Source organism: Pleomorphomonas oryzae DSM 16300 (assembly GCF_000422965.1).
Lineage (GTDB): Bacteria > Pseudomonadota > Alphaproteobacteria > Rhizobiales > Pleomorphomonadaceae > Pleomorphomonas > Pleomorphomonas oryzae.
This window is the reverse complement of the sequence record NZ_AUHB01000002.1, coordinates 173,015-229,946: the sequence shown is the minus strand read 5'-3', so window position 1 is coordinate 229,946 and position 56,932 is coordinate 173,015. Positions and strand designations below refer to the sequence as shown.

Annotated in this window: 53 protein-coding genes (2 of these 53 cut by a window edge); 40 read left to right on the top strand and 13 right to left on the bottom strand. The window is 63.6% G+C overall.

Annotated elements, in window-relative coordinates; all coding sequences use genetic code 11:
* The 3 genes from G522_RS0104015 to G522_RS0104005 all read right to left on the bottom strand — a co-directional run.
* Positions 1-422 carry the 5' portion of a 2,3-bisphosphoglycerate-dependent phosphoglycerate mutase gene (locus G522_RS0104015; protein ID WP_026789932.1) on the bottom strand. 199 nt of this gene lie to the left of the window's left edge, so only the first 422 of its 621 coding nucleotides appear in the window; its start codon is at positions 420-422; its stop codon lies beyond the left edge, outside the window.
* Between the two features lie 108 nt (positions 423-530).
* The gene (dapB, locus tag G522_RS0104010) at positions 531-1,343 is read right to left on the bottom strand and encodes a 4-hydroxy-tetrahydrodipicolinate reductase (protein ID WP_036838025.1); all 813 of its coding nucleotides are present in this window, start codon (positions 1,341-1,343) and stop codon (positions 531-533) included.
* 139 nt (positions 1,344-1,482) lie between these two features.
* The gene (locus G522_RS0104005; protein ID WP_036838023.1) at positions 1,483-2,238 is read right to left on the bottom strand and encodes an alpha/beta hydrolase; all 756 of its coding nucleotides are present in this window, start codon (positions 2,236-2,238) and stop codon (positions 1,483-1,485) included.
* A 321-nt stretch (positions 2,239-2,559) separates the two neighbouring features.
* Between G522_RS0104005 and infC the strand changes: the two genes are divergently transcribed.
* From infC to pheT, 5 genes are all read left to right on the top strand, one after another.
* Positions 2,560-3,096 (top strand): translation initiation factor IF-3, encoded by a 537-nt coding sequence (infC, locus tag G522_RS0104000; RefSeq protein ID WP_084632814.1) that lies wholly within the window; start codon positions 2,560-2,562, stop codon positions 3,094-3,096.
* 306 nt (positions 3,097-3,402) lie between these two features.
* Positions 3,403-3,603 carry a 50S ribosomal protein L35 gene (gene rpmI, locus G522_RS0103995; RefSeq protein ID WP_026789928.1) on the top strand — a complete coding sequence of 67 codons (201 nt, stop codon included), beginning with the start codon at positions 3,403-3,405 and terminating at the stop codon, positions 3,601-3,603.
* Positions 3,604-3,646: 43 nt separating this feature from the next.
* Complete coding sequence (gene rplT, locus G522_RS0103990) at positions 3,647-4,009, top strand: 50S ribosomal protein L20 (RefSeq protein ID WP_026789927.1); 363 nt, start codon at positions 3,647-3,649, stop codon at positions 4,007-4,009.
* Between the two features lie 151 nt (positions 4,010-4,160).
* Positions 4,161-5,243: a phenylalanine--tRNA ligase subunit alpha gene (gene pheS, locus G522_RS0103985; protein WP_026789926.1), complete on the top strand. Its 1,083-nt coding sequence runs from the start codon at positions 4,161-4,163 to the stop codon at positions 5,241-5,243.
* Positions 5,244-5,324: 81 nt separating this feature from the next.
* A complete protein-coding gene (gene pheT / locus G522_RS0103980) occupies positions 5,325-7,739 on the top strand; it encodes a phenylalanine--tRNA ligase subunit beta (protein ID WP_026789925.1) in 2,415 nt (804 codons plus the stop codon).
* Between the two features lie 52 nt (positions 7,740-7,791).
* Here pheT and mepA read toward each other — a convergent pair whose 3' ends face one another.
* Together mepA and G522_RS0103970 are read right to left on the bottom strand one after the other, a co-directional pair.
* A complete protein-coding gene (gene mepA / locus G522_RS0103975; RefSeq protein WP_026789924.1) occupies positions 7,792-8,643 on the bottom strand; it encodes a penicillin-insensitive murein endopeptidase in 852 nt (283 codons plus the stop codon).
* A 118-nt stretch (positions 8,644-8,761) separates the two neighbouring features.
* Positions 8,762-10,636: a hypothetical protein gene (locus tag G522_RS0103970; RefSeq protein WP_026789923.1), complete on the bottom strand. Its 1,875-nt coding sequence runs from the start codon at positions 10,634-10,636 to the stop codon at positions 8,762-8,764.
* Between the two features lie 132 nt (positions 10,637-10,768).
* On the opposite strand from G522_RS0103970, the gene G522_RS25510 reads away from it, so the two are divergent.
* Both G522_RS25510 and G522_RS0103960 read left to right on the top strand, forming a co-directional pair.
* A complete protein-coding gene (locus G522_RS25510; RefSeq protein ID WP_084632721.1) occupies positions 10,769-11,833 on the top strand; it encodes a glycosyltransferase in 1,065 nt (354 codons plus the stop codon).
* A gap of 1 nt (position 11,834) precedes the next feature.
* The gene (locus G522_RS0103960) at positions 11,835-12,230 is read left to right on the top strand and encodes a GtrA family protein (protein WP_026789922.1); all 396 of its coding nucleotides are present in this window, start codon (positions 11,835-11,837) and stop codon (positions 12,228-12,230) included.
* On the opposite strand, the gene olsB is transcribed toward G522_RS0103960, so the two are convergent.
* The gene (gene olsB / locus G522_RS25505; protein ID WP_051228276.1) at positions 12,218-13,093 is read right to left on the bottom strand and encodes a l-ornithine N(alpha)-acyltransferase; all 876 of its coding nucleotides are present in this window, start codon (positions 13,091-13,093) and stop codon (positions 12,218-12,220) included. The two genes, G522_RS0103960 and olsB, sit on opposite strands and share 13 nt — an antisense overlap.
* 228 nt (positions 13,094-13,321) lie before the next feature.
* On the opposite strand from olsB, the gene G522_RS0103950 reads away from it, so the two are divergent.
* Positions 13,322-14,395, top strand: coding sequence for a glycosyltransferase family 2 protein (locus tag G522_RS0103950; protein WP_026789921.1), 1,074 nt, complete (start codon positions 13,322-13,324; stop codon positions 14,393-14,395).
* A gap of 55 nt (positions 14,396-14,450) precedes the next feature.
* On the opposite strand, the gene G522_RS30445 is transcribed toward G522_RS0103950, so the two are convergent.
* Positions 14,451-14,957: a hypothetical protein gene (locus tag G522_RS30445; protein WP_245586588.1), complete on the bottom strand. Its 507-nt coding sequence runs from the start codon at positions 14,955-14,957 to the stop codon at positions 14,451-14,453.
* Positions 14,958-15,002: 45 nt separating this feature from the next.
* Between G522_RS30445 and G522_RS30440 the strand changes: the two genes are divergently transcribed.
* The 4 genes from G522_RS30440 to G522_RS0103930 all read left to right on the top strand — a co-directional run bounded on the left by G522_RS30440 (position 15,003) and on the right by G522_RS0103930 (position 20,123).
* The gene (locus tag G522_RS30440; RefSeq protein WP_245586587.1) at positions 15,003-16,076 is read left to right on the top strand and encodes a hypothetical protein; all 1,074 of its coding nucleotides are present in this window, start codon (positions 15,003-15,005) and stop codon (positions 16,074-16,076) included.
* Between the two features lie 216 nt (positions 16,077-16,292).
* Positions 16,293-18,191, top strand: coding sequence for a molecular chaperone DnaK (gene dnaK, locus G522_RS0103940; RefSeq protein WP_026789920.1), 1,899 nt, complete (start codon positions 16,293-16,295; stop codon positions 18,189-18,191).
* Between the two features lie 108 nt (positions 18,192-18,299).
* Entirely contained in the window at positions 18,300-19,430 is a 1,131-nt protein-coding gene (gene dnaJ, locus G522_RS0103935) for a molecular chaperone DnaJ (RefSeq protein WP_026789919.1), read from the top strand.
* Positions 19,431-19,505: 75 nt separating this feature from the next.
* The gene (locus tag G522_RS0103930) at positions 19,506-20,123 is read left to right on the top strand and encodes a class I SAM-dependent methyltransferase (protein ID WP_036838021.1); all 618 of its coding nucleotides are present in this window, start codon (positions 19,506-19,508) and stop codon (positions 20,121-20,123) included.
* An 8-nt stretch (positions 20,124-20,131) separates the two neighbouring features.
* On the opposite strand, the gene G522_RS28805 is transcribed toward G522_RS0103930, so the two are convergent.
* Entirely contained in the window at positions 20,132-20,677 is a 546-nt protein-coding gene (locus tag G522_RS28805) for a MarR family winged helix-turn-helix transcriptional regulator (RefSeq protein ID WP_051228274.1), read from the bottom strand.
* A gap of 244 nt (positions 20,678-20,921) precedes the next feature.
* On the opposite strand from G522_RS28805, the gene lepA reads away from it, so the two are divergent.
* Positions 20,922-22,727 carry a translation elongation factor 4 gene (lepA, locus tag G522_RS0103920; RefSeq protein ID WP_026789917.1) on the top strand — a complete coding sequence of 602 codons (1,806 nt, stop codon included), beginning with the start codon at positions 20,922-20,924 and terminating at the stop codon, positions 22,725-22,727.
* 248 nt (positions 22,728-22,975) lie between these two features.
* Here lepA and grpE read toward each other — a convergent pair whose 3' ends face one another.
* Positions 22,976-23,596 carry a nucleotide exchange factor GrpE gene (grpE, locus tag G522_RS25490; protein WP_084632713.1) on the bottom strand — a complete coding sequence of 207 codons (621 nt, stop codon included), beginning with the start codon at positions 23,594-23,596 and terminating at the stop codon, positions 22,976-22,978.
* Positions 23,597-23,811: 215 nt separating this feature from the next.
* Between grpE and G522_RS0103910 the strand changes: the two genes are divergently transcribed.
* Positions 23,812-24,222 carry a GFA family protein gene (locus G522_RS0103910; protein ID WP_036838019.1) on the top strand — a complete coding sequence of 137 codons (411 nt, stop codon included), beginning with the start codon at positions 23,812-23,814 and terminating at the stop codon, positions 24,220-24,222.
* A 3-nt stretch (positions 24,223-24,225) separates the two neighbouring features.
* Here the strand turns inward: G522_RS0103910 and hrcA are convergent, their stop codons facing one another.
* Entirely contained in the window at positions 24,226-25,296 is a 1,071-nt protein-coding gene (gene hrcA, locus G522_RS0103905; protein ID WP_026789915.1) for a heat-inducible transcriptional repressor HrcA, read from the bottom strand.
* A 143-nt stretch (positions 25,297-25,439) separates the two neighbouring features.
* Here hrcA and tsaB point away from each other — a divergent pair, with 143 nt between their 5' ends.
* The 4 genes from tsaB to olsA are packed head-to-tail and all read left to right on the top strand — an operon-like array spanning position 25,440 to position 27,905.
* On the top strand, positions 25,440-26,126 hold the full coding sequence (gene tsaB / locus G522_RS0103900; RefSeq protein ID WP_026789914.1) for a tRNA (adenosine(37)-N6)-threonylcarbamoyltransferase complex dimerization subunit type 1 TsaB: 687 nt from the start codon (positions 25,440-25,442) through the stop codon (positions 26,124-26,126).
* Entirely contained in the window at positions 26,123-26,617 is a 495-nt protein-coding gene (gene rimI / locus G522_RS0103895) for a ribosomal protein S18-alanine N-acetyltransferase (protein ID WP_084632710.1), read from the top strand. Before tsaB ends, rimI begins: the two co-directional genes overlap by 4 nt.
* Before the next feature lie 47 nt (positions 26,618-26,664).
* The gene (locus G522_RS0103890) at positions 26,665-27,111 is read left to right on the top strand and encodes a Fur family transcriptional regulator (protein ID WP_026789912.1); all 447 of its coding nucleotides are present in this window, start codon (positions 26,665-26,667) and stop codon (positions 27,109-27,111) included.
* Positions 27,108-27,905, top strand: a complete 798-nt coding sequence (gene olsA / locus G522_RS0103885) for a lyso-ornithine lipid O-acyltransferase (RefSeq protein WP_036838016.1) — start codon at positions 27,108-27,110, stop codon at positions 27,903-27,905. Before G522_RS0103890 ends, olsA begins: the two co-directional genes overlap by 4 nt.
* Before the next feature lie 95 nt (positions 27,906-28,000).
* On the opposite strand, the gene G522_RS0103880 is transcribed toward olsA, so the two are convergent.
* Positions 28,001-29,047, bottom strand: a complete 1,047-nt coding sequence (locus G522_RS0103880) for a MaoC family dehydratase (RefSeq protein ID WP_036838014.1) — start codon at positions 29,045-29,047, stop codon at positions 28,001-28,003.
* A 258-nt stretch (positions 29,048-29,305) separates the two neighbouring features.
* Here G522_RS0103880 and polA point away from each other — a divergent pair, with 258 nt between their 5' ends.
* The 3 genes from polA to G522_RS0103865 are packed head-to-tail and all read left to right on the top strand — an operon-like array spanning position 29,306 to position 34,388.
* Positions 29,306-32,314 carry a DNA polymerase I gene (gene polA, locus G522_RS0103875; protein WP_051228273.1) on the top strand — a complete coding sequence of 1,003 codons (3,009 nt, stop codon included), beginning with the start codon at positions 29,306-29,308 and terminating at the stop codon, positions 32,312-32,314.
* On the top strand, positions 32,314-32,919 hold the full coding sequence (gene cobO, locus G522_RS0103870; protein ID WP_026789908.1) for a cob(I)yrinic acid a,c-diamide adenosyltransferase: 606 nt from the start codon (positions 32,314-32,316) through the stop codon (positions 32,917-32,919). The genes polA and cobO overlap by 1 nt, the downstream gene beginning before the upstream one ends.
* Complete coding sequence (locus G522_RS0103865) at positions 32,919-34,388, top strand: cobyric acid synthase (protein WP_026789907.1); 1,470 nt, start codon at positions 32,919-32,921, stop codon at positions 34,386-34,388. Before cobO ends, G522_RS0103865 begins: the two co-directional genes overlap by 1 nt.
* Here the strand turns inward: G522_RS0103865 and cbiB are convergent.
* The gene (cbiB, locus tag G522_RS0103860; protein WP_026789906.1) at positions 34,369-35,361 is read right to left on the bottom strand and encodes an adenosylcobinamide-phosphate synthase CbiB; all 993 of its coding nucleotides are present in this window, start codon (positions 35,359-35,361) and stop codon (positions 34,369-34,371) included. The two genes, G522_RS0103865 and cbiB, sit on opposite strands and share 20 nt — an antisense overlap.
* Positions 35,362-35,938: 577 nt before the next feature.
* On the opposite strand from cbiB, the gene G522_RS0103855 reads away from it, so the two are divergent.
* The 8 genes from G522_RS0103855 to G522_RS0103820 are packed head-to-tail and all read left to right on the top strand — an operon-like array spanning position 35,939 to position 44,877.
* A complete protein-coding gene (locus tag G522_RS0103855) occupies positions 35,939-36,262 on the top strand; it encodes an STAS domain-containing protein (protein ID WP_026789905.1) in 324 nt (107 codons plus the stop codon).
* Positions 36,237-36,605 (top strand): response regulator, encoded by a 369-nt coding sequence (locus G522_RS0103850; RefSeq protein WP_026789904.1) that lies wholly within the window; start codon positions 36,237-36,239, stop codon positions 36,603-36,605. The genes G522_RS0103855 and G522_RS0103850 overlap by 26 nt, the downstream gene beginning before the upstream one ends.
* A gap of 18 nt (positions 36,606-36,623) precedes the next feature.
* Positions 36,624-38,717, top strand: coding sequence for a chemotaxis protein CheA (locus G522_RS0103845; protein ID WP_026789903.1), 2,094 nt, complete (start codon positions 36,624-36,626; stop codon positions 38,715-38,717).
* Positions 38,718-38,734: 17 nt separating this feature from the next.
* The gene (locus G522_RS0103840) at positions 38,735-39,247 is read left to right on the top strand and encodes a chemotaxis protein CheW (protein WP_051228271.1); all 513 of its coding nucleotides are present in this window, start codon (positions 38,735-38,737) and stop codon (positions 39,245-39,247) included.
* 24 nt (positions 39,248-39,271) lie between these two features.
* Complete coding sequence (locus G522_RS30615; protein ID WP_051228269.1) at positions 39,272-42,235, top strand: methyl-accepting chemotaxis protein; 2,964 nt, start codon at positions 39,272-39,274, stop codon at positions 42,233-42,235.
* A gap of 59 nt (positions 42,236-42,294) precedes the next feature.
* A complete protein-coding gene (locus G522_RS0103830) occupies positions 42,295-43,146 on the top strand; it encodes a CheR family methyltransferase (RefSeq protein WP_026789901.1) in 852 nt (283 codons plus the stop codon).
* Between the two features lie 3 nt (positions 43,147-43,149).
* Positions 43,150-43,794 carry a hypothetical protein gene (locus G522_RS25480; RefSeq protein WP_084632707.1) on the top strand — a complete coding sequence of 215 codons (645 nt, stop codon included), beginning with the start codon at positions 43,150-43,152 and terminating at the stop codon, positions 43,792-43,794.
* A 9-nt stretch (positions 43,795-43,803) separates the two neighbouring features.
* Positions 43,804-44,877 carry a protein-glutamate methylesterase/protein-glutamine glutaminase gene (locus G522_RS0103820; protein ID WP_036838010.1) on the top strand — a complete coding sequence of 358 codons (1,074 nt, stop codon included), beginning with the start codon at positions 43,804-43,806 and terminating at the stop codon, positions 44,875-44,877.
* An 11-nt stretch (positions 44,878-44,888) separates the two neighbouring features.
* On the opposite strand, the gene G522_RS0103815 is transcribed toward G522_RS0103820, so the two are convergent.
* On the bottom strand, positions 44,889-45,422 hold the full coding sequence (locus tag G522_RS0103815) for a gamma carbonic anhydrase family protein (RefSeq protein ID WP_026789899.1): 534 nt from the start codon (positions 45,420-45,422) through the stop codon (positions 44,889-44,891).
* 247 nt (positions 45,423-45,669) lie between these two features.
* Between G522_RS0103815 and miaB the strand changes: the two genes are divergently transcribed.
* From miaB to G522_RS25460, 11 genes are all read left to right on the top strand, one after another.
* Positions 45,670-47,085 (top strand): tRNA (N6-isopentenyl adenosine(37)-C2)-methylthiotransferase MiaB, encoded by a 1,416-nt coding sequence (gene miaB / locus G522_RS25475; protein ID WP_051228267.1) that lies wholly within the window; start codon positions 45,670-45,672, stop codon positions 47,083-47,085.
* Between the two features lie 56 nt (positions 47,086-47,141).
* Positions 47,142-48,155 (top strand): PhoH family protein, encoded by a 1,014-nt coding sequence (locus tag G522_RS0103805; RefSeq protein ID WP_026789898.1) that lies wholly within the window; start codon positions 47,142-47,144, stop codon positions 48,153-48,155.
* A complete protein-coding gene (ybeY, locus tag G522_RS0103800; protein ID WP_026789897.1) occupies positions 48,152-48,652 on the top strand; it encodes an rRNA maturation RNase YbeY in 501 nt (166 codons plus the stop codon). Before G522_RS0103805 ends, ybeY begins: the two co-directional genes overlap by 4 nt.
* 63 nt (positions 48,653-48,715) lie before the next feature.
* Entirely contained in the window at positions 48,716-49,747 is a 1,032-nt protein-coding gene (locus G522_RS0103795; RefSeq protein WP_084632703.1) for a hemolysin family protein, read from the top strand.
* An 83-nt stretch (positions 49,748-49,830) separates the two neighbouring features.
* A complete protein-coding gene (lnt, locus tag G522_RS0103790; protein WP_026789895.1) occupies positions 49,831-51,459 on the top strand; it encodes an apolipoprotein N-acyltransferase in 1,629 nt (542 codons plus the stop codon).
* A gap of 147 nt (positions 51,460-51,606) precedes the next feature.
* Positions 51,607-52,020: a helix-turn-helix domain-containing protein gene (locus G522_RS0103785; RefSeq protein ID WP_026789894.1), complete on the top strand. Its 414-nt coding sequence runs from the start codon at positions 51,607-51,609 to the stop codon at positions 52,018-52,020.
* A gap of 314 nt (positions 52,021-52,334) precedes the next feature.
* Complete coding sequence (metK, locus tag G522_RS0103780) at positions 52,335-53,510, top strand: methionine adenosyltransferase (protein ID WP_026789893.1); 1,176 nt, start codon at positions 52,335-52,337, stop codon at positions 53,508-53,510.
* 101 nt (positions 53,511-53,611) lie between these two features.
* Positions 53,612-54,340 (top strand): tRNA (guanosine(46)-N7)-methyltransferase TrmB, encoded by a 729-nt coding sequence (trmB, locus tag G522_RS25470; RefSeq protein WP_051228343.1) that lies wholly within the window; start codon positions 53,612-53,614, stop codon positions 54,338-54,340.
* A gap of 210 nt (positions 54,341-54,550) precedes the next feature.
* The gene (gene rimP, locus G522_RS25465) at positions 54,551-55,150 is read left to right on the top strand and encodes a ribosome maturation factor RimP (protein WP_036838007.1); all 600 of its coding nucleotides are present in this window, start codon (positions 54,551-54,553) and stop codon (positions 55,148-55,150) included.
* An 84-nt stretch (positions 55,151-55,234) separates the two neighbouring features.
* Positions 55,235-56,848, top strand: a complete 1,614-nt coding sequence (gene nusA, locus G522_RS0103765; RefSeq protein ID WP_026789892.1) for a transcription termination factor NusA — start codon at positions 55,235-55,237, stop codon at positions 56,846-56,848.
* Positions 56,848-56,932: the 5' portion of an RNA-binding protein gene (locus G522_RS25460; RefSeq protein ID WP_342663866.1), read on the top strand. It continues 656 nt past the right edge of the window; 85 of the gene's 741 nt are visible here — the first part of the coding sequence; its start codon is at positions 56,848-56,850; its stop codon lies beyond the right edge, outside the window. The genes nusA and G522_RS25460 overlap by 1 nt, the downstream gene beginning before the upstream one ends.

Sequence of the window (56,932 nt, the reverse complement as noted above, 5' to 3'; positions counted from 1 at the left end):
ACGTTGAAATAGGGCAGCGTGCGCTCGGCGGTGTTCTTCAGGCTCTCGCCGCCCGGAGGCGGAACGTCGAACGAGCGGCGCCAAATGTGCACCTGCTCCTCGCCCCACTTCTTGCGAGCGTCGTCCTTGTTGAGGCCGGTCAGCTCGCCATAATCGCGCTCGTTGAGGGCCTGATCCTTGATGGTCTTGAGGCCGGGCTGGCCGACTTCGCCAAGGATGAGGTTCAGCGTGTGCTGAGCGCGCGTCAGAACCGAAGTGTAGGCGATGTCATACTTGTAGCCGAGCGCCTTGAGGCGGGTACCGGCGGCGGTGGCTTCCTTGACGCCCTGGGCGGTGAGGTCAGGATCCTTCCAGCCGGTGAACAGGTTGAGCAGGTTCCACTCGGACTGGCCGTGGCGGACGAGGACCAGAATGCGGCTCATAGGCTTTTCTCCAGTTGATCGTTTCATTGCGGGCCGGAACCAACCATCGACTCCGGAGCGTTCAGCAACCGGCCATCGCCCCGTATCGGAGGCGCAGCCGGAATTTCATCAATCCTTGAAACCGAGCACGTCGGCCATGTCATAGCGGCCTGGCTTGCGGCCGCGCGCCCAGAGCGCGGCACGCACCGCCCCCTTGGCAAACTGTCCCCGATCCTCAGCGACATGCCTCAGTTCCAGCCGCTCGCCGGCGCCGGCCAGATAGACCGTGTGTTCACCGACCACCGAACCGCCGCGCAGCGTGGCAAAGCCTATGGCGCCCTGCGGACGCGGGCCGGTGTAGCCGTCGCGGGAACGGACAGCATAGTCGTCGAGCTTGATATTGCGGCCACGCGCCGCAGCCTCACCAAGCAGCAACGCCGTGCCGGAAGGCGCATCCACCTTGTGGCGATGGTGCATTTCCAGGACTTCGACATCGAATTCCGGCCCGAGCACTCGGGCGGCCTGTTCGACCAGCAAGGCGAGGAGATTGACGCCGACGCTCATGTTGCCGGACTTGACGACCGTCGCGTGACGCGCCGCGGCATCGATCTTCGCCTCGTCGTCGGCCGAGCAGCCGGTGGTGCCGATGACGTGGACGATGCGCGCCTGAGCGGCCAGCTCAGCAAAATCCACGGTGGAGGCCGGCGTAGTGAAATCGAGAATGCCTTCGGCGCCAACCACGGCCGCGAGCGCATCGCTCGTCAGCGGCACGCCAATCTCGCCGATGCCGGCCAGGACTCCAGCATCCTCGCCGATCAGCGGGCTGCCCTCGCGCTCAATGGCCGCGTGCACCGTCACGCCTGTGGTTTCGGAGATGGTGCGCACCAGCGTGCGCCCCATGCGTCCGCCGGCGCCAACGACTACAAGCTTCATGTCCGACATGTCCGACCTCGCCGGTTCAGGGGAGAACACCGTTGCCATGGCGGCCTTCTATCATGCGAGGACCGCAAGGTAATCCTTTAGTCGCAAAAAACCCTCGGGATCACGCTGGAATAAACGCGTATTGGCGCGGCTTTGAGCCTCACTCGTCGGTCACGCGGCTGACCGCATCGAGAAGGAGCGCAATGTCCGTCGGCCGCGACAGCCGATGATCGCCGTCTTTCACCAAGGTCAGCACCACGTCGTCATCAACGAGGCGGTCGACGATGCGCTGCGCATGCAGATAGGGCACCGATGTATCGGCCATGCCCTGAATGATGATCACCGGCACGCCAAGGCGAAGCGGTGCATCGAGAAGATTGTGCTTGGCACCATCGCGGAAGAAATCGGCCGTGAGCCGATAGGCCGAGCTGCCATATTCGCCTGGTACTTCGATGGTTTCCCCGACGTCGACACGGGCGCGTACGTCAGGTGGTAACGCCGGATAGAAAAGCTTCTCGGTAAAGTCGGGCGCCGGCGCGACGAGAACTGCCCCCTTGAGACCGGCGCGATGTTCGCGCGCCAGAAGCAGCGCCATCCAACCGCCCATCGACGAGCCGACCACGACGAACTCGGGGCCAGCTTCGGCAGCGATCACCGCTTTCGCCTCGGCGAACCAGCGGCCGATGCGGCCGTCCTCAAAAGCGCCGTCCGAGCCGCCATGTCCGGAATAATCGAAACGCACCACCTTGCGGCCGTGCTGGCGGCCCCAGGCAGCCACAGCTTCCGCCTTGGCGCCGGTCATGTCGGACCGAAAGCCACCGAGCCAGACTATGGTCGGGCCAGCGCCATCCTGGACAAGGCCGCGAATGATCCGCCCATCGTCCGGCATGGTGATGTTGATCGGCCGATCCACCATCTCGCTCCGCTCCCAGTCCCCTCCCACGCGGCTCCGTGCCGGCGTCAGAGGCAATCTGCCGCTTCTTTAGCCCATTTCTGGCTAATTGCCGTGTGCGACCTTGACTTTTTCGCACTCTCCAACGATTTTCAGGCCGTTGTCCAGCTTGCGAGTCCGCACTTCACGGAAGGAAGTGGTTCGCCGTGAGGACAGCCGGCCACCCGTGGATGGCGCCCCTGTTGCAAAGGTGCGATCGGTTTGACGATCAAGGTCCTTGACATGGTCGGGCGCTGACATATCCGTGCGGTGATCGTTTCCGAAATAACAGAGGAGTTGACAGCCATTCGTCGCCCGTTCCGAGCCACCGCCCCCGTCAAGGAAGGTCCGCGCATCAATCGCGAAATCCGGGTCCCTCAGGTCCAGTTGATCGGCGAGGAAGGTGACAACCTCGGCGTTGTCGCGATCGCCGACGCCTTAGCCGCCGCCGCCGAGGCCGGCCTCGACCTCGTTGAGATTTCTCCGAATTCGACGCCTCCCGTCTGCAAGATCCTGGACTTCGGCAAATACAAGTTCGAAGCCCAGAAAAAGGCATCGGAAGCTCGCAAGAACCAGAAGATTGTCGAAATCAAAGAAGTCAAACTTCGGCCCAACATCGACACGAACGACTACACCGTGAAGATGAAGAGCATGATGCGCTTCTTCGAGGAAGGCGATAAGGTCAAGGTGACGCTCCGCTTCCGCGGTCGTGAGATGGCGCACCAGGATCTCGGCTTCAAGCTTCTGCAGCAGGTGAAAGAAGAGACCGTTGCGGTCGCCAAGGTCGAGAGCGAGCCGCGTCTCGAAGGCCGACAGATGGTGATGCTGCTCGCCCCGCGCTGAGCATCCCGTTTTCCAAAGGCTCCGGGCGGCATGGCCGCACCGGAGCCTTTTTTGTTATGGCAAGGCGGCAGGTGAATCCGCCTTGCGTCTGTGGCTCTTTTCGGCTAGAAGCCAGCCACTTCAGGTCGCCCGGCGTGGAAACGGTTTTCCGTGTCCATGGGCATGCCGTGGCGACTGTCGAAGCTCAAACCCCCGGACAGCGCGGTCCAGGGTCGCGGGTCTCCCGCGGCGGGCCGTGGGTTTTTCCGGAAAAAACAGGCCAGTGAGAGCCCGAAAGGGATCTCCTAACACTCGGAAACGAGCAAAATGCCCAAGATGAAGACGAAGTCGGGCGCCAAGAAGCGCTTCAAGGTGACGGCCAGTGGCCACATCAAGTCTGCTCAGGCCGGCAAGCGCCATGGCATGATCAAGCGGACCACCAAGTTCATCCGTAAGGCTCGCGGCACCACCGTGCTGTCCAAGCCGGACGAGATCATCATCAAGAAGAACTTCCTGCCTTACGCCTGATCCCGCGCGATCAAACGGCACTCACACTCGAGGAGACTGAATTATGGCGCGCGTCAAGCGGGGCGTTACGTCCCATGCCAAGCACAAGAAGGTTCTAGAGGCCGCTAAGGGCTTCCGGGGCCGCCGCAAGAATACCATCAAGACCGCCAAGGCGGCCGTCGATCGCGCGATGCAATATGCGACGCGTGACCGCCGGGCCAAGAAGCGCAACTTCCGCGCGCTCTGGATCCAGCGCATCAACGCCGCTGTCCGTGACGTGACCGGTGGCGAGCTGACCTACGCTCGCTTCATCGATCTCATGGCCAAGGCCGGGATCGCCATCGACCGCAAGGTGCTGTCCGATCTCGCCATCAGCGAGCCGGCATCGTTTAAGGCCATCGTCGAGAAGGCCCAGGCTGCCGCCTAATTGGCGACAGCGCGGGGCCGATCGCTGATCGGCCGCCCCCGACATTACGAGAGCGGCGCGCCGATCGGTGCGCCGCTCTTTTCGTTTCCAGGGGTGCAATCGCCGGTAAGACCGGCTAGAAGCCTGCCATCAGATCCGCCAGGACATCGTCATGACCGACATCGAACAGCTCGAAGCTTCCATTCTCGACGACATTCACGCCGCTGGCGACGAAACCGCCCTTGAGGGCGTGCGAGTCTCCACCCTCGGCAAGCAGGGATCGGTGTCGGCGCTGCTCAAAACGCTGGGCGCCATGAGCCCCGATGAGCGGCGGACGCGCGGCGCAGCCATCAACGCTCTGAAGGACCGGGTGGGTCTTGCCATTGCCGACCGCAAGGCGGTTCTGAAGGCGTCCGCCCTTGATGCCCGCCTCACCCGTGAAACCGTCGACATCTCGCTGCCGGTCCGTCCGGGACCACTGGCCGAGGGGCGCATCCACCCGGTGAGCCAGGTGATCGACGAAATCACCGCCATCTTCACCGACATGGGCTTCGCGGTGGCCGAAGGGCCGGATATCGAAACCGACCATTACAATTTCACCGCCCTCAACTTCCCGCCGGACCATCCGGCGCGCGAGATGCACGACACCTTCTTCCTGAAGCCGAAGGAGGATGGCTCGCGCCTTCTGCTGCGCACCCACACCTCGCCAGTGCAGATCCGCACCATGGAGAGCCAGAAGCCGCCGATCCGCATCATCGCGCCCGGCCGGACCTACCGCTGCGACAGCGACGCGACCCACACCCCGATGTTCCATCAGGTGGAAGGCCTCGTCATCGACGAGACGACCCACTTCGGCCATCTCAAATGGGTGCTGGAGGAGTTCCTGAAGGCCTTCTTCGAGGTCGATGAGGTCAAGACGCGTTTTCGCCCGTCCTTCTTCCCGTTCACCGAACCGTCGATGGAAGTCGACGTCGGCTGCCGGCGCTCGGGCTCGGAGATCCGCATCGGCGAAGGTGACGACTGGCTGGAAATTTTGGGCTGCGGCATGGTGCATCCCAACGTCATCCGTTCCGCCGGTCTTGATCCCGACGTCTACCAAGGCTTTGCCTTCGGCATGGGCATCGACCGCATCGCCATGCTGAAATACGGCATGCCGGACCTGCGCGCCTTCTTCGACGCCGACGCCCGCTGGCTGAAGCACTATGGCTTCCGTCCGCTCGACCTGCCGAGCCTCTACGGCGGGCTGACGGGATAATGATGGCGGCACTGTCCGCCTCTCTTTCCGTCCGCTCCCAGGACCAAGCCATTCAGAGTTTCCGATAACGGATTTGCCAAAATGAAGTTCACCCTCAGCTGGTTGAAAGACCATCTCGATACCGACGCCTCGCTTGACGAGGTCGTCGAGGCGCTCACCATGGTGGGTCTCGAGGTGGAAGAGGTTTCCGATCCTTCAGCGCCGCTCAAGCCGTTCGTCGTGGCCAAGATCGTCACCGCCGACAAGCATCCCAACGCCGACAAGCTGAAGCTGCTGTCGGTCGATGCCGGCAAGGGACCGGTGCAGGTGGTCTGCGGTGCGCCCAATGCGCGGGCGGGCCTCAAGGGCGTGTTCGCCCTGCCCGGCGTCGTCATCCCGGCCACCGGCGACGTGCTTGAGATCGGCACCATTCGCGGCGTCGAGAGCCGTGGCATGATGTGCTCGGAGCGCGAACTCGGCCTGTCGGACGAACACAACGGCATCATCGAGCTGCCCGAGGACGCGCCGATCGGCGTGTCGATCGCCGATTATCGCGGCGGCGCCGATCCGGTGATCGATATTTCCATCACCCCAAACCGGCCCGACTGCCTCGGCGTGCGCGGCATCGCCCGCGATCTCGCAGCACGCGGCCTCGGCAAGCTGAAGCCCGATCCGCTGAAGCCGGTTGCCGGCACTTTCGCCTCGCCGGTGCCGATCGCGCTGAAGTTCGACGGCGACGATACACCCTGCCCGGTGTTCGCCGGCCGCGTCGTGCGCGGCCTCAAGAACGGCCCGTCGCCAAAGTGGCTGCAGGACCGACTCAAGGCGATCGGCCTGCGCCCGATCTCGGCGCTGGTCGACATCACCAACTACCTGACGTTCGACCGGGGGCGGCCACTGCACGTCTACGACGCCGACAAGCTGACCGGCACCATCAGCGCCCGCCTCGGCAAGGCCGGTGAAAGCCTGCTGGCGCTCGACGGCAAGACCTATGCGGTCGATGACAGCATGTGCGTCATCGCCGACGATGCCGCCGTGCTCGGCCTTGGTGGCGTCATGGGCGGCGAGACCACCGGCTCCACCGAAGCCACCACGTCGGTCTTCATCGAAAGCGCCTATTTCGATCCCGGCCGCACGGCCCGCACCGGCCGTCGGCTGGGCCTCAACTCCGACGCCCGCTTCCGCTTCGAGCGGGGCATCGATCCGGGCTTCGTCGTCGATGGCCTTGAGCTGGCGACGCGCATGGTACTCGACCTTTGCGGCGGCGAAGCCTCAGAGATCGTCGTGGCTGGCAAGGAGCCCCTGCCAAACAAGGTCATCGACTTCCCGCTGTCCGAAGTGAAACGGCTGTCCGGCCTGGATCTTTCGGCCGACACCATTTGCAACACGCTCGAAAAGCTCGGCTTCGCAACAACGGGTGGCGGCGAGACCCGTTCGGTCGCCGTGCCGTCATGGCGGCCTGACGTTCATGGCAAGGCCGACCTCGTCGAGGAAGTGGTGCGCATCGTCGGCCTCGATCAGGTGAAGGCGACGGCGCTGCCGCGCCTTGCCTCGGTGTCGCAGAAGGTGCTGACACCGCTGCAAACCCGTACCCGCCGCGCCAAGCGGGCGCTGGCCTCGCGCGGTCTCGTCGAGGCAGTGACCTGGTCGTTCCTGGCCAAGCCCATCGCCGTGCTGTTCGGCGGCGGCGCGTCCGAGCTCGAACTGGCCAATCCGATCTCGACTGATATGAGCGACATGCGGCCGAGCCTGATCCCCGGTCTCGTCGCGGCCGTCAAGCGCAATGCCGACCGTGGCCTCGCCGACTTGTCGCTGTTCGAAGTCGGCCAGATTTTCGCAGGCGACCGGCCGCAGGATCAGAGCATCGCCGCTACCGCCGTGCGCGAAGGTAACGCCGGTCCGGCCGGTTCCGGCCGTCACTGGGCCGGTTCGGCAGCCGCTGTCACCGTCTTCGACGCCAAAGCCGATGCGCTGGCGCTGCTCGATGCGCTCGGCGTCGACATTTCGCGCGTTCAGATCGTCCGCTCAGCGCCGAACTGGTTCCATCCGGGTCGTTCGGGCAGCATTCAGCTTGGGCCGCAGACGGTGCTCGCTCACTTCGGCGAGCTGCATCCGGCTGTCATCGAGGCGCTGGACGCCGAAGGACCGATCGTCGCCGCCGAGGTCATTCTCGATCGCATTCCGGTTGCCAAGGCCAAGGCCGGCCGCAGCAAGCCGGCGTTGACGCTCTCCGCCTTTATGCCGGTCAGCCGCGACTTTGCCTTCGTGGTCGATGATGGCGTCGACGTGGCCAAGATCATCAAGGCCGTTCAGGGCGCCGACAAGAAGCTGATCGGCGGCGTCGATGTGTTCGACGTCTACCGCGGCGAGCACGTGGCAGCCGGACAGAAGTCGGTGGCCATTGCGGTCACGCTGACGCCGAGCGACCGCACGCTGACTGACGAGGATATCGACAAGGTGTCGAAGGCGATCGTTGCCGCAGTCCAGAAGGCAACGGGGGCAATCCTGCGCGGATAAACTTCGAAGGATACAAAATGACAAAGGCCACGGGAAACCGTGGCCTTTGTTGCTACTTTGCCACGAGCACTTGAGAGCACTCCGGCGGCAGATCCTTCAAGGTGATCTCCGGCGGCGGCGGCTTGGGCTTCGATGGCTTTGTCGGTTTGGGCAGCGGCGCATACCAGCTTTGGAGTTCGGCGCCGCACCCGTCGCCGGAAGGCGGTTCCTTCTGAGGCTTGCAGGTCGGCGAATTGCGCGGACAGGCTATGCGGACGTGGAAATGGTAATCGTGGCCCCACCACGGGCGCACCTTGGAGAGCCAGCCACGATCACCCGAGGTCTGCTCGCAGAGCGCTTTCTTGATGGCGCGGTTGACAAAGATGCGCTCCACCTCCGGCTGCTTGGCTGTCAGGCGGATAATGTTGAACTGCCGGTTGGTGAACTTCTTCGGGTCGACCGAGAGCGTATCGGGCGCCAGCATCGACACGGCACTCACCCGCTCGCGCTCGTCATAGGTGAGTTCGCGTTTGGGCATCGGCGTCAGCCAGATGTCGGCATCGAGACCGATCTGATGGCTGGCATGGCCGGTCGCCATGGGACCGCCACGCGGCTGCGACATGTCACCGACAAGCAGGCCGTTCCAGCCCGCCGACGGTGCCTTGGCGGCGAGATGCTCAAGGAAGTTGACCAGGGCGGGATTGCCCCAGTTGCGATTGCGCGACAGGCGCATCACCTGCCAGGCTGGACCGTTGATCGGCAAAAGCTGTGCACCGGCGAGGCAGCCACGCGCATAGGTCCCGATGGAGCGAGAGGCAAGCGGCGCCGGGTCTTTCACAGCCCCGAAGAGCTGCTTGGCCGGTGTTTCGGCGGCGGCGGGCAGAACCGCGGCAAGGAAGAAGAGGGCGGCAAGGCGACGGAACATGGGCTCTTCCAAATCAATGACTCACCCATGCTGCGCCACGCCGGATTAACCGGAGATTAACCAGCGCGAAGCAGTTCGACATTTGACGCAGGGTAGATCGCGGCGGCCCAAACCCCGCCTAATCGCCGATCGATGGACGCAGCCGCAATGCCGGCAGCGAGCCGGTGATATCAACACCGAGGGGCCTTGCGGAAAAGATTATGCCGGACGGCCCCGAAGCGACCTCGGTGACCCAGGGGGGCCGCACGCCGCTGATCAACTGGGCGGCAAGACCCTGAGGCGCTCGCTTGGCCATTTGTCGCAGCTCGGGGTCACCCGTACAGGCCGCCAGATAGGTGGCTCCGGTTGCCCGGAAGGCGGCCTCCGGATCGGTGCCGGTAAAGACGGCATCGACGGCAAGAATGCCGTGAGCATCGCGATGATAGGGAGCCGCGAGTACCGTATGCGGCGTTCCCTTGAGCAGAAACGAGCCGAAGTTGGAGGTGGCAACAACCAGTCCCGGCGTGCGCGGGCTGAGTACATTTCCAAAGAAGGCTCGGCAATCGGTCATGATCGCGGCGTCGGCCGCATCAGTATCCGGGCGAGCCGTGAGATGGTCGACCGCCGCGACGACCAGCACCCACAGCGCCGGAACAGCGATGAGCCAGGTCCAACGCCGGGCGACCGAGCGGCCATCATCCTGGCCGGCCGTCGCCTTGATAGCCAGGGAAGCGATGGCCCCGATGGCGGCCGAGGCGACGATCTGGGCGCCGACCAGCGCACGCAACTGCATCGCTCCCAGCAGCACTGAACCGCCAAGGATCGACAGCACAATGGCGAAGGCTGGACGATCGGCAACGGGCATGCGCCGGAGCGTCAGTATCCCAAGCACAACGGCGGCAAACGGCGCCAGGTAGAGCGGCGGCACAAGGCCCGGCTGCCCCTTGAGCGTGGCGATGAGGCCTTGTGCCTCGGAGACGCGATCAAGCCAGATCGGCCGAATGGCCGGATCGACACCACCATAAGGTCCGGCAAGGCAGGTGGGAAACAGCACGGCGCCAACGGCCACCAGAAGCGAGGCGACGGCAACCAGCGCACCGCCGCGCATGAGAAGACCGGGCAAGCCGTCGCTGTGCCCTCGCAACGCAATCGACAGGAACATAACGGCGCCGCCGCCGATGAGAACTGGGATCAGATAGGCGAAAGACAGCGCGTCACAGGCCGGCACCAACCAGCGCGATGGCGGAATGGTGACGACGGCGGCAAGCAGAGTACCGACCATCAGGGCGCCGGTAAACAGCATCAAGCCGCGCCGCCAGCGATCGGCATTGACAGTCCAGGCAGCGGCGAGCCCCAGGATAGCCAGGAGGACGGCAAGCAGCGTCTCCATGCCAATCGCAAGGCTGGCAGCGGCAGCCATACCGGCAATAAGCGGCCAGCGGCGCGCGCCATCGGCTCTCACCAGTCCCATCAGTAAGCTGGCGATCAGGACGGCCTGTACGTTGTGATGATCGAGGTCGCCAGGTTGGAAGACACCCTTCACTTGCGGCGACAGGAAGATCATCAGGAGCGTGACAAGCCGAGCCAGTTCGCCGCCGAAGCGGCCAGCGACCGAAGCCAGCGCAAAGGCGAAAGGGAACACCAACAGGACGGGCCAGAGGTTGGCGGAGAATACCTCGGCACCGGCACGACCGAGAAATGGGCTCGCAGCCAGAATGATTGCGGAGATCGGCAAGTCGATCAGGCGTGACCAATGCATCAGCACGCCGCCCGGAGGATCGAGGCGATACTGGGTGAGGTCGAACCAACCCTGACCGGCAAGAAAGTCGCGCACCTCGACCAAGCGCATCATCGAATCGGGATCGTCCCATTGAGGCCCGAGGTTCACCAGCCGACCGACGGCAACCAAGCTCACGACCAGCAGCCCCAACGCCACGGCGAAGAGCAGACGAGCACGTGGGCCGGAACCGTAGAGGACAAGAGGGGCGCCAAAGACGCCTTGTTTGGAATTCATTGACCAAAGCCGACGACAGGAAGCGGAAAAGCCCGGCACTCGCTAAGCGTCGTTAGCCTTGCCTTAACACGATGGATAAAAGGTAAAGGCGACGCACCGCCGACCGCGGTCCGCATCCTTCGGATGGCCTTTATGACCGCAAGTGAGATCGCAACCGACGCCGCCACTGCCTTTCCTGGCCTCGACATCGTCGTGGTTCTACCCTGCTATAACGAGGGGGCGACGATTGGCGCCGTGGTGCGCGGCTTTCGGGCGGCGCTGCCCGAGGCGCGGATCTGTGTGTTCGACAACAACTCCTCGGACCGCACCGCGGTCGAGGCGCGCATCGCCGGTGCCGAAGTCATCCGCGAGACACGACAGGGAAAAGGCCACGTGGTCCGGCGCATGTTTGCCGACATCGATGCCGACGTTTATGTCATGGCCGATGGCGACGGCACTTACGATCCCCGCGACGCAGTCGATCTCGTAAGGGCGCTGGTCACCGAACGGGCCGACATGGCGGTCGGTGTCCGCCGCAACGTCACCGTCGATGCCGGGCGCTCCGGCCATGCACTCGGCAATCGTCTGTTCAACGGCCTTTATCGGCGGCTGTTCGGCCCCGACTTCACCGACGTGTTTTCCGGTTACCGGGCGTTCACGCGGCGTTTCGTCAAAAGTTTTCCAGCCGTATCGCATGGCTTCGAGATCGAGACGGAGATGGCCGTCCATGCCGGCCAGCTTCACATCCCCACCGTCGAGCTGCCGCTCGATTATGGCCGCCGTGTCGAAGGGGCGCCGTCCAAGCTGCGCACCTTCCGCGACGGCTTCCGCATTCTGATGATGTTCGCCATGCTGGTGAAGGAGACGCGGCCAAGCCTGTTTTTCAGCGTATTCTCGGGAGTGTTTGCCGCATTCTCGGTGCTTCTCGCCCTGCCGGTTTTCGCGACTTACATCGAGACTGGTCTGGTACCTCGCCTTCCGACAGCGGTTCTATCGACCGGCCTGATGATCCTGGCCGCGCTGCTCGCCACCGCCGGCCTCATCCTCGACAGCCTCGCGCGAGCCCGGGTCGAGCAGAAGCGTACCCTCTATCTTTCCATTCCCGCCCTGAAGCGAGCGGAGGAAAAACCAGAGGCTGAAACTGCGGCCAATCTCGCCGCGCTCCGCGATCTCCTGCGCCGGCTTGGCGAGCAATCCGACCGCCGCAGGGCCGGCTGACGTGGGCTCCGTTGCCAGACGACTCGGCGGCTTCGCGCTGGCCGGCTTTACCGGGTTCGCCGTGGACGCCGGTCTGACCGAAGGGCTCGCCGGTTTCGGCGTCAGCCCCTATCTCGGCCGCGTCTTCGCCGTGGCCGTCGCCATCGCCGTCACCTATACGATCAATCGGAACCTCACCTGGAGGGAACGGCGTGCGTCGGTGCCCGGACGCAGGACACGCTATGTCGCTGTGTCGCTCGTCTCGATCGCCACCAATTACCTGATCTTCGCCGCGGCCCTCGCCGCCTTGCCCGGCCTGCGCCCGGTCATCGCCGTGGCAGCTGGGACAGCCGTCGGCATGGTAATGAACTTCGTCGGCTACTCGCGTCTGGTGTTCAAAGACAATCAGGCAGCGTAGCGAGCGGCATCGGCGCCATAATACCGAACATATCGTTCGGAGATGCGCTCGACCGGCAGCACGATCATCACATCGGTGGTGCCGAACGGACGGTCGACGACGGCGCCTCGCCCGACCATGGCGCCGAGGCGCAGATAGCCCTTGATCAGCGGCGGCATGCCGGAGAGCGCCGCGCGCATGTCCACCGTCTCGATCGGCAGCCGGTTCATAGTCACCGTCCGCTCAGGCCGCGCTTCCACCAGCCAGTCACCGTCGGCCGAGGCGTGATGGTGCAGGAAGGACAGCGGCAGGGCCAGCGCGTCGGGATCGGTCCCCTCGAAGGAGGCGCAGCCGATCATGGCGTCGATGCCATGATTGAGCACATAGGCCCAGATGCCCTGCCATAAGAGTTCCACCGTGCGCTTGCTGCGATAGGGCTTCATGACGCAGGAGCGGCCGAGTTCCAGGAACTCCAGACCGGCGTGACGGGACAGCAGCGGCTCGATGGCAAATTCGCCCGCCGTGTAGAAGCCGCGATGCCGCTCAGCCACGCTCTGGCGCAACAGACGGTAGGTACCGACGATACGCGGCCGTGCCTTGCGGAACGGCCGGATCTCCACGTCGTCATGGTCGAGCACCAGAAGGTGGTCGCAATAGCGGTCGAAGGCGTCGGCATCGCGCCGGCGAAGGAAGGTGCGCGGATCGGCGGTCGCTTGCATCTCGCCGTAGAAGACCCGGTATCGCAGCGCCTGCGCGGCACGCACCTCGGCGGCCGAACGGGCGAGCCGCACCTCCATCGAGCCCATACGACCGAGCGTCGCACTCTCGCCGACTTCAACGCGCCTCGCGTTTGTTGCAGGGAAAGTGCCAGGAAGTCCGAACATCGTGAGCCCTCCGCCCAAAAAGCATAGCCACCATCCCATCCTTGCCGCGAGGATAGTGACAATTCGCCGACGGTCATGTGACATTTTGTTCATCGTCGGAGAGCGAGGCACATCTCTTTCGCATTGTCCTTATCAGGCCGCGTCGCCACACCATGGAAGCAGGCTTAATCAACGATTGAGAAGTGGCTGCTAAAACAGAGCTTCCGCGTGTTCGGCCTCCGGATCATTATGACTGACCGTCTTGTCTCGCCCCGTCTGTCCATTGTTGCCCCCTGCTTCAACGAAGAGAGCGGGATCGACGAGTTTCTGCGGCGTGCGGTGCTCGCGGCGACTGCCGTAGCTGGTCAGGATTTCGAGATCGTTGCCGTCGATGACGGTTCGTCCGATTCGACTTGGGACATCCTTTCTGCCCGGTCACGCGATTTGCCCAACCTTGTTGGCGTTCGGTTGATGCGCAACCATGGACATCAGATTGCCGCGACAGCCGGCCTCGCCGTTGCGCGAGGCGAGCGCGTACTATTGATCGATGCCGACCTGCAAGACCCGCCCGAGCTTTTGCTCATGATGATGCCGATCATGGATGGCGGCGCCGATGTGGTTTATGGCCAGCGCAGCCATCGCACCGGTGAGACACAGTTCAAGTTGGTGACGGCGGCAGTCTTCTATCGCCTTCTTGGCCGACTGACCTCGGTACCCATTCCGCGCGACACCGGCGATTTCCGACTCATGAGCCGCCGGGTCGTCGACATTCTGCTAGCCATGCCGGAGCGTGATCGCTTCATTCGCGGCATGGTCAGTTGGGTCGGCGGTCGGCAAGTTGCTCTGCCTTACGAGCGAGATGCCCGCTTTGCCGGCGAAACGAAATATCCGCTGCGCAAAATGATCCGTTTCGCCCTTGACGCGATTACCAGCTTTTCAACCGTACCGCTGCGTATCGCCACTTGGGTGGGATTCATGTCGGCGATGATCGCGGCAGCGCTTGTCGCTTATACGCTTATCCAATGGTTCGCCGGCAACACGGTTGCCGGCTGGTCCAGCCTGATGGCCGCGGTTGCCGGCTTCTTCTCCATCCAGTTTATCGGCATGGGCATTATGGGCGAATATCTCGGCCGCCTGGTGGAGGAATCCAAGCAGCGGCCGATGTTCATGATCGATTGCGTCAGTCGAGGCGGGGTTAGCCGACCGCTCGATTTAATGGCTCCCAATATGCGCTCACCGGAGCGGCGGGCAGCGGTGGAGCAAGCAATCGGCATCGAAGCCGATCTCAATGAGCCCAATGGTCGGACCGGTACGCATGATTGAGGAACAGTCGACCGCTATCGGTGTATCGGTCAAACCCGTTCCATTGATCCTGCGCTCAGACCTCTATGTCGCTCTTTTCGTTCTGACGGCGGCATTGCTCGTTGCCGCCTTTCGCATTCCGCCGATCCTTGATTTCCCGAACCATTTCGCACGCATCTTTCTGCTTTCTGGCGGCATCGACCAGCCGTTCTTTCGTGACGCCTACGCGATCGATTGGAGCCGGGCCCGTACCAACATCGGAATGGATCTGCTGGCCTACTGGATCGGTCCACTGATCGGCCCGGAAGTGTTGGCCCGGTCGCTTCTTTTCATTGCCATTGTCCTGCCTCCGCTCGGTGCCATTGCGCTCAATCGCCGGCTTTTTGGCGGAGGCCATCCGTTTCATGTCGCGATCCTGTTTCTGGCCTGGTCGACCACGCTCATCGGCGGCTTCATCAACTTCCAGATCGGGCTCGGTCTTGCCCTGCTGTTTGCCGTCGCTGATCTTCAAATAGGGTCGCACCGGCTCGTTCTGATCAACATATGGCGCATCGCTGCCTGCTTTCTGCTGACGCTCGATCATGTCTTCGCAGCCGGCTTTTACCTGGTGCTATCGGCAGGCCTTGAATTGCCGCGCCATTTTCTCGACTTCACCAACCGGCGCGTCCTCTTGGCCGGAGCAGTGAGGATCACCCTCGCCGGGATTGCCGGCCTGATACCGATTGCAGCTCTCCTTCTCAGTGCCAGCGGACTGCCAGGCGGCGGGCAGGATGTGAACCTCGCCTGGAACAGCCCGCTGCTCGCCCTTTCAAATTTCCTCAGCGCCATCACATCGTATTTCACGCTGATCGATGTTGTCCTATTTGCTCCCATCCTCCTCATCATCGTCGAAGCGCGCAGCCATCAGAAGATTCGTGTTCATGCCGGCCTTCTTGTTTCGGCCGCCTTTCTTCTCGTCCTATCCATGATTGCACCGCGTCATGCGATGGGTACCGGCTGGATCAGCTGGCGCTTTCCAATCATGACCCTTCTTGCCGGCGCGGCGGCGATCTGCCCCTTTCCAGCGGCCGTTGGGCCTACGCGCCGCTGGCTTGTTGCCACGGCCGCCACAGCGGTATTCCTGAGGACTATCATTGTCGCTGCTCTCTGGTGGCAAGGCAGCCAAGATGCCACTGCCGTGAAGCGTGCCCTCGCAGACCTTCCGCCACATAGTAAAGTCCTGCCGGTTGCCAATCAGTCCCCACAGCGCGCTGACTGGCGCCATGCCAGCCGTTATTTCTTCTGGAATCAGGATACCATCCGCCACCTGCCGACGCTTGCCACGCCCGATGCGGCGGCTTTCCTACCGACCCTCTTCACGGCCATCGGCAAGCAGCCCTTGGTGGTGAAGGGCGACTTTCGTGACATTTCAGTGGCCGAGGGAAATCTGATCTCCGTAGGAGCGTTGTCCTGCGAAAGCCTGAAGAGCGTTTATCTGCCTTTCGCGCCTTACCTCGCCAACTGGAGGCAACGCTTCGACTATGTTTTGGTCGTAAATGCCGACTACCCAGACGAGTATGTTGGCGCGAAGGTACCGGCGGATCTGATCAAAGTTTCCGGCACCGGCTTTGCTGCCCTCTATCTCATCGACAAAACGGTCCAGCCCTCCCAATTGGATGAGAACACCCAGTGCCCCAGCCCCGAGTCGCTGGGCGATGAATGATGGGCCTGCGGAAGAAGCCTCTTTTCTCGCGGCAACCGCTCCGAGGAGCTCTCCAGCTTCTTGCGTCGCCTTCGCCGGCAACCTATATACCGGCCGAATTCGGGGAGTTCCCCGGTCAGCATTCAAAGGAAATAAACGGGGACCGGCCGGGGATCCGGCGCTAAGCCGAATGCCTCGGGAGAGGGTTCGGACGGTCTGCCTGAATGGAGTGACGAAATGGGTAAGGTTATCGGCATCGACCTCGGAACGACCAACTCCTGCGTCGCCATCATGGATGGCAAGAACGCCAAGGTGATCGAGAACTCAGAAGGCGCGCGCACGACGCCTTCGATCGTCGCCTTCGCCGACGGTGGCGAGCGTCTGGTGGGCCAGCCGGCCAAGCGGCAGGCGGTTACCAATCCCGAGAACACCATTTTCGCGGTGAAGCGTCTGATCGGCCGGCGGTTCGAGGATCCGATGGTCGGCAAGGACAAGGATCTTGTTCCCTACACCATCGTCAAGGGCGACAATGGCGATGCCTGGGTCAATGCCGACGGCAAAAAGTATTCGCCGTCGCAGATCTCGGCGATGACGCTCGCCAAGATGAAGGAAACGGCCGAGGCCTATCTGGGCACCAGCGTGACGCAGGCCGTCATCACCGTTCCCGCCTATTTTAACGACGCCCAGCGCCAGGCCACCAAGGACGCCGGCAAGATCGCTGGCCTTGAGGTGCTGCGCATCATCAACGAACCGACGGCCGCGGCGTTGGCCTACGGTCTCGACAAGTCCGAGCACTCCAAGACCATCGCCGTCTACGACCTCGGCGGCGGTACCTTCGATATCTCGATCCTCGAGATCGGCGACGGCGTGTTCGAGGTGAAGTCGACCAACGGCGACACGTTCCTCGGCGGTGAAGACTTCGACATGCGGCTGGTCAACTATCTGGCCGACGAGTTCAAGAAGGAGCAGGGCATCGACCTGCGCGGTGACAAGCTGGCGCTGCAGCGTCTGAAGGAAGCCGCTGAAAAGGCCAAGATCGAGCTGTCCTCGTCCTCTCAGACCGAAATCAACCTGCCGTTCATCACTGCCGACGCCAAGGGGCCGAAGCATCTGACGCTGAAGCTCACCCGCGCCAAGTTCGAAGCGCTGGTCGACGACCTCATCCAGAAGACCGTCGATCCCTGCAAGGCGGCCCTCAAGGACGCCGGCCTCAGCGCTGGTCAGATCGACGAGGTGGTGCTGGTCGGCGGCATGACGCGCATGCCGAAGGTGCAGGAGACGGTGAAGCAGTTCTTCGGCCGTGAGCCGCACAAGGGCGTCAACCCGGACGAAGTGGTGGCCATCGGCGCCGCCATCCAGGCCGGCGTTCTGGCCGGCGAGGTCAAGGACGTGCTGCTGCTCGACGTGACGCCGCTGTCGCTCGGCATCGAGACGCTGGGCGGCGTGTTCACGCGCCTCATTGATCGCAACACCACCATACCCACAAAGAAGAGCCAGGTGTTCTCCACTGCCGAGGACAGCCAGAGCGCGGTGACCATCCGCGTCTTCCAGGGCGAGCGCGAGATGGCGGCCGACAACAAGCTGCTCGGCCAGTTCGACCTAGTCGGCCTGCCGCCGGCGCCACGTGGCGTGCCGCAGATCGAGGTGACCTTCGATATCGACGCCAACGGCATCGTCAACGTGTCGGCCAAGGACAAGGGCACCGGCAAGGAGCAGCAGATCCGCATCCAGGCATCGGGTGGTCTATCCGACGCCGACATCGACAAGATGGTAAGGGATGCCGAGGCCAATGCCGCTGCCGACAAGGAACGCCGTGAGGCCGTCGAGGCGAGGAACCATGCCGAGGCCCTGATCCACTCGACCGAGAAGTCGCTTGCCGACTACGGCGACAAAGTCTCCTCCTCGGACAAGTCGATCATCGAGAACGCCATCACCGACCTCAAGGCGGTGGTCGATTCGAACGACGCCGAGGACATCAAGGCCAAGACCAACGCGCTTGCCCAGGCGGCCATGAAGCTCGGCGAGGCGATGTATGCCGCCCAGCAGGGTGGCGCCGAGGAGAAGCCGGGCACTGAGGGCGATGACGTCCTCGACGCCGACTTCGAAGAGGTCAAGGACGACAAGAAGAACGGTTGAGGCCGAGCTTCCTGTATATCCGGCTCCCCGGTTGATTGACCGGGGAGCCGTTCCCTGTTGAGAATGGGCGGGAGGCGCCGCCCTTTTGCTCGCACCTCGGGACCAACGATGGCCAAACGCGACTATTACGACGTGCTGGGCGTTCCCCGCGACGCCGACGAAAAGACGCTGAAGAGCGCCTTCCGTAAGCTCGCCATGCAGCTGCATCCGGACAAGAATCCGGGAGATGCCACCGCCGAGACTCGTTTCAAGGAAGCCAACGAAGCCTACGAGGTTTTGAAGGACCCGCAGAAGAAGGCGGCCTATGATCGCTTCGGTCATGCTGCCTTCGAGAACGGCATGGGCGGGCGCGGCGCGGATGCCGGCTTCGGCGCCTCGATGGCCGACATTTTCGACGACATCTTCGGCGAGTTCATGGGCGGCGGGCGGCGCAGCCGACCCAATGGCCGCGAGCGCGGCGCCGACCTTCGCTACAATCTCGACGTCACGCTGGAAGAGGCCTTTGCCGGCAAGACGGTCGAGATCCATGTTCCCACATCGATCACCTGCGTCAAGTGTTCGGGTACCGGCGCCAAGCCCGGCACCAGCCCGCAGACCTGCCGCACCTGTGGCGGCGCCGGCAAGGTCCGGGCGAGCCAGGGCTTCTTCACCATCGAACGCACCTGCCCCACCTGCCAGGGCCGCGGCGAGACCATTGCCAGCCCCTGCGAAGTCTGTTCGGGCACCGGGCGTACTACACAGGAACGGACCCTGTCGGTCAACGTTCCCTCGGGCATCGAGGACGGCACGCGCATCCGTCTGTCGGGCGAGGGCGAGGCGGGCCTCAGAGGTGGGCCGGCTGGTGACCTCTATATTTTCATATCGCTACGGCCGCATGCATTCTTCCAGCGCGACGGCGCCGATCTCCACTGCCGCGTGCCGATCTCCATGACCACGGCAGCCCTTGGCGGCGAGTTCGAAGTGCCGACGATCGACGGTAGCAAGACCAAGGTGCGGGTGCCCGAGGGCACGCAGACTGGTAAGCAATTCCGCCTGAAGTCGAAGGGCATGCCCGTTTTGCGTTCCCGCGACGTTGGCGACATGTATATCAACGTCATGGTCGAAACGCCGCAGCGCCTGACCCGGCGGCAGCGCGAACTGCTCGAAGAGTTCGAGCGCGAATCGTCGGGTGAAAACAATCCCGAGTCCGCCGGATTTTTCGCGCGCGTCCGAGATTTCTTCGATAACCTAGGCAGTTGAGCCGCTACCCTCAATCCAGCCTGACATGGAAGTGATAGCGGCCAGACGGTCTTGTCTGTCGAACGGGAGGTTGGGATGTTCGTGCACCGATGGCGGGATGAGGCGCTAGCCGAGGCGCGCCGTGTGCGCGGCCACTGTTCGGAAGACCTGAAATTTCTGAAGACCTGGGCGGCAAAGCCGCTCACGACGGGTGCGGTCAGCCCATCGGGCCGCTGGCTTGCCCGCGCCATGGCTGCCGCCGTCGACCCTCTTTGGACAGGAACGGTAGTCGAGCTGGGGCCAGGCACCGGCGCGGTTACGGCCGCACTTCTCGCGCGTGGCGTATCAGCCGATCGCCTCGTGGCCGTCGAATATAATCCCGACTTCGCCGAGCACCTCCGCGCTCGCTTCCCGGGGCTCCGCGTCATGGTGGGCGACGCGTATGAATTTGCCGACACATTGCGACATGCCGGCGTTGCCGATGTGGCTGCCGTGGTGTCGTCGCTGCCGCTATTCACCCAGCCGCCGCTGCGTCGTCGTCATCTCCTTGAGCAGTCCATGAAAGCTCTCGAGCCAACACGGCCGTTTATCCAGTTTTCCTATGCGTTGGTGCCGCCGGTGCCCGCCGAGGCAGGGAGTTGGACCCTGGATGTCAGCGGATGGATCATGCGCAACCTGCCGCCGGCCCGCGTCTGGACCTACCGCAAGGTGTAAGTCGTCGATCAGGCCTCCTCTCGCGTGACCATTTCCTCGGACGAGGTATTTTCTTCCTCGGGCGAGGCATTTTCGGTCGCCGGAAGACCTGTTTCGAAGCAGCAGTTGCAATAGGCGCGCGAGCACATCCGACAGAGACGGCGGCGATCGTAGCCGAGCGCCTCGTGGTTGCAGAGCATGCGATCGACAAGCTTATTGAGGAAGTCCCGCTCCTCGTTGGAAAGCCCGGTGAGGAAGCTACTGCTCACCGCAAGGCGACGATCCTGCAAGCCGTCGGCCCGGCGTCGGCCAGCGGCGGTAATCTCCACCAGCACCTCACGGCCAACCCGGCGGCGGCGATGCAGAAGGCCATCGGCTTCCAGCCGATCGATAAGGCGGACAGTTGCCGAGTGCGTCAAACCGACGATGGCCGCGATCTCGCCAATACTGGCCGGAGGATTATTGGCAGCGGTAATCAACGCGGCGACGGCCGTCGGCGCGAGATCGTCGTCTCCGGCGAGCGTAGCATCCGTGACGGCCAGTGACAGGGCAGCGAACTTGTTTGGCAAATGCATGTCCACGTCTTCCCGCCTTTCCTCGCATGCGTCCCCGGCTTCCGGGCGACGCTCGCGTCATCGAAACTCGATCCGCTTCTCATTGATAAACGAATGCGGCAGCGTGCACCGCCCCTTAAAAACACTTATCGCGTTCATGGCATACGCTGGCGACGATCAACCGGATCACCATTGGCCGGAAAACCTTGCCGTTGTGGGGGAGCGAGTGCTTGGCGGTGGCACGGGGGAATGGTATTAGCCGCCCATGACGACACAGCCGCTCTCCCATATTCGCAACTTCGCCATCATCGCCCACATCGATCACGGCAAGTCGACGCTCGCCGACCGCCTGATCCAGACGACGGGCGCCGTCGCTCAGCGCGACATGAAGGAACAGATTCTCGATTCGATGGATATCGAGCGCGAGCGCGGCATCACCATCAAGGCGCAGACCGTTCGCCTGTCCTACAAGGCCGAGGACGGCAAGACCTACACGCTCAACCTGATGGACACCCCAGGCCACGTCGACTTCGCCTACGAAGTCAGCCGGTCGCTCGCCGCCTGCGAGGGATCTCTGCTGGTCGTCGACGCCAGCCAGGGCGTCGAGGCGCAGACGCTTGCCAATGTCTATCAGGCGATCGACAACAACCACGAGATCGTGCCGATCCTCAACAAGGTCGATCTGCCGGCCGCCGAACCAGAACGCGTCAAGAGTCAGATCGAGGACGTGATCGGCCTCGATGCTTCGAATGCCGTTGAAATCTCGGCCAAGACCGGCCTCAACATCGAGGGCGTGCTCGAGGCCATCGTCAAGCGCCTGCCGCCGCCCAAGGGCGATCCGGACGCGCCGCTGAAAGCCCTGTTGGTCGACAGCTGGTACGACGCCTATCTCGGCGTCATGGTGCTGGTCCGCATCATCGACGGCGTGCTCCAGAAGGGCATGAAGGTCAGAATGATGCGCACCGGCGCCGTCTACGAGGTAGAGCGCGTCGGCTACATGACCCCCAAGCTGGAGCTCTGCGACAAGCTGGAAGCCGGTGAAGTCGGCGTCATCACTGCCTCGATCAAGGAAGTGGCCGATACGGCCGTCGGCGATACCATCACCGACGAGCGGCGGCAGACCGCCGAGCCGCTGCCCGGATTCCGCCCCGCCCAGCCGGTGGTGTTCTGCGGTCTGTTCCCGGTGGATGCCGCCGATTTCGAAGATCTGCGGGCCGCCGTCGGCAAGCTGCGCCTTAACGACGCCAGCTTCTCCTTCGAGATGGAGACCTCGGCTGCCCTCGGCTTCGGCTTCCGCTGCGGCTTCCTCGGCCTGTTACATCTCGAAATTATCCAGGAGCGGCTCGAGCGCGAGTTCAACCTCGATCTGATCGCCACGGCGCCGTCGGTCATCTACAAGATGACGCTCACCGACGGTACGGAGATCGAGCTGCACAATCCTGCTGACATGCCGGAGGTGACGCGTATCGTCGAGATCGCCGAGCCATGGATTCGGGCCTCGATCATGACGCCGGACGACTATCTCGGCGCCATCCTGAAACTCTGCCAGGATCGCCGCGGCATTCAAGTCGATCTCTCCTACGTCGGCAGCCGGGCCATTGTTCAATACGACCTACCGCTCAATGAAGTGGTGTTCGATTTCTACGACCGCCTGAAGTCGATCTCCAAGGGCTACGCATCCTTCGACTATCATCTCAGCGACTATCGCGAGGGTGATCTCGTCAAGATGCAGATCCTCGTCAATGCCGAGCCGGTGGATGCTCTGTCCGTGTTGGTCCACCGCAGCCAGGCGGAGCGGCGGGGACGGGCGATGTGCGAGAAGCTGAAGGATCTCATCCCGCAGCACATGTTCCAGATCCCGATCCAGGCGGCGATCGGCGGCAAGATCATTGCGCGCGAAACGATCCGGGCGCTCAGAAAAGACGTGCTCGCCAAGTGCTACGGCGGCGACGTGACGCGCAAGCGCAAGCTTCTCGACAAGCAGAAGGAAGGCAAGAAGCGGCTCCGCCAGTTCGGCAAGGTGGAGATCCCTCAGGAGGCCTTCATCGCCGCGCTGAAGATGGACGACTGAGCGAACTTTCAGGTGATTCCTGCCGACGGGCTGGCAATGTCCCCCGCTGTGACGCGAAGCCGTTCCGACATTGCCGCCCGAAGGCGACGATCCCCTCCTGGGGCCAAGGGCGATGCTAGACGCGAAAGCCGGGGATTGCCAGTCTCTTTTACGTGGTAGCACGTAGAAATAACTGCGAAGCGAAACGACCTTAAGAAAGAGAAAAGGGCGCCCTCCGGACGCCCTTTTTGCATTTTTCGCGGTTAGGCTCACACCGTCTTGTCGACCTTGTGACCGCTTTCGACCGGCGCTTCCGGCTGGACGGCTTCCTCGGCGGGTGCCGCCTTGGGACCACCACGACCGACGCCGACAAGCGCCGGCCGCAACACGCGCTCGCCAATCTTGAAACCGATCTGCATGACCTGCACCACCGTGCCGCTCGGCACGCTCGGATCGGGCACTTCGAACATCGCCTGATGGAAGTTGGGATCGAACTTTTCGCCGGTCGGATCGACTCGGCTGACACCGTGCTTCTCCAGCGCCTTCATCAGTTCACGTTCGGTCAGCTCAACGCCTTCGACCAGCGAAATCAGCGCCTCGCCACCGGTGGCACGCGCCTCGGCATCGACGGCAGCGACCGCACGCGTCAAGTTGTCGGCTGCGCCGACGATATCGCGGGCAAAATTGGTCACTGCATAGGTGCGGGCATCGGCAATTTCGCGCTCGGTACGGCGGCGAAGATTCTCCATGTCGGCGAGGGTACGGAGGAGCTGATCCTTAAGATCGCCCGCCTCCTTCTCAAGGGCGGCGATACGCTGGAGTCCTTGGTCGACCACAGGATCCAATTCGGGAGTGGCCGGGTCGGGAGTCTGTGCTGTCTCGTCTGCCATCTTATCCTCATACTGTCTCAAACGTGGCTGTCGCCACCAAACGTGCCCCGGATTTGAGGGTTTCGGTGGCGAAAATCAACCCTTGGCTCCGTATTCGTCACCCATCGAGCAGCCGTGGCGGGATCGCCCGTTGTTGCGACGTGCGCCACAATCGCTTTTATTGCTGTGGAAAGACCTGATCTCCTACTCAGCTGTTCATCGAGGATGCGAGCGAAATGGCCCAGGGAACGAAGCGTCTTCGCGGCGAATGCCTTTGTCGCCGCGTGGGTTATGAAGTTACCGACGCCTTCGAATATGCCATGAACTGCCATTGTTCGAATTGCCGCCGCGCCACCGGCTCTGCCTTCAAGCCTTTTGCCGGCATTCGGGCAACTGAGCTCACCGTGGTGCGCGGCCAGGACGACATCATGCGTTTCGGCGACGGCACTCACGATGCCCACTGCGCCCATTGCGGCTCGCTATTGTATTCTCAAGTTCGCGACGGGGCCTATATGCACGTCACCTTGGGTACATTGGTCGACACGCCCTCGATCCGTCCGACCGCGCATATCTTTGTCGGCTCGAAAGCGCCCTGGTTCGATATCTGCGACGCACTGCCGCAGTTCAACGAGTTCCCGACCGACTGAGTGCTAGCCGAGAAGGCGGCCGACAACGCGAGCGGTATAGTCCACCATCGGCACGACGCGGGCATAATTCAGCCGGGTCGGGCCGATGACGCCGACGACGCCGATTACCCGCGCCTCGGTGTCTCGGTACGGCGACACCACAAGCGACGAGCCGGACAGGCCGAACAGCTTGTTTTCCGAACCGATGAAGATGCGCACCCCCTCGCCGGCATCGGCAAGGCCGAGGAGCTCGATCAAGTCTTCGGAACTCTCGAGTTCATCGAACAGCGCCCTGATGCGTTCAAGATCCTCGGCCGCCCGCACATCGTCGAGCAGATTGGCGCGGCCGCGCACGATCAAGGTCTGCGGCCGGCTGCCACCGGCATCCGACCAGGACGCGAGGCCAGCGTCGACGAGACGGGCGGTCAGAGTATCCAGTTCCAGCTTGCGGGCGGCGCGCTGGCGCTCGACTTCGACCCGCGTCTCGCTGAGGGTGCGGCCACGGATGTGGGCGTTGAGATAATTGGCTGCTTCCTGCAGCGCGGAGGCCGGCAAATCGGGCGGCAGATCGATCAACCGATTCTCGACGGTGCCATTGGCGCCGACCAGAACGACGATGCCGCGTGTCGGCTCGATGCGAACGAATTCGATGTGACGAAGCCGTGGATCAGCTTTTTGCGTCAGCACCACACCGGCGCCGCGCGTCAGGCCGGACAAAGTCTGCGAGGCCTCCGTCAGCATATCCTCGACGCTTTTTCCGGTACCAGACGCCTTGAGGCGACCTTCAATGGCGGACCGATCGTCCTCGGTGAGATCGCCGATCTCCAGCATGGCATCGACGAAGAAGCGGAGACCGAGTTCGGTCGGAAGGCGCCCGGCGGACGTGTGCGGCGCGTAGAGCAGCCCCGCCGTCTCCAGATCGGACATGACGTTGCGCACCGAGGCCGGCGACAAGGGCGCGGCGAGAAGGCGCGCAATGTTGCGGCTGCCGACTGGATCGCCGGTATCGAGATAGGCCTCGACGATGCGACGAAAGATATCGCGCGACCGCGCGTCGAGTTCCCGCAAGCCCCCCTGTGCACCGATGGCCACCACGATATTCAAACTCCTTACCCGCCATGACTAATTTGGCCGCGCCAGCCCGGTCGCGCAAGTCCTGAAAGCCATCCGCCCCGCCAGGAGTGGATGGCCCGGCATGTCGTCTCGACAGCGGCGGCCCGTCGGGATAAAGGGGGCCGATGCTGACGCTTGCGCTCGATACTGCCAATGACCGGCTTGCCGTTGCCCTTGCAGGCGACGGCAGGACAGTCGCACGCTCGGAAGCCATCACGCGCGGCCATGCCGAGCGGCTGTTCCCTCTGGTCGACGAGGTGCTCGCCGCGGCGGACTGTGAGATCGACCAAGTCGCCCGCGTCGCGGTGAACGTCGGTCCCGGTAGCTTCACCGGCATTCGCATCGCCGTGGCGGCTGCGCGTGGTCTCGGTCTGGCGTTGGGTATTGCCGTCGTCGGCATCGATGCGCTGCGTCTCATTGCCGCCTCGCTCAATGAGCCGGCCGATGGGCCGGTGCTCTCTGCCGTCGACGCTCGGCGCGGCGAAATCTACGCCGCCCTCTATGGTCCGAAGGGCGACGTGCTGGAGGCGCCGTTTGTCGCCGACGCGGAGGGCGTGCTCGCCCGCATCGGCGATCGTGCCGCTGTCCTCGCCGGCTCCGGCGCGGCGATTCTCGCTCATCAGGCAGCAATCTCCGGCCGGCGCGTACCGCCGGTCGACGCGATGACGGCAACCGACCCGCTGGCGCTCGCCCGGCTGGGCAGCCTCGCCGATCCGGCACTCGCCCTGCCCCGCCCGCTCTATCTCAGAGCGCCCGACGCCAAGCCGCAGCCGCCGGTGCCAGGGCTTCTTGCGCGAGTCTCCGCGCCATGAAGCTCTGCGACCTGGCCCGCCTCATCGCACCCCCACGACCAATCTGCGAGCCCGGCCGCATCGCCGACGCCGATGATCTCGCAGCGTTGCATGCCCATGCCTTCCGGCATGGATGGCCGTCTACCGAGATCGAAGCGTTGATCGCCGACCCGACGGTGACAACGGTGGTGGCCCGCCAGGGACGGACGCCCTTTACCCGCCGGCCGGTGGGTTTTGTCATGGTGCGCGCCGCCGCCGATGAGGCGGAAATACTCACCGTCGCCGTCACGCCGACACGGCGTGGTCGCGGCATCGGCCGCCTGATGATGGACGAAACGATCCGACGCCTCTATTTCATGCGCATCGCTTCGTTGTTTCTTGAGGTTGACGAGGGGAATGGCCCGGCGCTAGCCCTTTATCGGCGCCTCGGTTTCCGCGAAGTCGGTCGTCGTGCCAACTACTATACCGGTGGTACTGCGAACGCCCTTGTCATGCGAGCTGATCTCAAATAACCCATAATCGGCCGATGACGATGGCCGACTGTTCGAGGGTATCCGCGATGACCGAGGAATCCACTCCGCTCTCTTTGGAAGAAGCCTGCGCGGCGCGCGGCATGCGCATGACCGAGCAGCGGCGAATCATCGCTCGCGTGCTGGAACAGGCAGTTGACCATCCCGACGTCGAGGAGGTCTATCGCCGCGCTTCGGCAATCGACAGCAACATCTCGATCTCCACCGTCTACCGCACTGTCAAGCTGTTCGACGATGCCGGCATGATCGCCCGTCTCGACTTCCGTGACGGCCGCTCGCGCTACGAGCCGCTCCCCGACGAGCATCACGACCACCTGATCGATTTCCGGACCGGCGCCGTGGTGGAGTTCCATAGCGACGAGATCGAGGCGCTGCAGCGCGAGGTCGCCCGCAAGTTGGGGTACAAGCTGGTCGATCACCGGCTCGAACTCTACGGCATTCCGCTTGACGAGGCGAACAAGGAGAGCAAGGCGTGAAAACCGGCCACGTCAGGGCAGCGCTGACGCTGCCGCTGTTTTCCGTGGCCGCTTTCATCCTTATTCTTGTTTATCTTCCCGCCCGGCGCTTTCGGTGGCGTCTCGCCGGCCTTCTCCAGATGGCATTCCACCGGCTCGCGCTGTGGACCCTTGGCATCAGGTTGCATGTTCATGGCCGACCGGCCGTCGAACGCCCTCTGCTGCTCGCTGCCAACCACGCCTCTTGGATCGATATTTCGGCCTATGGCGCGGTGATGCCGTTGTCCTTCGTTGCCAAGCGTGAGGTCGGCACATGGCCGCTGATTGGCTTCTTTGCCCGCTTGCAGCGCTCGGTGTTCATCGACCGCACCCGGCGCGGTGCCACAGCCGATCAGGCTGACAGCATCGGCCGCCGCCTGGCCGACGGCGACGTTATCGCGCTGTTCCCTGAAGGGACGACATCCGACGGCAACCAGGTGCTGCCTTTCCGTTCGGCCCTGTTCGGCGCGGCCCGCACGGCGCTCGACGAGGCAGGTGTCGAAGCGGTGTTCGTCCAGCCGGTGGCCATTGCTTACACCCATATGCTCGGTCTGCCGCTCGGCCGGTCGGGGCGCTCGATCGTCTCTTGGGTCGGCGATCAGGATCTGGCGCCGCACGCCAAGGAGCTGCTCGCCGCCTCCGACTTCGACGTCAGCATCGTCTTCGGCGAACCGATCCGCTTCGACAGGAGCGCCGACCGCAAGAAGGTATCGCTCGAAGCGGAAGCGGCCGTGCGCCGCCTGCTGGCGACGGAACTTCGGGGCGGGCGGGACTAGATCGTCATGCGTCCTGACGGACGTAACGGAACGATCTCGCTCTTTGTTATCACATCGGATTTTCCGAAAACCGGATCCACTCTCGGTCCGATGCGCTAGCGCGGCATCAGCAGCCAGAGGTCGAGATCGAGTACGACAGACGGCAAATAGGCGCCGGCATCGTCTCGGTCTGGAAAATCAGCTGCCGGCTGATCGCGCGTACCGACGAGGCGGATACGCAGGGCGCCGAGGTCGTCACGTCCGTCGATCAGCTCCTTGCCCAGGATGGTCGACCAGGCATGGATCGTCGAGCCCGTGAACACCGGCCCGACGTAACGACCGCCATTGATCGCTGCGACGTGGACGGCATTGGCGAGACCATTGAAAGTCAACGCGCGTGCAATGGCCATGACGATGCCGCCGGGCACCAGCCAGCGGCCACGCGAACGCTCGTCGGAGAACGGCAGCGGATGCTGCCGGGCAGGATTGCCGAAGAAACGAGCAGCCATCATGGCGGTGCCCTCGTCGATGAGAACGCCATCGACATGATCGATGCGCTCGCCGAGCTCATAATCACCCCAGCGGAAACGGCTGCCGGACAGGCCGGTATCCCAGGCCGAGAGATCGAGCACCGGCAGACGGGCGCCCAACGCATCGGCCGGCACGGCCGCCGGCAAAGGCGGCACCAATTGTTCGGAGAAGGGCGGCAAGCCCTCTTCGGCCTTGCGCACCGTCTGCCAGCGGGCAAAATCCATGACTTCGACGCCGCCGTCCTTGTGGCCGGTGGTGCGCAGATAAACCACGCCCGTTCGGCCGCCGGTGTCACGCAGGCCGATGACCTCGGTCACCGCGGAGATCGTTTCACCCGGATAGACCGGGGCAATGAACCGGCAACCGGCATAGCCGAGATTGGCGACGGCATTGATGCCGACATCCGGTACCGACTGGGCGAAAACGATGTTGAAGGCCAGGAAGTCATCGATCGGTGCCATCGGGTGACCGACGGCATGCGCGAAATCGTCGGAGGATTGCAGAACGAAGCGGCTGCCCGTCAGAGCCCGATAGAAAGCGACGTCGCCATCGGTAACCGTGCGCGGGCTGGCATGACGAAAAACCTGACCGACCCGAAAATCCTCAAAATACCGGCCGCCGCTACTCTTCATGGCTGCCCCCGAACCGCGAATCGGTGACCATGATGACCCGCGGAACGGGGGTGTCATCCCCGCCGTTGGTCGGGGACCGCTCAAGTGCCCGTCATCACCCCCGATTGCCAGCGCACTTCCGGTCTTCGGCTCCCGAATGCCGTTCGTCCTTTCGACGACAAAAGCCCTAGTGGACATCGACCGGAAAGCGTCAGCAGTGGCGCCGAGCGGCCACGGCGCGTCTTCACTTCCGGCGGACAGGCGGGCATAGTCTGCCGCATGTCGAATGCAGAATCCCCCTTGAGCCCCGCCTCGCGCCCAGTCCGGGCCGGCGACCACGTGTTCCTGATCGACGGGTCGGGCTACATCTTTCGCGCCTACCACGCGCTGCCACCGCTGACCCGCAAGTCGGACGGCGTGCCAGTCGGTGCCGTCTCCGGCTTCTGCAACATGCTGTGGCGGCTGTTGAAGGAAACCGAGCAGACCGCCGTCGGCGTCAAGCCGACGCATCTGGCGGTGATCTTCGATGCGTCCGCCGTCACCTTCCGCAATGAGATCTACCCGCTCTACAAAGCACAGCGACCGGAGCCACCGGCCGACCTCCGCCCGCAGTTCGGGCTGATCCGGGAGGCCGTCCGGGCCTTCAACGTCGCCTGCGTCGAGCAGATCGGCTTCGAGGCGGACGATCTGATTGCCACCTACGCGGCGGAAGCGACCGCCGTGGGCGCCGATGTCACGATCGTTTCCTCGGACAAGGACCTGATGCAACTGGTCGATGACCGCGTCGTGCTGCTCGATACGATGAAGGACCGGCGGATCGGCGTGCCGGAGGTGATCGAGAAGTTCGGCGTGCCGCCCGACAAAGTGGTCGAGGTGCAATCGCTCGCCGGCGACTCGGTGGACAACGTGCCCGGCGTGCCCGGCATTGGTCTCAAGACGGCGGCTCAGCTCGTTCTCGAATATGGCAATCTCGAAGCCCTGCTTGCCGGCGCGGCCGGCATCAAACAGCAGAAGCGGCGCGAAAACCTGATCACCTTCGCCGAGCAGGCCCGGATCTCGCATCGCCTGGTAACGCTGAAACGCGACGTGCCCCTGGAGCATCCAATCGATGGGCTCGGCGTGCGGCCGATCATCGGCGAGCGGCTGATCGCCTATGCCAAGGCAATGGAGTTCTCGACCATCATTCGCCGCGTGTCCGAGGCGACCGGTGTCGAGCCTTCGAAGGTTGCGCCTGCCGTGGTGCCGGTGACGCATTGGCCGCCGGAAGGCGAGACGCCGCCCCTTACGGAAACCATCGACATCGCAACGACCAACATGACGGTCAACCCTCCCTCGTCCGAGATCGGCGATGAAGGAGAAAGCGGCGTATCGGCACTGTCCGGAGTATTCACACCCGGCAGCCGCGCCGCCGAAGCGCTGGCGCGGATGCAGTCCATTCCTGTCGACTATTCGGCTTATGAAACGGTCACCGACGTCGCCCGTCTCGAGGCCTGGGTAGCGGAGGCCTTCGAGGCCGGACGCGTCGCTTTCGACACCGAGACATCCGGCCTCGATTCCATGCAGGCGGACATTGTCGGCGCGTCGCTGGCCGTTACCCCCGGTCGTGCCTGCTATATCCCGCTCGCTCATATTTCCGGTACAGGCGACCTGTTGGGCGGCGGCCTGGTGACCGGTCAGATCGCCATTCGCGACTTCGTGCGCATCGTGAAACCGCTGCTCGAAGATCCGTCGGTCCTGAAGATCGGGCAGAACGCGAAGTATGATTGGGTCGTCCTGAAGCGCCTCGGCATCACCGTTGCGCCTTGCGACGACACCATGCTGCTCTCCTATGCCCTCGATGCCGGTCGCATGGGGCACGGCATGGACGAGCTGTCGGAAGTGCTGCTCGGCCACAAACCGATCGCCTTCAAGGAGGTCTGCGGCTCGGGCAAATCGATGATCACCTTCGATCGCGTGCCGCTCGATCGCGCCACGCACTATGCCGCCGAGGACGCCGACATCACGCTGCGCCTCTGGCACGTGTTGAAGCCGCGCCTTCCCGCCGAAGGCATGACCACCCTCTATGAGACCGCCGAGCGGCCGCTTATCGACGTCATCGCCCGCATGGAGATGCGCGGCGTTTCCGTCGACCGGCAAATCCTGTCGCGCTTGTCCGGAGAGTTCGCGCAGTCGATGGCCGGAATGGAAGCCGGCATCTTCGAGGTGGCCGGCGAGAGCTTCAACATCGGCTCGCCCAAGCAGATCGGCGACATCCTGTTCGGCAAGCTCGGCCTCGACGGCGCGAAGAAGACCAAAACCGGCGCCTGGGCGACTGGCGCCGACGTGCTGGAAGACCTCGCCGCCGAAGGGCTTGAGCTGCCGCGCCGCATCCTCGACTGGCGGCAGCTCTCCAAGCTGAAGTCGACCTACACCGACGCATTGCCTGGCTACATCCATCCGGAGACCAAACGGGTCCACACCAGTTATTCGCTGGCCGCCACCACCACCGGTCGCCTCGCTTCGTCGGAGCCCAACCTTCAGAACATTCCAGTGCGGACCGAAGAGGGACGCAAGATCCGCCGTGCCTTCGTGGCGCCGGCGGGCCGCAAGCTGCTGTCGGCCGACTACAGCCAGATCGAGCTCAGAGTGCTCGCCCACGTCGCCGATATTCCGGCGCTGAAGAATGCCTTTGCCGAAGGCATCGACATTCACGCCATGACGGCCTCCGAGATGTTCGGCGTGCCGGTTGAGGGCATGGACCCGATGATCCGCCGTCGGGCCAAGGCGATCAACTTCGGCATCATCTACGGGATCTCCGCCTTCGGCCTCGCCAACCAGCTGTCCATCCGGCGTGAAGAAGCGGGCGACTATATCAAGCGCTATTTCCAGCGCTTCCCCGGCATTCGCGACTACATGGAGGCGACCAAGCGGCAGGCGCGCGAGACCGGTTACGTCACCACCATCTTTGGCCGCAAGGCGCACTATCCGGAAATCGGTTCGCCCAACCCGTCGATGCGTGCCTTCATGGAGCGGGCCGCCATCAACGCACCGATCCAGGGATCGGCCGCCGACATCATTCGCCGCGCCATGGCGCGCATGGAAGCGGCGCTTGCCGAGGCGAGCCTGTCGGCGCTGATGCTGCTGCAGGTGCACGACGAGCTGATCTTCGAGGTGCCGGACGACGAAGTGGAGGCGACGATCCCGGTGGTGCGCGCCGTCATGGAGAACGCGGCCGAGCCGGCGGTGAAGCTTGCCGTGCCCTTGGTCGTCGATGCCCGCGCCGCCCAGAACTGGGACGAGGCACACTGATGACGGACGCGGATGCCGAACGCCACCGGCTGAAGATGGCAAAGCGCAAGGCGGTGCAGGACGCCGAGGTGGCCTCGAAGACGATTGACGAGAAAGGCCTGCTGATCGTCACCACCGGCCCCGGCAAGGGCAAATCGACGGCCGCCTTCGGACTTGTCGTCCGCGCCCTCGGTCATGGCTGGAAGGTGGGCGTGGTGCAGTTCGGCAAAGGTGGCTGGGAAAGCGGTGAGCGGCGCGTGCTGGAGGGTTTCCCCGGCGTGTCCTGGTACACGCTTGGCGAGGGCTTTACCTGGGAAACGCAGGATCGGGCGCGCGATATCGCCGCGGCGGAGAGCGCCTGGGCGAAAGCGCAAGCGCTGATGGCCGATCCCGACATTCGTCTGCTCATCCTCGACGAACTCAACATCGCGCTCCGCTACGAGCATCTTTCCCTTTCCGAAGTCGTCGCGCGGCTGAAGGCACGGCGAGCCGACCTCACCGTCGTCGTCACCGGCCGCAACGCCAAGCCGGAGCTGATCGAAGCGGCCGACTGCGTCACCGAAATGGTCGCGGTGAAGCATCACTTCGCTGTCGGCGTGAAGGCGCAGGCGGGGATCGAGTTCTGATGGTCAGCCGGCTGATGTTCCAGGGGACCGGCTCGGACGTCGGCAAGTCGTTGATCGTTGCCGGCCTCTGCCGCCTCTATGCCCGACGCGGCCTCAAGGTCAGGCCTTTCAAGCCGCAGAACATGTCCAACAATGCAGCGGTGACGGCGGACGGCGGCGAGATCGGCCGGGCGCAGGCGCTACAGGCCCGCGCCGCCGGTGTTGCGCCATCCGTTCACATGAACCCGGTGCTGCTGAAGCCGCAGTCGGACATCGGCTCGCAAGTGGTGGTGCAGGGGCGCGTCATCGGCAACGCGAGGGCGCGCGACTATCAGGCGATGAAGCCGGAACTGATGCCGGCAGTACTCGACAGCTTCGCACGGCTGTCCCAGGACGCCGACCTGATCCTGGTCGAGGGGGCCGGCTCGCCAGCCGAGATCAACCTTCGGGCCGGCGACATCGCCAACATGGGCTTTGCGCGAGCGACCGATACCCCGGTGGTGCTGATCGGCGATATCGACAGGGGCGGCGTCATTGCCAGCCTGGTCGGCACCAAGGCCGTGATGGCAGAGGAGGACGCGGCGTTGGTCGCCGGCTATCTCATCAACCGCTTTCGCGGCGACGTTTCGCTGTTCGACACCGGCCTTGCCGAGATCAAGCACCGTACCGGCTGGCAGTCCTTCGGCGTGGTGCCATACTTCCCCGATGCCGGGCGACTGCCGGCGGAAGACGCATTGGGCCTTAAGAGCCGCTACCACGCCAGCGGGAAGGAGGGCCGCAAGCGCATCGTCGTTCCGGTGCTGCCGCGCATCGCCAACTTCGACGATCTCGACCCGCTACGGCAGGAGAGCGGCGTCGACGTTATCCTCGCTGAACCCGGCCGCCCCTTGCCGGCTGCCGACCTCGTGCTCCTACCCGGTTCGAAGGCGACCATTCCCGACCTCATCGCGCTGAAGGCGGAAGGCTGGGACATCGACATTCGCGCGCACGCCCGGCGGGGCGGCAAGGTGCTCGGCCTTTGCGGCGGCTATCAGATGCTCGGCCACACTCTTCGCGACCCGGAGAGGATCGAAAGCGACATCGACGCGATCGGCGGCCTCGCCCTGCTCGATGTCGAGACTACCATGACGGGCGACAAGCGCCTGCAGCCGGTGAGCGGCGTGTCGATGCCCGACGGCACGCCATTTTCCGGCTATGAAATGCATGTCGGTTCCACCAGCGGCCCCGACCGTTCCAGACCATTCGCCCGCCTTGCGGACGGCAGCGACGAGGGAGCGATTTCGCAAGGGGGCAATGTCGCCGGCAGCTATTGCCATGGCCTTTTGGCCGACGATCGGCAACGGGCAAGACTGCTCGGCTGGATCGATGCCGCCCCCTCGGCGCTTGTTTACGAGGCAGAAATCGATCGCGTGCTCGACGGCCTCGCCGATCATCTGTCGGCCCACCTCGACGCCGACGGCCTATTCGAGCTCAGCCAAAGGCCAGGATAACCAAGCCGAGCCAGACGAGCCCCAATACGGCGGCGATCAGCAGCACGGCACGCCGATAGAGCCTCAGCGCGCGGTCGATATCGTAGGCGGTGACCTCGGCGCGGCCGTCACCCATCCAGGCATCCTCGATGCGCGTGTCGCCATAGACCTTGGGGCCGTTGAGGCGCAGACCGAGTGCGCCGGCCATCGCCGCTTCCGGCCAGCCGGCATTGGGGGACTTGTGGCGGCGGGCGTCACGATCGATCGCCCGGACCGCCGCTGCCGCCGAGGCCCCGTCATCGGCGAGCGCCGCTGCCACGATGGCCCAGGCGGTGAGGCGCGAAGCCGGCAGGTTGACGAGATCATCGAGCCTCGCCGATGCCCAGCCGAAAGCGAGGTAGCGCGGCGTCTTGTGCCCGATCATTGAATCGGCCGTGTTGATCGCCTTATAGGCGGCCGCTCCCGGCAAGCCGAGAACGGCCATCCAGAAGAGAGGTGCCGTGACGCCGTCGGAGAAGCTTTCGGCCAGGCTCTCGATGGCGGCGCGGCAGACGCCTGCGGCATCGAGATGGGCGGGATTGCGGCCGACGATCCGGCCGACTGCAAGGCGGCCAGCCTCAAGGCCGCCCTGGCGCATGGCATCGGCAACGGCGGCGACGTGAACGTGCAGACTGCGTGCGGCCAGCAGCGTCGAGCCGACAATGGCGGCGACACAGGGACCCGCAATGGGCCCCGCCTGCCCCGACAGAGAACCGATCGCGGCGGCGACAAGGGCGCTTGCCGCCACGTTGGCCACAGCGGCAAGGACACCGTTCAGTCGCCGGCGATCCTCGTTGAGGTCATCGCGATTGAGTGTGCGGTCGAGAAGGCCGATCAGCGCCCCCATCCAGGTTACCGGATGACCAATTTGTCGAAAGAGCAAATCGGGATAGCCAATCACCGCCTCGAAGCCGAGGGCCAAGAGGGCGATGAGAAGGAATTCAAGCGGAGCCATATCAGCATCTCTTTCGGAACGCCGGTCGAACGACCCGAAGCGTGCGTCGTCTTTCTGTCACGCATCCGATCCTTTCGGAAGCCCCGCCTCGCCACTTGGGCAGGAACGAAAGCCTGCCTCCTCAGCAACAGAACGATTCGAACGACTTTGCTCGTTATGAGCGGGTTTGCACCGTCATAAAACCCATACCCTTAAATACCTATATGATGATTTCTATCTATGGTTGTTTCTATCCGACCAGTATCGGCCGGCGAGTCCCGCAATTTGCGCACCGCCAAAAAGGGGAAACCGAAACTGCGATTCATTTCAAGACTCTATTCCCGCAACCCCAGGGAATAACCCATCAGTGTTACTTCAGCATCATTCAGCCGAAAGACCTTCGCCTGGAAATGCTTGATTCAACAAATGACAATGAAGACTCGTAGAAATCGGTATCCTTAACCGCCGACCCAGTCGAATTGGCGACGAAGAGGAAATTTCACTTCAGTTTTCGGTAACCAATCCATGCGTGTACTGTCACGCCATAGATCCACGGACAGGTGTGTTTCCAGCACCTGTAGATCGCAGAGAGTCCAATTTGCCGCCGCTCGAACAACGTAAAGTTTGTCACGATCTGGCTGATGTGCTCGACGCTTCCGCCGTGCGTGACCTCTATGCACAGATCGAGCCTCTCGTTTCCGAGGCCACACTTCTGACGCTGAATGCCGCGGCCGTCGAACGCCTCGGCACACAAGCCGTCCAACTCCTTGTTGCAACCGCCCGCGCGCTCGAAATGAACGGTGGCCGGCTCGCGATCGTGAATACCACGCCAACCTTTCGCGAAGCCTATGCCGACCTCGGCCTTCTCGCCGAGTTCGACGCCCGGAGCATTGTAAATGCCGAGAAAGATACTGACGGTTGACGATTCCAGGACCATGCGTGACATGGTCTCCTATACGTTGAAGGGAGCTGGCTTCGAGGTCCTGGAAGCCGAAGACGGGGTGAAGGCCCTGGGCGTTCTCGCCTCCACCCGCGTCGACCTGATCATTACCGACATCAACATGCCCAATATGGACGGCGTGACGCTGGTCAAGCGGGTGCGTGCCGGTGGAGCGCACGCATCGACGCCGATCCTGATCCTGACCACCGAGTCGGGAGACGAGAGGAAAGCAAGCGGCAAGGCCGCCGGCGCCACGGGTTGGATCGTCAAACCCTTCGCGCCGGAGAAACTGCTTTCCGTCGTCAACAAGGTCTGCCCTGCCTGACCCTTATGGACGGCTGTCATGTCAACTCCGACCTTCGGTTCCGACGAACTGGCACAGTTCCGTAGAACCTTTTTTGAAGAATGCACGGAACTGCTCGCCGACCTCGAGGAACGCCTCGGGGCGCTCGTTGCCTTTTCCAGCGATGTCGAGAGCCTGAACGCCATCTTTCGCGCCGTCCACTCGGTGAAGGCCGGCGCCGGTGCCTTCGGCTACTCCGTTCTGGTCGGGTTTGCGCACCGGTTCGAGGCTTTGCTCGACCGGCTGCGCGACGGCAAGGTTGAACTCGACGAGCGGACGCTCGCCGCGCTCATCGCTGCCGCCGACGTATTTTCCGCCCTCGTCGATCTCGCCCGTCAAAGCGAGACTCCGGCCGACGACTTTGGCGCCGAGGTCGCAGAAGAACTCAAAGCCTTGCTCGACGGCGCCGCCGCGCCCCAGCCGACCTTGCGGGAACCCGCAGAGTTTGTGGAGATGCCGGCAGCCCCAGTGGAGAAAACCTATCGGATCGTCTTCCGGCCCAACGCCGAGCTGTTCCGCCACGCCAATGAGCCGCTCTATCTGATCCGCGAACTCAAGACGCTCGGTACCCTGACGGTCGACTGCGATCTTGCCCGGTTGCCACCCTTCGACGCCTTCAACGTCGACGACGCTTATCTTGGCTGGACGATGACGCTCCGCGCCGACTGCGCGCCGACCGCCATCGCGGAAGTGTTCGAGTTCGTCGACGATGAATGCGAGCTGACCATCGAGGAAATCGCCCCCATCGCAAGTGTAGCGGATGAGGCGCCCCTCAAAGCGGAGACGGAAAAACCGGCGGTCGCCGTGGCACCACCGGCCGAGAAAAAAGCGGTCGAGCGCAAAGCCTCGGACAACAAGACCGCCGGAAACGCAGCGTCCATCTCGTCGATCCGCGTCGACCTCTATCGGGTCGACCGCCTCGTCAACATGGTGGGCGAACTGGTGATCGCTCAGGCGATGCTGGCGCAGCAGTTTACCGAGAGCCACAGCACCGACGATCCCACCGCGCTTCAGGGCTTCGAGCATCTGGCCGGCCTGACACGCGAGCTGCAGGAATGCGTGATGGCCATCCGCATGCAGCCCGTCAAATCGGTGTTCTCGCGCATGCCGCGCCTGGTCCGCGACGTTGGACACAAGACCGGCAAGGATGTGCGGCTCGAAATGGCTGGCGAGCAGACCGAAGTCGACAAGACGGTGATCGAGGAACTGGCCGATCCGCTCACCCACATGATCCGCAACGCCGTCGACCATGGCATCGAAGACGCGGAGGTCCGCCTTGCCGCTGGCAAGCCCGCCGAGGGCGTCATCCGCCTGTCCGCCCAGCACGCCGGCTCCAACATTCTGATCCATGTCGAAGACGACGGCGCAGGGCTCGATCGTGACCGCCTGCTTGCCAAGGCGACCGAAAAGGGCATCGTGTCGCCGAATGTCAAACTCTCCGGCGAGGAAATCGATGAACTGATCTTCGCGCCGGGCTTTTCGACCGCAGCCGCCGTTACCGACGTGTCGGGTCGCGGCGTGGGTATGGACGTTGTCCGGCGCAACGTGCAGGCGCTCGGCGGCCGCGTACAGGTCACGTCCACGGCCGGCAAAGGCACTCGCTTCACGCTGGTCATTCCGCTGACCCTTGCGGTCCTCGACGGCATGGTGGTGGCGGTCGGCTGGGAAAAGTACATCCTGCCGCTTACATCGATCGTCGAGTCCTTCCGTCCTGGGCGCGGCCAGATCCGTGTCATTCCCGGTGGCGGCGAGGTCGTCTCCATTCGCGGCGAATTCGTCCGCCTGATCCATTTGGCTCGCGTATTCGGCGTCTCCGAGGCTGTCGCCGACCCCTGCGAGGGGCTCGTCGTGCTGATCGAACTCGCCAATGGCAGCAAGCTCGGGGTCGTCGTCGATGAACTGATCGGCCAGCAGCAAGTCGTCATCAAATCGCTGCAGGACAACTATGACCCGGTCCCCGGCATTTCCGGAGCCACCATCCTCGGCAACGGGCGCGTCGCGCTCATCGTCGATATCGAAGAACTCACTCGCCTTTACGACCGGAATGTCCGCATCGCCGACGCGACGATGCGGCCGATGGCCGCCAACGCCTGACTCTCGGAGCCTACTCCATGGCAGAATCGCAAGATCTTCCAAGCATCGGCCCAAACAATGGCCTGGATGCCGCCGCGGCGCTCACGCGGCAGTTCATTTCCTTCCGTGTCGGTGACGACGAGTTCGCCATCGACATCATGGCCGTGCGCGAAATCAAGGGCTGGACCGAGACGACCGTGCTACCGAATCAGCAGAATTACATGCTCGGCGTGCTGAACCTTCGCGGCACCATCGTGCCGATTTTCGACCTGCGCTGCCGCTTCGGCCTCGGCCTCACCACCACGACGCGCAGTCACGTGGTGATCATCGTCGCGATCAGCGGGCGCCTCCTCGGCCTGCTGGTGGACGCCGTCTCGGATATTCTGACCGTCAACGCCGCCGACATCCGGCCAGTGCCCGACGTCGACCAGCCGATCGACAACGCCTTCCTCGCCGGCATCATCCCTGTCGGCGACAGCATGGTCGTCCTTCTCAGCCTCGAAAACCTCTTTGCCAATCATGGCCCGGCGAACACCGCCGTCGCCGCCTGAACGGCCTCACCAGGAACTGACATCATGTCACTCACCTCGTTGAAACTTCGTACCAAGATCGGCCTGATCGTCGCGCTGATGAGCCTGCCGATCGTCATTCTCGGCTGGCTCTACGTCAGCAAGAGCGAAGAGGGTGTGGCCAGGGCCCGCAAGGAGGCCAGCGGCGTTACCTATTCGGTGGCCGTCTGGGAAACCATTCGCGGCCTTGCCAACTCCGCCCTGGACGATACGGCAACGCCCGCCACCGTGCTTTCCACCGTTCCCGATCTCGTCAGCCTTGGCCACGAACATGACACCGCCTTCGGCACCGAGGACGCTGCCAGGGCCTTCAACGACGCTCTGGCCAGCTATGATTGGCCGCGCAGCCACGTGCCGTTCGACGCACGGCTACCCCAGTCGGTCAACTTCGGCCTCAACCTGATGGCCGCCGTCTCCAATGGTGCCGGCATCGCTGTCGATACGGAAGTCGACCACAACTATCTCGGTCAGGCGCTGATGAGCCGCATTCCGCGCGTGCTCTGGTATCGCGTGGCCATCACCGGCAAAATTCGCGAGATGTCGCGCGCGGCCTCCGTCTCAGTGGCCGATCTCGGGCTTCTGAAATCGCAGATCGCTCTGTTCCAGGAAGCCTCGGGCGGAGCCCTGGACGTCCTTCAGGTCGCGAAGTCGCATAGTGCGGACGGCCGCGTCGAGGCGCTCAGCGGACAGATTTCCGCCTTCGCCGAAGCCGTGCCGAATTTCGTACGCGAGGCGGAAACGGTTACCCTTGCTTTCGAAAAGGCGGCAACGCCTGGAAATGTGGATATTTCCGGCTTCATGGAGGCTACCAAGGCGCAGGCCAAGGCAAGCCAGGCTCTCTGGCATGGTGGCGCCGAAACGTTGACCGCCATGCTGGGGGACTACGTCGCCAGCCTGCGCAGTGCGCTGTTCACCACCTTCGGCGTGGTGCTGGCCGCCGTGATCATCGCGCTCGCCGCCAGCATCTTCTTCTCCTTGCAGATCACGCGCGGCGTCGGCCGGATGATCGGCTACATGCAGCGGATCACCAAGGGCGACTATGAGTTCGAGGTGGACGGAACCGATCGGAAGGACGAGATCGGTACCATCGCCGGCGCCGTGTCGGTATTCCGCGAAAACGGCCGGCAGGTTGCCGAGCTCACCGCCAACTACAAGGGTCAGGCCGACGCCATTCGTCTGTCGCAATCGGTATTGGAGCTCGCGCTCGACGGTACCATTACCGACGCCAACGATATCTTCTGCCGCATTTTCGGTTACACGATCGACGAAATCAGAGGCAAGCCGGCGGCGATGTTCGCCGACGCCGCTGCTCGTGAAAGCGCCGAATACAAACTGATGTGGGAAGGGTTGCAGCGCGGAGAACACGTCGTCGGCCAGTACAAGCGGATCGGCAAAGGCGGCCGGGAAGTTTGGCTGGAAGTGTCGTTCAATCCGATCAAGGGTCTCGACGGCAAGCCGTTCAAGATCGTCCAGATTGCGACCGACATCACCGCGCGGCGGCTGCAAGCCGCTGATTTCGAGGGGCAGATCGCCGCAATCTCCAAGGCACAGGGGATCAGCGAGTTTTCGCTCGACGGCAAAGTTCTCGATGCTAACGAGAATTTCCTGAATACGCTCGGCTACACACTGGCCGAGATCAAAGGTCAGCACCACTCCATCTTCGTCGACCCCACCTACCGCACCTCCGTCGACTACCGCATGTTCTGGGAGAAGCTCGGACGCGGTGAATACGACACCAACCAGTACAAGCGCATCGGCAAGGGTGGCCGTGAGGTCTGGATCCAGGCTTCCTACAACCCGATCCTCGACATGAATGGCAAACCGTTCAAGGTGGTCGAGTACGCCACTGATGTCACCGAGCAGGTGCGTTCCGCCGAGGCGTTGCAGGCGGCGGTGCGCGAATCCAAGGAAGTGATCGAGGCGGCGCGTGGCAACGATCTTACCCGGCGTGTGCCACTCGACGGCAAGACCGGCGAGATTGCCAACCTCTGCGAGGGCATCAACACCCTGCTCGACACCATGTCGACCGTGGTTGCTGACATGATGGAAGCGGCGACCACCATTTCCAACGCGGTTGCCGAGATATCCTCGGGCACCACCGACCTCTCCCAGCGGACCGAGCAGCAGGCCTCCAATCTTGAGGAAACCGCGGCCTCGATGGAAGAGATGGCCGCGACCGTCAAGCAGAACGCCGACAACGCCCAGCAGGCCAACCAATTGGCAGCCTCAGCGCGAGGCACGGCAACCGACGGCGGTGAAGTGGTCGGCAAGGCGGTCGATGCCATGAGCCGCATCGAGACCTCGTCACAGAAGATCTCCGACATCATTTCGGTGATCGACGAGATCGCTTTCCAGACCAACCTTCTGGCCCTCAATGCCGCCGTCGAGGCAGCACGGGCAGGCGATGCCGGCAAGGGTTTCGCCGTGGTCGCCTCGGAAGTGCGCTCGCTGGCCCAGCGCTCGTCGGGCGCTGCCAAGGACATCAAGGCGCTGATCGTCGAGAGCGGCGCCCAGGTGAAAGATGGCGTCAAGCTGGTCAACGACGCCGGCACGGCGCTGACCGAGATCGTCGGCTCCATCAAGAAGGTGGCTGACATCGTCTCGGATATCGCCGCCGCAAGCCGCGAGCAGTCGGCTGGCGTCGAGGAGATCAACAAGGCCGTCACCCAGATGGACGAGATGACCCAGCAGAACTCGGCGCTGGTCGAGGAAAACGCCTCGGCGACGCGCATGCTGCAGGAACAGGCCGAAGCCATGCATGGTCGCATGTCGGCCTTCCGTCTTGCCGAGGCCGTTCGAGCGGCCCGGACTGCCATCGGCGATCGGCTGGAGGCTCGATCCGTAACCAAGACGCCATCCCGTCCGGCTCAGCCGAAGAAGGTGGCGGTGGCCGGCGGACGGAATGCCCAGCGGCTGCAGTCCGAATTGCATGCCGCCTTCGAAAGCGACGCTGATTGGAAGGAATTCTGAGCGGGTCGCATCATCGGACCGCGGCGACCTCGCCGCGGTCTGCTTCATCCGGAGTAGACATGGCCGCCCTCAGCACCGCCCCGGAACATCGCGAGTTTCCCTTCACACTGAAGGAATATCGGCGGCTGGCTACTTTCATCCACGGCCGCACGGGCATCACCCTGCCCGACCACAAGATCAACATGGTCTACTCGCGCCTGACGCGGCGCCTGAGGGAACTCGGCTTTTCAGCCTTCTCCGAATACTGCGAGTATTATTCCAGCCCCGAGGGCGAGGATGAGATCGAGTATCTCATCAACGCGCTCACGACCAACCTCACCCGCTTCTTTCGCGAGAAGCACCACTTCGACCATCTCGCCGCCAACCTGTTGTCCGAACTGTCGGCTGACGCCATCAACGGCCGGACACGCCTGCGCATCTGGTCGGCCGGTTGTTCGACGGGCGAAGAGCCTTACTCGATCGCCATGACCTACGCCGAGACCGCCTCGTCGCGCGTGCATTGCGACACCCGGATTCTGGCGACCGATATCGACAGCTCGGTCGTGGCACGCGGCGCCATGGGGCGCTACAGCGCGCAGTCGGTGGCAGAGCTTGGCAAGGGCAGGCGCTATCGTCACTTCTCCGCCGTGAGCGGCAATGAGTGGCAGGTCCGCCCGGAACTCAGGCAGCTCATCGCCTTCAAGCAGCTCAACCTTCTCGACGCCTGGCCGATGAAGGGACCGTTCGATGCCATCTTCTGCCGCAATGTGATGATTTATTTCGACAACCCCACCAAGGCTCGGCTGGTGCAGCGCTTTGCCGACCTTCTGGTACCCGGCGGCTGGCTCTACATCGGCCATTCCGAGACCATTCTCGACCAGAAGACGGCTTTCCGTCTGCGCGGTCCGACCATTTACCAGAAGGGGACCTGATCGATGCCCGGCGCCGGACAACCGAAACCGACCGAGCTTTTCGATTCCGACGTCGGCGCGTGCCGGCAGGCGGCCGGCCACACCCACGATTGGCGACGGGGAGCGCCGACCGTGCGCGTGCTGCCCGGTGAAGCCTATGTGACATCGCGAACGGACGAAACGATCGTTACCGTTCTCGGCTCCTGCGTCGCCGCGTGCATTCGCAATCCGGCGACGGGGTTCGGCGGCCTCAACCACTTCATGCTGCCCGAAAGCGATTCCGGCATCTGGAATGGGGCCAGCGCCGCCCTGCGCTACGGCAATTATGCGATGGAAGTTTTGATCAATGAGGTGCTGAAGTCCGGTTGCCGGCGTCAGGACCTGGAGATCAAACTGTTCGGCGGTGCCGACCTGACGGAGGGACCGACGTTGATCGGCTCTTCCAACGTCTCCTTCGTGCTCGAATACCTCAAGGCCGAAGACCTTGCTGTCGCCTCGGCCGACCTCGGTGGCTGCTATGGCCGCCGCATCCATTACAGTCCTTCGACCGGCGTCGTGCACCGGCTGCTGCTCGGCACGGCCGTTCACCCTGCTTTCCTCGAGGAAGAACACTCTTTCAAGGATCGACTGGCCCGGACGAAAGTCGAGGGCGAAGTCGATCTTTTCTGAGGAACGATTATGCTCGGCACGCCCATCCGCGTCCTCATCGTCGACGACAGCGCCCTGATGCGCGACATGCTGACCAGCGTTCTTTCCCGCGACCCCGGAATTGAAGTGGTGGGCACCGCGGCCGATCCGTTTGCCGCGCGCGAGGCCATCAAACGTCTCAATCCCGACGTACTGACGCTCGATGTCGAGATGCCCGGCATGAACGGCATCTCGTTCCTGGAAAAGCTCATGGCGCTCCGGCCGATGCCGGTGGTGATGGTGTCGACACTGACCCAGACCGGAGCCTTCACCACCCTCCGCGCCCTGGAGATCGGCGCCGTCGATGTCGTCGGCAAGCCGAGCAAAGCCTCCGATCTCGACAAGGTCGCCGGCGAACTCATCGACAAGATCAAAATCGCCGCCGCCGCCAACATCGGCGCTCGCCGCGTGGTGCCGGAAAAGGCGCCGGCGCGCATCTCCGCTCCCCCGGCACCTGTTGGCTGTTCGCGCACCGGCGCAGTGATCGGCATCGGCGCCTCGACCGGCGGCGTCGAAGCCATTCGCGCCGTGCTTACCGAGCTTCCCGCCGAAATGCCGCCCATTCTGATCGTCCAGCACATGCCCGGTCAGTTCACCGGATCGTTCGCCGACCGTCTCGACGGCCTCAGTGCTTTGCATGTGAAAGAGGCCGAGGATGGCGAAGTTCTGCACCCCGGCACGGCCTATGTGGCTCCGGGCGGCCGCCAGTTCGAACTCGGCCATATCGGCCCCAACCTCGTCTGCCGCATCGGCAGCGAGGAACGCGTCTCCGGTCACGCACCGTCGGTCGACGTGCTGTTCCGTTCGATGGCCCGCATCTGCCCGGTCAACAGCCTCGGCGTCATCCTGACCGGCATGGGCCGCGACGGCGCCTCGGGCCTGCTCGATATCCGGCTCGGCGGTGGCCATACGATCGGCCAGAACGAGGCGACCTCCATTGTCTACGGCATGCCGCGCGCCGCCTTCGAGATCGGCGCGGTGGAACGGCAGCTGCCGCTTCAGAGCATCGCCCCTTATCTCGCTGCCGCCTTCTCACCTGCCACCGTCGAAAAGGCGCATGCCTGAAACCGCAGTCATCATTCAGCGATCTTGCGGCAGCCCGCCTTGAAGCGCTTGAAGTTGGCGGCATAGTTTTCTGCCGACCGTCGCAGCTTCTCGATGGTCGCCTCGTCAAGCGCCCGCACCGCCCGCGCCGGTGCGCCGACGATCAACGACCCTTCAGGAAATTCCTTGCCCTCGGTCACCAGCGCATTGGCGCCGACGAGACTGTTGGCACCAATCCTCGCGCCGTTCAGAATGGTGGCGCCCATGCCGACCAGCACGTTGTCGCCGAGCGTACAGGAATGGACAATCGCCTGGTGGCCGATGGTGCACCCCTCGCCGATCGTCAGCGGAAAGCCGGGATCGGTGTGCAGCGTCGCGCCCTCCTGGATGTTGGTGCGAGCACCGACGACGATCGGCTCGTTGTCGCCGCGGATCACCGCGCCAAACCAGATCCCGACCTCCGAACCAAGTTTCACCCGGCCGATCACATGGGCATCGGGGGCGACCCAATAGTTACCGTCATCAGGCAGTTCGGGTGCGATTCCATCGAGTTCGTAGATCGGCATGGCAGACTTCTCCTCTGCGGCGCAGGGCGGGGCGGAAGGCTCTTTGTAAGGCTCCGCTGCCAGCGATCAAGACAGCGAACGCGGCCAGACAGCGGCTAATCGTTCCAGCAGTCCCAAAGGCCGTTCGGCGGTCGTCGCGCGAATTTGTTGGAAAACCGCCTTTCGCCACTCCCCAAAATGCACTAGATGCCGTTATCTTTGCCGGGACGGTTCGGATTGCCGTCCCCCACGAGGGAAGCGAGCAACGGTGACGGATAAGAAGTCTGTCTTCATCAAGACCTACGGCTGTCAGATGAACGTCTACGACAGCGATCGCATGTCGGACACGCTGACGCCGCTCGGATACACCACCGCCGACAGTCCTGAGAGCGCCGACCTCGTCATCCTCAATACCTGCCACATCCGTGAGAAGGCGGCCGAAAAAGTCTATTCCGAGCTCGGCCGCTTGCGCGTCTTGAAAGCGGAGCGCGCCGCCGAGGGACGAGAGACGCTGGTCGCCGTCGCCGGCTGCGTCGCCCAGGCGGAAGGCGAGGAAATCATCGCCCGAGCGCCGGTTGTCGACATGGTGTTCGGCCCGCAGACCTACCATCGCCTGCCGGAGCTGATCGAGCGCGTGCGTCTCGGCGAACGGCCGACCGCCACCGAGGGCAAGGCCCCGGCCCGGCAGAAGGTGGTAGAGACCGAGTTTCCATCGGAAGACAAGTTCGATCATCTCGCCGCCCCGTCCGAGACGGCGGTCCGCTCGCGCGGCGTGACGGCTTTTCTCACCGTGCAGGAGGGCTGCGACAAGTTCTGCACCTTCTGCGTCGTACCCTATACGCGCGGATCGGAAGCTTCGCGGCCGGTGGAGAAAATCGTCACGGAAGCCGAAACCCTGGTGGCAGCCGGCGTGCGCGAGATCACGCTCTTGGGTCAGAACGTCAACGCGTACCACGGCGTTGACTGTGAGGGCCGGACGGTCGGCCTTGCTGGCCTCTTGGCGCGTCTTTCCGAGCTGCCGCGCCTTGCTCGCATCCGCTACACCACCAGCCATCCGCGCGATCTCGACGACGCACTGATCGCCGCGCACGCCGGTAATCCCAAGCTGATGCCCTATCTGCACCTTCCTGTGCAGTCGGGCTCGGATCGCATCCTCGCGGCCATGAACCGCCGCCACACGGCTGCCGAATATATCGCCCTTGTCGGCCGCATGCGGGCGGTGCGGCAGGATATGGCCATCTCCGGCGACTTCATCGTCGGCTTCCCCGGCGAGACCGAGGCCGATTTCGAGGCCACGCTGGACCTTGTCCGCACCATCGACTATGCGGCCTGCTTCTCATTCAAATATTCGCCGCGTCCCGGCACGCCGGCGGCGGCTTTCGAAGACCAGGTTCCTGAAGCGGTGAAGAATGAGCGATTGCAGCGCCTGCAGGCGCTGCTGGAAGCCCAGCAGAAAGCCTTTGCCGAGCGCCTCGTCGGCCGCACCCTGCCCGTGCTTTTCGACAAGCCGGGCCGCCTCCCCGGCCAGATCGTCGGGCGGTCGCCCTATCTGCAGCCGGTGGCCGTCATGGCATCGTCGTCGCTGATCGGTGAAATCGCCGAGGTAACCATCGAAGCGACCGGCGGTCACAGCCTGATCGGCCGGCTCGAAGGCGAGCCCGTACCGGCCCGACGGTCGGCATGAGGCCGTCACGACACGCGGACCAAGCCGTCGCGCATGCGACCTAACCGGGGAACGCCATGACCTATGCGTCCGACCTCACCCATCTGGTGCTGGTCTTCGAGGATAACAGGTTGATCGGCCCGCTTTACGGTCAGTTCGACCAGCATTTGGCCCTGATCGAGCAGAAGCTCGGCGTCGACGCCACGGCGCGCGGCAACCAGGTGACCATTCGCGGCTCTCACGAAGCGGCCGCGCGCGCCCGCGATGTGCTGGAAGCGCTCTATGGCCGTCTCCAGGCTGGCCAGTTTCTGACCTCTGCCGACGTCGAGGGAGCGATCCGCATGGCGCTGGCAGTCGGTGACCAGTTGCCGCTGCCGGCCATCGATGCCGCCTCGCGGCTGCAGCTCGCCGGCATCTCCACGCGCCGCAAAACCGTTCTCGCTCGAAACCCGGCGCAGGACGCCTATATCCGCGCTATGGAAAGGTCGACGCTGGTGTTCGGCCTCGGGCCGGCCGGCACGGGCAAGACCTACCTCGCCGTGGCCTATGCCGCGGCGTTGCTGGAGCGTGGCGAGGTGGCTCGCCTCGTGCTATCGCGGCCCGCTGTCGAGGCGGGCGAACGGCTCGGCTTCCTGCCGGGCGATATGCGCGAGAAGATCGACCCCTATCTCCGGCCCCTTTACGACGCGCTCTACGACATGATGCCGCCCGAGCGGGTGGAGCGGGCGCTGACCTCCGGCGCCATCGAGATCGCGCCGCTCGCCTTCATGCGCGGTCGCACGCTGGCCAATGCCGCTGTCATTCTCGACGAGGCGCAGAACACCACGTCGATGCAGATGAAGATGTTCCTCACCCGCCTCGGCGACGGCTCGAAGATGATCGTCACCGGCGATCCCAGCCAGGTCGACCTGCCGGCCGGCCAAGTGTCCGGTCTGGTCGAGGCGAGCCGCATTCTGACCGAGACCCCGGGCATCGTGCAGGTGCGCTTCACCCATGAAGACGTGGTACGCCATGAACTGGTGGCGCGCATCGTCAAGGCCTACGACGACGACAGCCGGGAGCGGCTCGCCGCCCGCAAGGACAAGGCATGAGCGTGATCGCGGTCGATATCCTCACGGAGAGCTCGCTCTGGGGTGAGGCCGAGGACTGGCGCGCCGACGTGGAGACCGCTGTCGCCATGGCGGCATCGGCGGCCGATGCCGAGATCGCCGACGATGCGGAGCTGTCGCTGCTGCTCACCGACGACGCGGCGATCCGCCTGCTCAATCGCGACCACCGCCATCTCGACAAACCGACCAACGTTCTGTCGTTCCCGCAAGACGACCCGGAGGCCGAAGCCTACGGGCCGCTCCTCGGCGATATCGTGGTGGCGCATGAAACGGTAGCGCGAGAGGCAGTGGAGGAAGGCATTTCCTTTCACGATCATTTCCTGCACATGATCGTGCATGGATTCCTGCATCTCGTCGGGTATGATCACATGAACGACGACGAAGCCGAGGAGATGGAGGGACTGGAAACGGCCATCCTCGCCCGGCTTGGTATCGCCAACCCCTACGCCGACGCGCCGATGGGCGGCGCCGGCCACTGAGGGCTGGCATTATCGGGGCGTCATCAGCAGCCGGGGGCTGGCTGACGACGCGGAAGAAGGACGATGAGCGACAGCGACAGTCATAGTACGGGCAGTCAGAATACGGCCGCGGCGACCCAGTCGGGTGCCTCGGCCGAGGGTGGAACAGGCTCTGGATTGAGCTGGCTGGCGCGATTGCGCGAGGCCTTCGGCTTCAAGACCTCGGCGACGCTCAGACAGAACCTCGAGGAAGCGCTCAGCCAGGAAGATGCACTCGACGCCGCCTTCTCGCCCGAAGAGCGGACACTGATCCGCAATATCCTTCGCCTCAGGGAAACGCGCGTCGCGGACGTGATGGTGCCGCGCGCCGATATCGCCGCGGTCGATGCCGACACGACGCTTGCCGAGCTCCTCGGCCTGTTCGAGGCCTCCGGCCATTCACGCATGCCGGTCTACCGGGAGACGCTGGACGACGCCATCGGCATGGTCCACATCAAGGATCTCATCACCCACATCACCGGCAAGGCGCGCATCGATGCCGCCGCCGAAGAGGATGAGGGTCGGCTTGACGTTGGCAAAGTTGATCTCGGCATCACGCTCGAAGCCGCCAAGCTGGTGCGCGCCGTGCTGTTCGTGCCGCCCTCCATGCCAGCCACCGACCTTTTGCAGAAGATGCAGGCGACGCATATCCAGATGGCGCTGGTCATCGACGAGTATGGCGGTACCGACGGCATCGTTTCCATCGAGGACGTGGTTGAGACCATTGTCGGCGAAATCGATGATGAGCACGACGACGAGGATGGGCCGCTGGTCAAAACGGTTCAGGATGGCGTCTATCTCGCCGACGCACGTGCTGATCTCGATGATGTGCGGGCGGTGATCGGGCCAAGCTTCTCCTTTGCCGACTATGACGAGGACGTCGATACGCTCGGCGGCCTGCTGTTTGCCGCGCTTGGCCGCATTCCCGTACGCGGCGAGGTAATCGCCTCCGACGACCTGCCGGGCTGGGAGGTCGAGGTGCTCGACGCCGATCCGCGCCGCATCAAGACGGTGCGGCTCGTCGCCCGGGCAACCGAGCCGCCCGAGACGATCGAGCCGTCGGAAGTCGGGGCCTGAGGCGGCAGGGCATTTCCTCCCCGGCGGCGACCGGCTATTGCTTCAAACGCAACGACCGATTCGCCGCCCAGGGGAAAGGCGCCATGTTCGAGACCTATACCCATCGGCTGCTGCTGCTCTGGGGATGGCCGCGCCGCTTGGTAGCGCTTGTCGCCGGCGCTTGTTCCGCACTCGCCTTGGCGCCGATATACGCCGCGCCGATCCTCTTTCTCACGCTGCCGGTGCTGGTGCTGCTGATCGACGGGGCCGTGGTCGCCGGGCCGCGTGGCGTCCGGCGGTTGAGGCCGGCGGCGGTCACCGGCTGGTGGTTCGGCTTCGGCTATTTCTTCGCCGGCCTCTACTGGGTGGGAATAGCCTTCTTCGCCGAGGGGCGGTCGGAGCTTGTTCCGCTGATGCCCTTTGCGATCGCCGGCCTTGCCGCAGGCCTTGCGCTGTTCACTGCCCTCGGCACGCTGATCGCCCGTTTGCTGTGGAGCGATAGTCCGACCCGCATCTTCGCGCTCGCGGTGGGCCTCGGAGCTTCCGAGTGGCTGCGTGGCCATGTGCTGACCGGCTTTCCATGGAATCTTCTTGGGCAAGCCGTGGCCTTCACCAACGTCACCGCGCAAGGGGCGAGTGTCGTCGGCATCTACGGCCTGACACTTGCCGGCATCGCCGTGTTCGCCGCACCGGCGCTTCTCTCCGATGAACGAGGGCGTCGCCCCTGGCTGCGCTGGCTGACCGTCGCGCTCGTCACGATCCTCGCCGCCACCGACATCGGCTGGGGCGTCTACCGCCTGTCCGGTGCGGCCCCGGTGGGCCAGGCCGTGCTTGCCGACTCCCGTATCCGCATCGTCCAGCCGAATATCGATCAGGCCGCCAAATGGTCGCCCGAGAAAAAGCAGGAAGCCCTCGACAAGCTGACGGCCCTCTCCGACCGCAAGACCGATCCGCAGACGCTGGGGGCCATTTCCTTCTCGGAAATCGTCTGGCCGGAAACGGCCCTGCCTTTCTTTCTGACCGAAGAGCCGGAAGCGCTCGCTCGCATCGCCGATCTGCTATCGCCCGGAACGATCCTGCTCACCGGCGCGCCACGTGTCGAGCCGGCCGACGACCTGGGTGACGGAGGGCGTCGCTACTACAATTCACTGTTTGCCATCGACGACACCGGCGCCATCCGTGCCGCCTACGACAAGGTGCATCTTGTTCCCTTTGGCGAGTACATGCCGTTCAGCGCCGTGTTGCGCCGGCTCGGTATCGGCGAACTGTTCCGTGGCATCGGTGGCTTCTCGCCCGGCCCACGCCACAACTTGATCGCTCTCGCCGGCCATCCGTCCTTTTCGGTGCTGATCTGCTACGAAGCGATTTTCTCAGGTGAAGTGCTGCCCGATAACGGACGCCCCGACTATCTCGTCAACATCACCAATGATGGTTGGTTCGGTCGCAGCTCTGGTCCTCATCAACATCTCGATGCCACGCGCATGCGGGCAATTGAGGAAGGCCTGCCCGTGGTGAGAGCTGCCAATACCGGCATTTCGGCAATCATCGACGCCTATGGCAGAACGGTTGCAAGTCTACCGCTGGGTGAGGAAGGCGTGCTTGACGGTTTCATACCATCCGAACGTCCCAAGACTTTCTTTCAACGCAGCGAACCGATTTTCCTCTTGGTCCTCAGCGTCTTTTTCATCTTGCTGTCACTTCTGAGAAACGGAAAACGTAGAACCAGGAGTTGACAACTTCTCGTTCAGAGACAACAATCTCAGCGCGCAACGATCCTGTTGTGGTTCGTTTGCCAAGAAATGGGCCGCAAGACAACAAATAATGACCGCGCCTTGCGAGCCTCATCAATAACCGCGGATCAATCCGCAGACGAGACTAATATGGCCAGCAAGAAGTCCCCCAATCCCATTGACATCCATGTCGGCAGCCGTGTCCGGCTTCGCCGCATGATGCTTGGCATGAGCCAGGAAAAGCTAGGCGAAGCGCTCGGCATCACCTTCCAGCAGATCCAGAAATACGAAAAAGGCACCAACCGCGTCGGCGCCAGCCGCCTTCAGCACATCGCCACCGTTCTCAAGGTGCCGGTGTCCTTCTTCTTCGAGGATGCACCGGGTACGCCTGAAGAAGCGGCAGGATTTGCTGAGAGCCCCAGCCATTCCTACGTCGTGGACTTCCTGTCGTCGACCGAGGGCCTGTCTCTCAACAAGTCTTTTGTACGCATCAAGGACGCACGCATCCGTCGGCGTATCGTCGATCTGGTCCAGACGCTGGCCACCGAGGAAGGCGAAGCCTGATCTGAAGCTTACTAAAGCTGTAGCGGATCGTTTCGACCATGGTCGATGCGATCCGCTTCTATTTTGAGCCTATAGCGGCTGCAAAGAAAACCTTTCGGCGGGAATAAATTTGCCGCCCGACATCTTGAAACAAAACGAGTCGTCTGGCGCCGTGGCATCAAACGCACGGCGCTTTTCAAACGCGCTTGAGCCTATGGTCGGACGCTTGCGCTTTTTGCGGCGGCTTGCGAAAAGAAACCGCCGCGACGGACCACTGCCGCGACAGACCAGTCTTCCGTCGACCGCGTCGACGTCTTCTTTGAGGGGTCAACCCTATGTCTCGCCAGAATTACCTCTTTACTTCCGAGTCTGTTTCGGAAGGTCATCCAGACAAAGTCTGCGACCGCATTTCCGACACCATCGTCGATGCCTTCCTTGCCGCCGAACCGCAGGCGCGCGTTGCGGCCGAGACGCTCGCCACCACCAACCGTGTCGTCATTGCCGGCGAGACGCGTGGGCCGAAGTCCATCGACAACGCGCTGATCGAGCATCTGACACGCGAGGCGATCCGCGACATCGGCTACGAGCAGGACGGTTTCCACTGGGAAAATGCCAAGATCGAGATCCTGCTGCATGAGCAGTCGTCCGACATTGCCCAGGGCGTTGACGCCGCGGCCAACAAGGACGAGGGCGCAGGCGACCAGGGCATCATGTTCGGCTATGCCTGCCGCGAGACGCCGGAACTGATGCCGGCTCCGATCTACTATGCCCACAAAATCCTTCGCGATCTGGCGACGGCCCGCAAGTCCGGCAAGGAAACCTTGCTGAGACCCGATGCCAAGAGTCAGGTAACCGTCGCCTATGAAGGCGGCAAGGCTGTGCGGGCGCCACAGATCGTTCTGTCCACCCAGCACGCCGACGGCCTCACGTCAGCTGATGTGCGCCGTATCGTCGAGCCTTATATCATCGCCGCCCTGCCTGCCGGCTGGGTCGATGAGCGAACCGTTTGGCATGTCAATCCGACCGGCAAGTTCGTCATCGGTGGCCCGGACGGCGACGCCGGCCTCACCGGTCGCAAGATCATCGTTGACACCTATGGTGGCGCTGCCCCGCATGGCGGCGGCGCCTTCTCCGGCAAGGACCCGACCAAGGTCGACCGTTCGGCCGCCTACGCCGCCCGTTGGCTCGCCAAGAACATCGTGGCCGCCGGCCTCGCCGATCGCGCCACCATCCAGCTCAGCTACGCCATCGGCGTCAGCGACCCGCTGTCGATCTATGTCGACCTGCACGACACCGGCAATGTCGATCCGGCCAAGATCGAGAAGGTGCTCGGCGATCGTGACTTCGTTCGTCTGTCCCCGCGCGGCATCCGCGAGCGGCTCGGCCTCAACAAGCCGATCTATGCGCGCACCTCGGCCTACGGCCACTTCGGCCGGCCGGCCGAGGCCGACGGCGGCTTCTCCTGGGAAGCGCTCGACCTCGTCGACGCTTTGAAGTCTGCCCTCGCCTGAGGCGGAGAAATAGGCTAGACACCGGCCCCGGCAGCTCGGCTGCCGGGGTTTTCTGTTTTCGGCAGCAGTCGAGCCGCCGGATTTTCATGCACCGAGCGATGATGAGCGACGACCACCATAGGGCAGAGCACAGGCCCGGCGAGCCTCGCGGAAACGCCTTCTTCGGCCGCCGCAAGGGCAAGACCCTGAGAAAGGGACAAGCCGAACGGCTCGAGGCCGACCTGCCCAAGCTGTCGCTCGATCTCACGACGTCTGCTCCCGACTGGCTTGCGGACCTCTTCCCTTCTGCACCGGCCGAACTGCGCCTGGAGATCGGCTTCGGCGGCGGCGAACACCTGATCCACCGGGCGCTTGAGCGACCCGACGTCGGCTTCATCGGCGTCGAACCCTTCGTCAACGGCATGACCAAGGCGCTGGGACGCATTGCCACCGAGGGGACCAGCAACATTCGCCTCAGCGGTGAAGATGGCGTCAAAGTGCTCGACTGGCTGCCCGAGGCTTCGCTTGATCGCGTATTGCTGCTCTACCCCGATCCGTGGCCGAAGAAGCGCCACTGGAAGCGCCGCTTCGTCGGCCCCGACACGGTCGACCGCTTCGCTCGCGTCTTGAAGGATGGCGGCGAGTTCTGGTTTGCCTCGGACATCGACACCTATGTCGACTGGACGCTGCGCCACGTTCGCGCCAACTCGGCTTTCGTCTGGACGGCTTCGGCGCCCGACGACTGGCGGCAGCCTTGGGAGGGCTGGCCGGGAACGCGCTACGAAGCAAAGGCGCGCCGCGAAGGACGCGGCTCGGCCTATCTGACCTTCCGTCGCCTGCCGCGAAGATAAACGCTTAGGATCTCGGCCAGTCGATGAAGCTTTCAGCGGGAACCGACTGTAGATGACTGTTGTGCCGGCCATTGATTTCCGCGCAAAAGCGGCCTATATGGGGTGCATCAGTTCTGATGCGCTCTTATAAAGCGGGTTGGGAGTGGGTCCGAAAGGTCCCGCTCTTTTTTATTGCCCGAAAGGGCGCGCCGCGAGGGATACCGCCGACCTATGACGTCCGAAGACCAGCCACCCCTTCCGCCACTTGGCGGCCAGAGTGTCGATACGACGCTCGATGAGCCGCGTCTCGTATCCGAGACGGGCGTTGAGGCGCGGGTCGCTGCCATCATCGAGCCGGCATTGATCGATCTTGGCTATCGCCTCGTCCGCGTCCGCATGAGCGGCCTCAATGGCGTGACTCTGCAGATCTTCGCCGAGAAGGCCGACGGGACGATGAGCGTCGAAGATTGCGAGATTGCGAGCAATGTGATCTCGCCGCTGCTCGACGTCGATGATCCGATCGGCAAGGCCTACAGCCTTGAGATGTCGTCGCCGGGCATGGACCGTATTCTGGTGCGGCGTTCGGACTTCGTGCGCTGGTCGGGCTTCGAAACCAAGCTGGAACTTGCCGTGCCGCTCTTGGGCCGCAAGCGTTTTCGCGGCTGGCTCATCGGCGTCAAGGATGACAAGGGCGGCATGCGCCTTCTGCAGGCGCTCGAAGACGGCACCAAGGACATCGAGTTCCCACTCGATACCGTATCGGAAGCCCGCCTCGTGCTGAACGAAGCGCTGATCCGTGAGGCGCTCAAGGCGGGCAAAAGCCAGGAATAGCGGGCGGCAGTGCCGCTCGACGGAAACCGGGGACACTCCCGAAGGACGGAACAGGAACCCCATCGAGGGTAGGAGACGAAGATAATGGCCGTCAGTGCGAACCGTTTGGAACTCTTGCAGATCGCCGACGCGGTGGCCCGCGAGAAGTCGATCGACCGGCAGATCGTCATCGCGGCGATGGAGGACGCCATTCAGAAGGCGGCTCGCTCGCGTTACGGTTCCGAGACCGACGTCCGCGCCGAGATCAATCCGCGCAGCGGCGAGATCAAGCTGCAGCGCTTGCTGCAGGTGGTCGAGAATGTCGAGAACTTCTCGACCGAGGTCGATCTCGTTGAAGCCCAGCGCCGCAACCCGGCCGCTCTCGTCGGCGACTTCATCTCCGAGCCGCTGCCGCCGATCGACTTCGGCCGCATCGCTGCCCAGTCGGCCAAGCAGGTGATCGTGCAGAAGGTGCGCGAAGCCGAGCGCGACCGTCAGTTCGACGAGTTCAAGGACCGCACCGGCGAAGTGGTGAACGGCGTCGTCAAGCGCGTCGAATACGGCAACGTCATCGTCGACCTCGGCCGCGGCGAGGCGATCTGCCGCCGTGACGAACTGATCCCCCGTGAGAGCTTCCGTTATGGCGACCGCATCCGCGCCATCATTCACGACGTGCGTCGGGAGCAGCGGGGACCGCAGGTGTTCCTGTCGCGTACCCATCCGCTGTTCATGGCCAAGCTGTTCGCCTCAGAAGTGCCGGAAATCTATGATGGTATCATTGAGGTGAAGTCGGTGGCTCGCGATCCGGGATCGCGCGCCAAGATCGCCGTTATCTCCAAGGACTCTTCGATCGATCCGGTCGGCGCCTGCGTCGGTATGCGCGGCAGCCGCGTGCAGGCCGTCGTGCAGGAGCTGCAGGGCGAAAAGATCGACATCATTCCCTGGTCGCCCGATCCGGCCACCTTCATCGTCAACGCGCTGCAGCCCGCGGAAGTCGCCAAGGTGGTGCTCGACGAAGATGCCGAGCGCATCGAGGTGGTGGTGCCCGACGATCAGCTGTCGCTGGCCATCGGCCGTCGCGGACAGAACGTGCGCCTTGCCAGCCAGTTGACCGGCTGGGCGATCGACATCCTGACCGAGCAGGAAGAGAGCGAGCGGCGTCAGAAGGAATTCAACGAGCGCACCGAGTTGTTCATGAACGCGCTTAACGTCGACGAGGTGGTTGGGCAGTTGCTTGCCACCGAGGGCTTCTCCACGGTTGAGGAACTCACCCTGGTCGAACGCGACGAGATCGCCGCCATCGAGGGCTTCGACGAGGAGACGGCCGAGGAAATCCAGGCGCGTGCCCAGGATTATCTCGACGCCAAGGAGCGCGAGCTCGACGAGGAGCGGATCAAGCTCGGCGTCGACGATGCCCTGCGCGACGTGCCGGGTGTTACCACCGCCATGATGGTGGCCCTCGGCAAGGACGGCGTGAAGACGGTGGAAGATCTCGCGGGCTGCGCCACTGACGACCTCGTCGGCTGGACGGAGCGCAAGAATGGCGAGACCGTCCGCAACAAGGGCAGCCTCTCCGATCTCGACGTCAGCCGCACCGACGCGGAAGCGATCGTCATGGCGGCGCGCGTCGCCGTCGGCTGGATCGAAGCGCCGACTGAGGAAGAGGAAGCCGAAGCTGCCGACGAAGAGGTTGCCGAAGAGGCGAACTCAGAATCGTAATGGAGGCCGCCGCGAGCGGCTTTCCAACCGGAAAGAGGACGATGGCACCGAGATCGGAAACGGCGGAACGCAGTTGCATCGTGA

What these genes read in the sequence shown, in the direction of transcription:
- dapB (WP_036838025.1), bottom strand. Translation starts at nt 1,343, where the DNA reads ATGTCGGACATGAAGCTTGTAGTCGTTGGCGCCGGCGGACGCATGGGG.
- G522_RS0104005 (WP_036838023.1), bottom strand. Translation starts at nt 2,238, where the DNA reads ATGGTGGATCGGCCGATCAACATCACCATGCCGGACGATGGGCGGATC.
- rpmI (WP_026789928.1), top strand. Translation starts at nt 3,403, where the DNA reads ATGCCCAAGATGAAGACGAAGTCGGGCGCCAAGAAGCGCTTCAAGGTG.
- rplT (WP_026789927.1), top strand. Translation starts at nt 3,647, where the DNA reads ATGGCGCGCGTCAAGCGGGGCGTTACGTCCCATGCCAAGCACAAGAAG.
- pheS (WP_026789926.1), top strand. Translation starts at nt 4,161, where the DNA reads ATGACCGACATCGAACAGCTCGAAGCTTCCATTCTCGACGACATTCAC.
- pheT (WP_026789925.1), top strand. Translation starts at nt 5,325, where the DNA reads ATGAAGTTCACCCTCAGCTGGTTGAAAGACCATCTCGATACCGACGCC.
- mepA (WP_026789924.1), bottom strand. Translation starts at nt 8,643, where the DNA reads ATGTTCCGTCGCCTTGCCGCCCTCTTCTTCCTTGCCGCGGTTCTGCCC.
- G522_RS0103970 (WP_026789923.1), bottom strand. Translation starts at nt 10,636, where the DNA reads ATGAATTCCAAACAAGGCGTCTTTGGCGCCCCTCTTGTCCTCTACGGT.
- G522_RS25510 (WP_084632721.1), top strand. Translation starts at nt 10,769, where the DNA reads ATGACCGCAAGTGAGATCGCAACCGACGCCGCCACTGCCTTTCCTGGC.
- olsB (WP_051228276.1), bottom strand. Translation starts at nt 13,093, where the DNA reads ATGTTCGGACTTCCTGGCACTTTCCCTGCAACAAACGCGAGGCGCGTT.
- G522_RS0103950 (WP_026789921.1), top strand. Translation starts at nt 13,322, where the DNA reads ATGACTGACCGTCTTGTCTCGCCCCGTCTGTCCATTGTTGCCCCCTGC.
- G522_RS30445 (WP_245586588.1), bottom strand. Translation starts at nt 14,957, where the DNA reads ATGATCGAGCGTCAGCAGAAAGCAGGCAGCGATGCGCCATATGTTGAT.
- dnaK (WP_026789920.1), top strand. Translation starts at nt 16,293, where the DNA reads ATGGGTAAGGTTATCGGCATCGACCTCGGAACGACCAACTCCTGCGTC.
- dnaJ (WP_026789919.1), top strand. Translation starts at nt 18,300, where the DNA reads ATGGCCAAACGCGACTATTACGACGTGCTGGGCGTTCCCCGCGACGCC.
- G522_RS0103930 (WP_036838021.1), top strand. Translation starts at nt 19,506, where the DNA reads ATGTTCGTGCACCGATGGCGGGATGAGGCGCTAGCCGAGGCGCGCCGT.
- G522_RS28805 (WP_051228274.1), bottom strand. Translation starts at nt 20,677, where the DNA reads ATGCATTTGCCAAACAAGTTCGCTGCCCTGTCACTGGCCGTCACGGAT.
- lepA (WP_026789917.1), top strand. Translation starts at nt 20,922, where the DNA reads ATGACGACACAGCCGCTCTCCCATATTCGCAACTTCGCCATCATCGCC.
- grpE (WP_084632713.1), bottom strand. Translation starts at nt 23,596, where the DNA reads ATGGCAGACGAGACAGCACAGACTCCCGACCCGGCCACTCCCGAATTG.
- G522_RS0103910 (WP_036838019.1), top strand. Translation starts at nt 23,812, where the DNA reads ATGGCCCAGGGAACGAAGCGTCTTCGCGGCGAATGCCTTTGTCGCCGC.
- tsaB (WP_026789914.1), top strand. Translation starts at nt 25,440, where the DNA reads ATGCTGACGCTTGCGCTCGATACTGCCAATGACCGGCTTGCCGTTGCC.
- rimI (WP_084632710.1), top strand. Translation starts at nt 26,123, where the DNA reads ATGAAGCTCTGCGACCTGGCCCGCCTCATCGCACCCCCACGACCAATC.
- G522_RS0103890 (WP_026789912.1), top strand. Translation starts at nt 26,665, where the DNA reads ATGACCGAGGAATCCACTCCGCTCTCTTTGGAAGAAGCCTGCGCGGCG.
- G522_RS0103880 (WP_036838014.1), bottom strand. Translation starts at nt 29,047, where the DNA reads ATGAAGAGTAGCGGCGGCCGGTATTTTGAGGATTTTCGGGTCGGTCAG.
- polA (WP_051228273.1), top strand. Translation starts at nt 29,306, where the DNA reads ATGTCGAATGCAGAATCCCCCTTGAGCCCCGCCTCGCGCCCAGTCCGG.
- cobO (WP_026789908.1), top strand. Translation starts at nt 32,314, where the DNA reads ATGACGGACGCGGATGCCGAACGCCACCGGCTGAAGATGGCAAAGCGC.
- G522_RS0103865 (WP_026789907.1), top strand. Translation starts at nt 32,919, where the DNA reads ATGGTCAGCCGGCTGATGTTCCAGGGGACCGGCTCGGACGTCGGCAAG.
- cbiB (WP_026789906.1), bottom strand. Translation starts at nt 35,361, where the DNA reads ATGGCTCCGCTTGAATTCCTTCTCATCGCCCTCTTGGCCCTCGGCTTC.
- G522_RS0103850 (WP_026789904.1), top strand. Translation starts at nt 36,237, where the DNA reads ATGCCGAGAAAGATACTGACGGTTGACGATTCCAGGACCATGCGTGAC.
- G522_RS0103845 (WP_026789903.1), top strand. Translation starts at nt 36,624, where the DNA reads ATGTCAACTCCGACCTTCGGTTCCGACGAACTGGCACAGTTCCGTAGA.
- G522_RS0103840 (WP_051228271.1), top strand. Translation starts at nt 38,735, where the DNA reads ATGGCAGAATCGCAAGATCTTCCAAGCATCGGCCCAAACAATGGCCTG.
- G522_RS30615 (WP_051228269.1), top strand. Translation starts at nt 39,272, where the DNA reads ATGTCACTCACCTCGTTGAAACTTCGTACCAAGATCGGCCTGATCGTC.
- G522_RS0103830 (WP_026789901.1), top strand. Translation starts at nt 42,295, where the DNA reads ATGGCCGCCCTCAGCACCGCCCCGGAACATCGCGAGTTTCCCTTCACA.
- G522_RS25480 (WP_084632707.1), top strand. Translation starts at nt 43,150, where the DNA reads ATGCCCGGCGCCGGACAACCGAAACCGACCGAGCTTTTCGATTCCGAC.
- G522_RS0103820 (WP_036838010.1), top strand. Translation starts at nt 43,804, where the DNA reads ATGCTCGGCACGCCCATCCGCGTCCTCATCGTCGACGACAGCGCCCTG.
- G522_RS0103815 (WP_026789899.1), bottom strand. Translation starts at nt 45,422, where the DNA reads ATGCCGATCTACGAACTCGATGGAATCGCACCCGAACTGCCTGATGAC.
- G522_RS0103805 (WP_026789898.1), top strand. Translation starts at nt 47,142, where the DNA reads ATGACCTATGCGTCCGACCTCACCCATCTGGTGCTGGTCTTCGAGGAT.
- ybeY (WP_026789897.1), top strand. Translation starts at nt 48,152, where the DNA reads ATGAGCGTGATCGCGGTCGATATCCTCACGGAGAGCTCGCTCTGGGGT.
- G522_RS0103795 (WP_084632703.1), top strand. Translation starts at nt 48,716, where the DNA reads ATGAGCGACAGCGACAGTCATAGTACGGGCAGTCAGAATACGGCCGCG.
- lnt (WP_026789895.1), top strand. Translation starts at nt 49,831, where the DNA reads ATGTTCGAGACCTATACCCATCGGCTGCTGCTGCTCTGGGGATGGCCG.
- G522_RS0103785 (WP_026789894.1), top strand. Translation starts at nt 51,607, where the DNA reads ATGGCCAGCAAGAAGTCCCCCAATCCCATTGACATCCATGTCGGCAGC.
- metK (WP_026789893.1), top strand. Translation starts at nt 52,335, where the DNA reads ATGTCTCGCCAGAATTACCTCTTTACTTCCGAGTCTGTTTCGGAAGGT.
- trmB (WP_051228343.1), top strand. Translation starts at nt 53,612, where the DNA reads ATGAGCGACGACCACCATAGGGCAGAGCACAGGCCCGGCGAGCCTCGC.
- rimP (WP_036838007.1), top strand. Translation starts at nt 54,551, where the DNA reads ATGACGTCCGAAGACCAGCCACCCCTTCCGCCACTTGGCGGCCAGAGT.
- nusA (WP_026789892.1), top strand. Translation starts at nt 55,235, where the DNA reads ATGGCCGTCAGTGCGAACCGTTTGGAACTCTTGCAGATCGCCGACGCG.